This window comes from Candidatus Bathyarchaeota archaeon (assembly GCA_026014805.1).
Lineage (GTDB): Archaea > Thermoproteota > Bathyarchaeia > Bathyarchaeales > SOJC01 > JAGLZW01.
On record JAOZHR010000031.1, the window covers coordinates 54622 to 112292 of the forward strand.

Genomic DNA, 57671 nt, shown 5'->3' on the forward strand with positions numbered 1-57671 from the left:
AAAAACATGCTTGATGCAGCATTGAATTATGATCAACGAGTGAGAGCTGATATGGGTGGAATGGAAATTCGAGTCGAAGAGGAGGCTTTGGCAAATACTGAGGGCGTAAATGTGGTTGAAGAAGGAACATTTATGGGAGTCTTTATATGGGGTCTAGCAAGAGAAAATGGTGAAGTCACATCTATCGCAGGAGAAGAGGGTTACTCACGCCAACTAGATCTAAACGTTGAGGAGATCGGAACAACTTTTGCTGAAAAAGCAGTGAAGCAGTTTGGAGCCAAAAAAATAGATTCCTTCGAAGGCACCGTTATTTTAGATTTCGCTCCAGCGGCAGAACTGATAGGCGGGACCTTAGCCTTCGGCGTCAGAAGCGATAACGTCCAACGAAATGCAAGTCCTCTTAAAGGAAAGATTGGAAGCGAACTGGCGGTTCCACAACTGAATGTGATCGACGATGGCCTACTGGAAGGAGGGATGATGACCAAGACTTTTGACGATGAGGGTAATCCAAGAAAGAGAACGTCGATTCTGGAGAAAGGAGTTTTGAAGAACTTCCTCTTTAACACCTACACCTCAAAGAAAGAAGGAACAGAAAGCACGGGCAACGCTTCAAGAAGGCGACTAGGTTTATTCTTTGTTCCATCGTTACCATTCGAATCTCCTCCACAATTGATTCCCAGCAACCTTATCATAAAATCAAGCGACCGGACAAAAGAGCAGCTCATCGAAGAGGTTGATAAAGGAGTCCTTGTAGGGCGCTTCTCAGGCAATACAGAGCTCAGTAACGGTAACTTCTCTGGCAGCGTTAAGCAAGGTTTCTTGATTGAAAATGGAGAAATAAAGCATCCTCTTATTGGAACTATGATTTCAGGCAACTCATACGAACTTATGAAGAACATCTCTGGCATAAGCAGAGAGTTCAAAATCCTCGAGTCACGGGGAATACCATCCGTTCAAAGCCCCATAATAAGAGCCGAAAAAATGAAAATAACCGGAAAAACCTAGGACATAGTCCAGCATCCTTACGCCCCGATTTTTAACGCGACAAATTCCAAACACAAACTACAAGGCATCAAGAATATACAATAAGGAACAATGACATATCAATCTAAGAACACTCGAATATAATGACAATAGGGCGGTGAAACCAGATTGACGAACCCGCAAGATTCCAAATATCTCAAAGGGAAAAAAGAGAAATGGAAAAAAAAGACAGTAGAAAAAACTCTAACGCGTCTTCCAGAAAGAAAGAACAAGTTTCAGACCAGCTCAAACATTACCGTTGAAAGACTCTATACTCCCCTTGAAACAAAAGACTTGGACTACATTCAAGATTTAGGCTTTCCAGGCGAATATCCTTACACTCGCGGCGTCTATCCAACAATGTATCGTGCTCGATTTTGGACTATGCGGCAATACGCAGGCTTTGGGACAGCAGAGCAGACAAATCAGCGTTTTAGATACTTGCTTCATCAGGGCCAGACTGGCTTAAGCGTGGCTTTTGACTTTCCTACACAGATTGGATTGGACTGTGACTATCCTCTGGCGCTGGGTGAAGTTGGAAAAGTAGGGGTAAGCGTTGGCACATTGAAGGAAATGGAGCTTTTGTTTGAAGAGATATCTCTAGATAAAGTATCGACGAGCATGACGATAAACGCGCCCGCCGCAGTGCTTCTGGCCATGTACGTCGCCATAGCACAAAAACAAGGAATCTCCCCGTCGACCCTAGGTGGCACCGTTCAAAACGATGTTCTCAAAGAATACGTGGCTCGTGGCATGTACATTTACCCTCTTAAACCAAGCATGAAACTTGTTACGGACATTTTCGAATACTGTAGCAAGAACATGCCCCGCTGGAACACGATAAGCATAAGTGGTTACCACATTCGCGAGGCAGGCGCAACAGCGGTTCAGGAAGTTGCCTTCACTCTTGCTAATGGCATCGCTTACGTGCAAGCGGCAATTGACCGTGGCTTGAACGTAGACAACTTTGCCAGAAGACTCTCCTTCTTTTTTGCATGTCACAACAATTTTCTTGAAGAAATCGCCAAATTTCGAGCTGCCCGGCGATTATGGGCGCGTATAATGCGAGAAAGATTTGAAGCTGGAAAGCCTTCATCTTGGCAATTACGCTTCCACACACAGACCAGCGGCGTGGCGTTAACTGCACAGCAACCCCACAACAACATCGTTCGCGTTGCACTTCAAGCCCTTGCAGCAGTGCTCGGCGGAACACAAAGCTTACACACCAACAGTTTCGACGAAGCATACGCATTACCAAGTCAAAAGGCTGTAACTGTCGCTCTGCGCACACAGCAAATTATTGCCTGCGAAAGTGGTGTTGCTGACACTGTTGATCCAACAGCTGGAAGCTATTGCATTGAGGCTTTAACCACTCAGATTGAGGAAGATGCTATGCGCTACATTGAGGAAATCGACCGACAGGGAGGCGCAGTGAATGCCATAGAGAAAGGTTACATGCAGCGTGAAATTATAGAAAGCGCCTACAAATACCAGAGAGAAGTTGAGAAAAAAGACCGCACAATTGTTGGTTTAAACGAATTCATAACTGAAGAGGAAGTGCCTATCAAGATTTTGCGGGTTGACCCTGCTATTGAAATGAAAGTAGTTGAACGGTTGAGCCGCGTGAAAAAGGAAAGAAACAACCGAAAAGTCAGGGACGCTCTTGAAATTTTGCGTCATTTGGCTGAAGAGGAAACAGAAAACCTTGTGCCACCTATCTTAGAGGCTGTCAAAGAATATGCTACAGTAGGCGAAATATGCGACGTTCTACGGGAAGTTTATGGCGAATACAAGCCATTAACTATCTTTTAGTCAACCGATAAGCTATGAAGAGAGCGCAGAAGGGAAATTAAAGGAAAGAACCGCTACGAACGTACATACGGCGTTAGTTGAAGAAGCGAAAGTCCAACAGAGAAATTTTTCCTACAACGTTGGATGCTAATGGGAAAAATATTCAATTGAGTTCCTAGAAAACAGAGAGCGCTTCAATCTAAATGGCCAACTGTTTGCTAGTCATTTAGTGAGAACCGATAAAAAAAAGAAGAGTTTAGAGAGTTTGAAGTGCTTCGTCTGTCCGTGTCAAGGCTTTTTCAATGTTAGGAATAGAGTTGGCAAATGAGAATCGCATGTAGCCTTCACCATACTCGCCGAAAGCCGTGCCTGACAACGTAGCCACGCCTGCCTTATTAAGCAGAAAGTCCGGTAGTTTTCGGCTGTCCAAGTTTACTCCTTTCACGTTTGGGAAGACGTAGAACGTAGCTTGAGGTTTATTGCAGGTTATGCCCTCTATTCTGTTTAAGCCAGATACTATGACTTCGCGTCTTCCCTTTAACTCTTCCACCATCCTTTCCACCTCATCTTGAGGGCCACGTAAAGCTTCGACGCCCGCCATCTGTGAGAAGGCACAAGTGCAAGAGTTAGAGTTTATCATGAGCTGCGTGATTTTTTCCGCCAAGTTCTTTGGCATAACTCCGTAACCCAGTCGCCACCCAGTCATAGCGTATGTTTTTGAGAACCCGTCTATTATCACTGTTTTGTCTTTTATTCCTGGAAGCGAAGCAATGCTTCTATGCTCACCTTCGTAAATCATCCGACTGTACACTTCATCTGAAACTATAATCAAATCGTCTCTGTCTTTGACTTTGTCAGCGATAGCTTCCAAGTTCTCTTTTATTAACACGCCGCCTGTGGGGTTTTCTGGGAAGTTAAGAATAATCATCTTGGTTTTGTCTGAGATTTTTTCCACTGTGTCCACGGTGTCTAGTGCAAAATCGTTTTCTTCTTTCAGTGGCATGGGCACTGGTTTTGCGCCGAGGAATTTTATCAGAGATTCATATATCGGGAATCCCGGGTTTGGATACATCACTTCGTCACCCATTTCGACGCAAGCCAGTATGCTGAAGAATATTATTGGCTTGGCGCCAGGTGTCACAACAACTTCTTCAGGGTTTACTGTGATGTTTCTTGTTTCTGAGATGTGTTCTGCTATGGCTTCTCTCAGTTCAGGAATTCCAGCAGCAGGAACATAATGCGTATAGCCGGAGTTCATGGCTTTTGTTGCTGCGTCTCTGATATTTTTAGGTGTATCAAAGTCTGGCTCACCAATTTCGAGGTGGATTATTTCGCGACCTTGTTTTTCTAGGGCTTTAGCTTTTGCAAGAACCTCAAATGCGGTTTCTGTGCCTAGATCTTGCATTCTCCTCGCAAATATTGAAGACATTCCCGTTCTCTCTCCAGAGAAGACTACTAAAAGCAATAAACTATTTAACGTTTACATTTGGCAAGATGCTACGCTGATTTTGTGGGCGTTCCGCTTAATGCGCGAGCACCGCGCAGGGTTCTCTAAAGTTTAGGTTCTCTGGACTTTCTGAATAGGGCGTGCCACTCGTCTTGTTTAGTAAGGACTCTGAGGGCTTCGGCGTATATCTTTACTTTTAGGGTCTCAGCGTTTTCTACTGGTCCCTCTTTTGAGTATTTTCGGCCGGTATTCTCAAGTTGCTTGAGCATCATCAGAGCCAATTTTTCGAGGGTTGCCGGTGAGACGCCAAAGAAACGGTGTTGCAGCTGGAAAGCGATGAAGATTCCTCTTAGATTCACAATCTGCATCTGTATAAAGAATCTCTTAACATCCTTTGGTATACGATCGCAGTTTACTATGAAGAAAGCCGCTACAGGGCTGTAAAATTTCTGTAAGATGCCGTGTTCCTCGGGCTCAACTCTTTCCAAGTAAATAAGTTGAGCCTTCATCAGCAGCTTGAGGTGATAGCCAATCGCGGCTCTTGTCAGACCGAGTTCGTCGGAGAGTTGAGCCTCTGTCATAGGATGTTCGCACAGTAACTGTAAAATTTCCGTTCGCGTGAAGTCGGCGAGTAATCGGATCTTGTCGGGGGCATCTACGATGCAAACGCTCATTTTGAGGGGTTTAGACGTGCTCTGTTTTCCTCCATTATCGTTTTCATACACTTATGAAATTACATGATATTTATTCTTTAAAAATATTCACCGATATTAGATATTTAAATGATGGCAACGTTTGCGCCTGTGTCTGAACAACCAATTCGGTTGCAACCTTTAACATCTAGCTTTGGCTTTATCTTTTATTCGTGCCGTGTTTATCTAGAAAAGTTGCTGTTAGAAGAAAGCTCATCAAAAAACATCAACTTAAGGCGATTAGGCACTTTTGTTTGCTACAAGTCGTACATGTTGTCCCCACATTTGTGGGCCCAAAATTTGGGTGACTTGAAGGCGATTTGGTCGGTAGAAAGGTTAAATGGCGCTCAGTAGAAGAACTATGGCTACTGTGACTATTCCAGCGGCAACCGTCTGGGCGCCGTATAACAAAATGTTCGCCTTCGCGATTCTCCCCAGATAAAGGCCTAAAGAAAACAATGTGATTAAGGTGAGAATGACCGAGACCATGTAAGCTTCCCAGATGAGAAATGTTCCAGTCAACGCGAGAATGAAGGGGACAAGAGAAATCACCCCCGTCAAAATAGGTGATGAACCATCAATAAATGCGGCATACACAGAAACAAAGTTAGAAGCATCATTGTGTATTGAGCCGCTGAGATCGGTGAGCATGGCAGCCTCGAGCGTTTTAAGCTGTCTCTGTCTCTCAGCTTTTTCGGTCATGTAGGCGCCGAAAAGGCCGGATATCCCCATAGCTAGACATGCCCCTAACCCTGCGGTGACGATTATTTCAGGCTTTGTGACTCCCACGCTCCAAGAGCCTATAATAATGCCCAGCATGGTCATTGAGCCGTCAAAACCGTTCTTGATAAAGTATCTTCTGGCAATAGGGGTCATTTGCGTAATCTGTAGATACTGTCTAGTTCTCCGGAAGAAAGTTTTAACGCGTTCTATCATGCGTCAACCACGTTGAGAAGACGGTGCTTTCATCTTCCGCACTCATTTGCATTATAGCAGTACGTTTAGCTTAATATAAATTTTCACATGTCTCTAATCGCAGGTTCGCGCGCATTTCAATTTGATAGGATTCCATTCCTAAATATTTGTCAGAAACGCGCGCGCAGATCATACGCACGTGTATTGCGCATACCACTTCATTGTCACACTGAGACGACTAACATTTCTGTGATGACCCTGCGGATTTGCGGAATAAAATATCCCTCTCTCTTGCGAAGGATTTCACCTAAAACAATCAGTTGCATGCATGCATTACGAAACGTATGCACCCTAAACTATGAAGTATTTGGGGCAAAGGGAAGATTTCTCGACCCAAAAGGAAACCTGAATGTCCTTCACGCCTGGTATTCGTGCGATTTCATGGGTCATGTGCATCAGATGCTCAAAATCCATTGCCACTCCGATAGCTAACAAGTCATGATCCCCGACAGTTTTTGTGGCTAGAATTATGTTTGGCATTGAAATCAGTTTGTCCAGAATCAGTGATGAATCGACTGGATTAGCCTCGTTTCCTAATATATGTAGGGATAATGCATCAATAAGAAATGCAGCCATACAATGATACCCAACTTTCTTCGGATTGATTACTACTGTGGATCCTCGAATTACACCTTTCTCTTGTAGTTTTTGATACCTGTTTATCACCGTGTCAGGAGATATTTTGAGTTCCTCAGCAATTTTTCGGAAAGACATGCGAGCATTCTTCGTCAGTTTCTCGATTATGTGTAGGTCAATTTCATCCATCATAATCACTACTTTCTGAGATGTTTAAATTCGAAATTTTCAGGGCATAGTAATATTTCGTCAACCCAGATGCTAGTAGTTACATTTCTAACCAGAGGGTGCCCCTTTATTAGATCCTTTATTTGGCTGAGCTTGCCAATGTTCTTAAGAACTGCGATGCAAAAGATGTCTTCTCTGCCTATAGAAGTAGTGAAGAAGACAATTTCCGGGATAGTTTGGATTAGTTCAACAACTTCGTTGAGACGTGGATAGCTTACGTCTACACCTATGCTCGCAACGCAGTCATATCCGAAGCTTTTGGGATTCAATAGTATGGTTGTTCCCCTGATAATTCCCGCTTCTTTCATTTTTCTAAATCTCTTGCTTATCGTATCAGTTGAGACACTGCAATTCTTTGCGATGTCAACGAAATTATGACGCGCGTCTCTCTGAAGAGCCCTAAGAATATTTACATCAATCTCATCAACTTGTGTCCCACGAGTCATGAAAATATCCCTTTTTCAGAAAGGTTGCGCTTAGAGCTTATAAATTATACTATTCTTGACGAAAAATCTTACGGTGTCGAGTGCAACGCCTATGGCTGAGGGTTGCCCCACACTTCCGCCACTTTATGCCTCTAATATCTTAATATGTCGAGAATCGTGCTTCTCTTTCAGACAAAAGGAATAAATATCAGGCAAATATTCTTAGAATGTGTGATGTTGGTTGCAGATAACAGAAATCATCAAGGAGATTGAAGACAGAAGGAAAACAGGAGAGTTGAGCAGGAAAAGGGTTGCTTGTGCTCACTGTGGAACCACGTGGGTTGAGCTAGTTGGATTGATCGTTGGACAAAAAGAGGGGGTCGAGGATCTTTGTCTTCGAATTGGTATGGAATCCGATAATTGTCAAACTTGTAGATACAGACCTCTGGAATGTCGAGAATGTGGCTCAAAAGATGTCTATGAAATAATGTCTGCTGAGGGAGCTTGTGAAGAAGTGCCACTAAGCTTCAAGGGCATAAAAAAAGTTACCAGAAACTCAGATGCCAAGACTTCATGAAAAACCTCACTCTGGTGACATGGAGAGTAGATGATTGACCTGCCGGGAGTTATGAAGTTTGATGGAAAATGTTTCTGAACACAGTAAAGTCGACAAGATTATTGAAGGTTATTCTCGTGAAAAGTCAGCATTGATTGCTGTATTGCAAGAGATTGAAAATTCGTATGGTTATCTTCCGGCTTGGACGTTGAGACAAGTATCCGAGAAACTTGAAGTTCCTCTGATCCAAGTCTACGGCGTCGCTTCCTTCTACGATGCATTTCACCTGACACCCCGTGGCAAATACCTCATTCGTGTTTGTCTTGGAACGGCATGCTACTTGAGAGGCTCAACTCGGGTTCTTGAGGCTTTAGAAAGAGAGTTGAACATAAAAGATGGCGAGACAACGCCTGACCTAGAGTTTAGTATTCAATCAGTCCGGTGTCTTGGTGCATGCGCGTTAGCGCCCGTTATGATCATTGATGAGCGCTACTTCGACAAGATGACCCCGACGAAAATCAATAGTGTGTTGAAACGGGTACAGGAAAAAAATGAAAACAGTTAGAACTCACCAAGAGCTTGTAGCTCTGCGAAACTCTTTGCTGGAAAACAGAGATCCGAATAAGCCTTGTGTAAGAGTATGCGTCAGTACGGGGTGCCGAGCACGTGGTAGCTTAGATGTTCTCGAGGCTTTTCGGGACGAGGCCATGAAGCAAGGCTCTGGGATCGATGTGGATGTCAAGCAAACAGGGTGTCATGGCTTCTGCGAAAGAGGTCCTGTGGTTGTAATAGGGCCCAAAGAAATTTTCTACCAAGGAGTAAAGCCAAGTGATGTTCCTGAAGTCGTTTCGAAAACACTGCACAACGGGGAGGTCGTTGACAGGCTTTTGTATGTAAATCCTGCAACGCACCAAAAAGTTCTTTGTGAAACTGAAGTGCCTTTCTACAAAATGCAGACAAGACGAATTCTTGCTAACAACGGACGAATTGACCCCACAAACATACTTGATTACATCGCTGTTGGAGGTTATCAGGCTCTCGCGAAAGCTATTACAGCAATGTCTTGTGGGAAAATTATTGATACTGTCGAAAAATCTGGGTTACGCGGTCTCGGCGGCGGAGGTTTCCCCACTGGACGAAAATGGAGATCGTGCCGAGAAGCTGAGGGGGACATTAAATTCGTGATCGGAAATGGTGATGAAGGTGATCCTGGAGCCTTCAGTGACAGAAGCCTCATGGAAGCGAATCCCCACAGCATTCTGGAAGGCATGATCATAGGAGCCTACGCCATAGGAGCGAATCAAGGTTACCTTTATGTTCGTACCGAGTATCCCCTAGCATTGAAGCACCTTCAGATAGCAATAGACCAAGCAAAAGAATACGGGTTTTTGGGAAACAGCATATTTGGTTCTAGGTTCGACCTAGTCATCAAGATAATCCGCGGTGGGGGCGCATTCGTATGTGGCGAATCTTCTGCATTAGTCGCTTCCATAGAAGGCAAAGTGGGTGAGCCAAGAGCAAAATACATCCATACAGTTGAGCGGGGTTTATGGAGCAAACCGACTAATCTGAATAACGTTAAGACATGGGCCTGCGTCCCTTTAATTATCAATAATGGCGCGGATTGGTATGCAAAAATAGGAACCGAGAAATGTAAAGGAACAGCAATCTTCTCTCTCGTTGGAAAAGTAAACAACACAGGCCTCATTGAAGTGCCAATGGGAACCCCACTTAAGCAGATCATTTACGATATAGGTGGAGGGATACTTGAAGGCAAGAAGTTTAAAGCTGTTCAAACAGGTGGCCCTTCCGGTGGATGTATACCTGAAGAACTGCTCGACCTCCCAGTAGATTTTGACAAGTTAACCGAAGCTGGCTCAATGATGGGATCTGGCGGTATGATCGTTATGGATGAAGCCACATGTATGGTTGACGTGGCGCGGTATTTCCTCGACTTCTTACAGTACGAATCTTGCGGCAAATGTGTTCCCTGCCGCGAAGGAGTCAAAAGGATGCTTGAGATCGTAACCGACATAACCGCAGGTCGTGCCAAGAAAGAAAATTTGGAACTTCTTCAAGAGTTGGCAGAGATGGTTAAGGATTTTTCTCTTTGTGGTCTTGGTCGAACATCTCCAAACACTGTCCTGTCAACTTTGAAATATTTCCAAGATGAATATCAAACTCACGTGAAAGACAAAAAGTGCACTGCAGGCATTTGCAAAGACCTTATTGAGTATTTCATTCTTGAAGACAAATGCACAGGATGTGGTGCCTGTTTGAAACTCTGTCCTCAACAGGCCATACAAGGCGAACCAAAGAATCCCTACACCATAGACCCCAGCAAATGCATTAGATGTGGCATCTGCCGAGATGCTTGCCCATTTGAAGCGATAATGGTGAAGTAGGAAGTAATTAGATGGTAACCCTCACAATTGACGGAGTAAAAGTTCAAGCAGAAGAAGGTTCCACTATACTTGAAGTCGCTAGATTCTACGGGTTCAACATCCCAACCTTATGCTACCACGATGAGTTGACTCCCTACGGCGCCTGTCGTTTATGTATGGTAGAGGTTGACGACGGAAGAAGAACGAGACTAGTGACCTCTTGCCTATACCCTGCTAAGGAAGGAATAAGAGTAAAAACGCACTCGCAGAGAGTGATAAAGGGGCGGAAGCTAATATTAGAATTGTTAATTGCCAGATGCCCCAACTCAAAGACCCTGCAAGACTTAGCCTCCAAGATAGGATTGGAGCAAGTCAGATTCAAGATGGAAAGCAAAGACTGCATCCTATGCGGGTTATGCGTAAGGATGTGCGCTGAACAGATGGGAAGCGGAGCAATAGGTTTTGTGGGCAGAGGGCAAAAAAGAGAAGTAGTTACCCCCTTCCGTATGTCCAGCGAAATATGCCGTAACTGCGGAGCCTGCATGTATATTTGCCCTGTAGTAGAACTGCAGTGCCGAGGCGTAAAATCTCCAGGAGAACTCTGCAACTCCTGTCTTGTCATAACCCCGCAATGTGTAGAAAAGTATGACCAAGTCATGTGTACTCTAGACTCATGTGGAGCCTGTGTACAAAAGGAGGAAAAATAGTATGACCTTTTCAAAACCAAATAGAAGCCCAGCAACTCTAACTAAAAATAGAACCGATCCATGTCCCGTCAGCGGGCTTTGCGTCACTTGCATAGATGGATGCCCAGGCCCATGCGAAGTTGCCAAATCCGCCATAAGAGGTAGCGAAGTCATTTACCCAGCGCCTTTCGGCATAATAACCACTGGATCCCAAAAGAACTATCCCGTAAACCTTTCGCACTTCAACATCATGGGAACAACCGTAGGAGCCATTGGCATTGAAGCCGACAGTGACAAAGCCATATTTCCCAACGTTGACCTGGAAACCAAAATAGGTCAAGGCGAAGGTATAAAATTAAAGGTTCCATGGTTCACCTGTGCCCTTGGATCGACAAAAATCGCCAAAGATAACTGGAAAGAATTGGCTATTGGCGCAGCAATCTCAGGAACAATGCAAGTAATAGGGGAAAATGTATGTGGCATGGATGTTGACTCAAAATTCAACAATGGAAAAGTAATTCATTCTCCGGAATTGGAATGGAGAGTGAAAACCTACAAGGAGTGGAGAGAAGAAGGCTACGGTGCCATTGTTGTTCAATCCAACGTAGAAGATACAAAGCTCGGCGTTCTTGAATATGCAATGTCAGATTTAGAAGTGGACGCTGTTGAACTAAAGTGGGGCCAAGGAGCCAAAGATATTGGCGGCGAAGTTAAAATCAGAGATCTAGGCAAGGCGCAGCTTCTAAAGAAAAGAGGATACATAGTTATCCCCAATCCTGAGAATCCTGACATTATTGAAGCATTCAAGAAAAAACACTTTAAAGAATTCGAAAGGCACTCTCGAGTTGGCATGGTTACAGAAGAAGCTTTTGTGAGCAGAGTGAAAGAACTCAGAAGCTTAGGTGTTAAATATATTTTTCTAAAGACAGGGGCTTACCGACCAGCGGACGTGGCAAGAGCTGTAAAATTCTCGTCCAAGGCTAAGATCGACCTACTTACCGTTGACGGTGCAGGTGGCGGAACTGGAATGAGTCCTTGGCGTATGATGAATGAGTGGGGAATACCCAGCGTAGAGATCTGGTCATTAACGTATCAATATATAGATAGACTAGCTAAGAGAGGAGACTACGTACCTAGCGTAGCCTTCGCCGGAGGCATTACTATGGAAGACCACATCTTTAAAGCACTGACGCTAGGTGCACCATACGTCAAAGCAATAGGCATGGCAAGAGCCCCCCTTACCGCAGCTATGATAGGCAAAAATGTTGGTGGTAGAATCAATGAAGACAATCTTCCAGTCTACTATGCAAGATATGGCAACACCATCGATGCGATCTTTGTCGAAGCAACTAGGTTGAAAAGCAAGTTTAGAGAAAAATTCAAGAGCTTACCTACAGGAGCAATTGGCCTCTACACCTACAATCAAAGGTTGATCCACGGACTTAAACAGTTGATGTGTGGAGCCCGAAAATTCGCGCTTCAGTATATCACGCGAGATGACATCGCTGCCTTAACTCCTGAAGCTGTAAGGATATCTGGGATTAATTACATTATGGATGCGGATAAGGAAGAGGTCGAGAAAATCTTAAGCTAAATGTGCAACGGTATCTGCATGAATGGAGATACGACGTAGCTCATAGTAGTAGATGAATAGAGCAATAATGAGAGAAGCAGATGAGAGAACTAGATTTTGAGAAACTGAGAGAAGAAAAGATCAAATTCTTAGAAAGCCATCACACAATAATAATGGCTACATCACACGATAACAAAGTTACAGCAAGAACCGTTACTTATGCCACTGAAGGACTCGATTTCTACTTCATGTCTTGGAATCACCATGAGAAGATACTTCAAATAAAAGAAAACTCGAATGTCGCATTAGCAAGAGACAACATAAGCATAAAAGGCGTTGCAGAAATCTTAGGAAAACCATTAGACGAAAAGAGCAAGAAAGGGGCAGAAGTTACCAAGAAAAAGCATCCAAAAGAATTTGAAATCTTTTGTCGCATTCCGGGAATGATTATGGCAAAAGTAACACCTACATACATCAAATCTTGGGTGCGAATTGACGGCAACTTCTTCATAGAACATCTAGATCTGGACAACAAAGTAGCATATTTAGAGAAACCTAACAAAAATTAGGTTCATTTTTTCTGTTCTGTAGAACGCAGGTCAAAAAATCGCGCGCGTCTTTCTCTGTTGGTCACCAGTAAGCGTCGGGTTTTGGTAAAGGTTGATATTTAGACGCTCTTGTTATTCATCTTTTTCTTCTCTTAGGAAGTTTGAATGTGTAAAGTCCCTCTGGGCTCATTGGTTTTCAGCTGTGTCACTCGAGGCTAGTGCCATTTGCTACCGCTACTTAACCTATCATTCAGAACGCCGAACTTCAACTTCTCCGTGGTTCACCGCCCACCTTGTGCAAGTCAACAACAACAGACACAACACTGCAGAAAGAATAGAGCCTACAAGCCTTCCTTCGAAAACCATGAAGACAGCGAATCCATAGGCAACGCAAGCAAACATCCAAAGATGTGTGACAGTAAGTTTCTTTTTCACTTGAGCCCTCCTCGCGAGGAATTTGAAAGAGCTAATGCTAAGAGAAAAGCAAGTAGGTAGATAATGCATAGAATGACGATGCATAGGAAAAGCAAGGTGTAGTCGAGGAATCCAATAATCAGATGGTTATAGGCTAAGAGCACCAAGGAGAGCGATGTTATTACGGAAATAGCAACTACATCCGACCCTTCCAACAATCTTATCATGTTTCTATCTAACCGCCCGTTTAAGCCACCTTAGACTCCAAATCTTAGTTGTCTTGTCGAACTCGACTTTATCTAAATTCCTCAGTAACAGCAGATACCTAACGATTCTTCTCCTGTCATAGTTGGTTGTCGTGCCGCCCTCACAAAATTTCATTCGATATGTCAGTTCAAAACAGGTTAGTCCTCCGTGTTGCTCCAGCAATCTTAATATCGTGTTCATCAATAGTTGCTTTGTTTTATCGGTCTTTATCAAGACGTCTCTCTTCCTCCTCTCTATCTAACCTCCCATGAAAAACGTCAGTTTCAACAACACATAAGACACGTAAACGAGTATGAGCACCAGCGCCTCCTTCCTTTCAAGTCTCATATTCCTCAAAAACAAACCTATCACAAGAAAAGCTACCAAGAACATGAAAGGTGTGTCGAACAATAACAGCACAGGCTCAACTGTAAACCCGGAGATCATGGCACCAGCGCCCAAGGAGAAAAGAATGTCGCAGATGTTGCTCCCAATCATGTCGCCCACCGCTATGCCTGCTGCGCCCCTTCGCAGGGCTGTTATGTCAAGTGTCAGTTCTGGCAAGCCTGTGCCCAAGCCAACTATCAACAGCCCTGCAACAGAAGGGGGGACGTGCCATAACTCAGCGAGTTGAACACTTCCTTCAACAACAAATTCTGCAGCCAAAATGAGAATACCCATCCCAATGAGGATCATCAAGAGGTCTTTGACGCGGTGCATTTCTGGTTTTTCTTTTTCTACTTTAGGGGTTGATTTGGAAGGTGCCTCTTGCTTGACGAGGTAAATGAAGTATAGCAGATAAGCGAGTGTGACAACAACTCCTTCCAGAGGAGTTATTTTCAAGTCCAAGGCGACTAAAGAAAAGAGAATTATGGACAGAATTAGCATGGTTCCCTCCCTCTTCAGTTCCCGTTTGGTTATGGACATCAATCCGGCAAGCCCTACGATGCCCATAATTATAGTAAGTTGATTAAGGTAAGAGCCGATTTTGTTGCCGACCACGATACCAGAAACCGCAGACATTTCAGCACCCGCAAGTATGTCTATGGCTCCTACTACGCTGACCGCTATTTCTGGCAAAGAGGTTCCTATGGCTACTATCGTTAACCCTATGAACAGATGAGAGAGTCCGAAGTGGCGTGCTATGTTCTCAAAACCTCTTACCGCCAGTTGCGAACCCAAAAAAAGACCCACTAAACCAAGCATCAAAAGGATGAGTGGGAGTATCATGTACGTTAAACCATCTTGCCAAGCGTTTGAATGTATATCTCAAAACATTGATTTAAATATTTATATCAGTAATAAAAATTAAATAGTGTGTTTGCAAATTTGAAGATTAGAAAAAACTGTAGCTAGGACAAGCTTCGCAACAATAGTGCTGCCTAATTTGACAAAAAAGGGAAGATACAGGAAAAGAACCTAATCCTGTTTGATGAGGTCTCACCACCCTGTGGCGCGCTCTGATATAAAATACAAGAGTCAAGATTCTTTCTTTTCTTTCATAAGCCAGCTTGCCAAGACTATTTTGTTTGTGTTGTAATACTTCTCAGCGGAAACAATCCCTCTTTTAGCTAACCTAAAAAGTATCCTATGAGTCCTCACTCGAGACAGGCCAGAATTGTTCCAACCCTTTTTCCCTTTTTACACACACATGTAAACTGGAGTATACCCAGTAGAGTATTTTGCTCTCGCGTACATAAGAAAAAATTCGTGCTTACATCTATTCCCAGCTATTGTGAGTTCCGCGCTATTATTATGCGCATTATTTCGCTTGTTCCACCCGCCGCAATTGTTTCTAGAGAGTCTAGCAGATAACGTATCGCTTTAAACTCAGGTAATGTTCCATAAGCTCCGTGAATTTGAACTGCGTTAACAGCAGTTTTTCTGGCAACTTCAGCCGTGTAAAGCTTCGCTCTCGCAATCTCTTTTGCAATTTCTCTACCTGCTTTTCCGTGATCCAAGAGCCACGCCGCATAATAAGCCAACCATCTTGCAGCCTCAATTTCAACATCCATGTCTGCAAGCATAAACTGAATAGTTTGAAGCTGAAAAATCGGGTTCCCGTACAATTGTCTTTCCATAGCAAATTGTAACGCTGTCTCGTAAGCAGCTTCTGCAATTCCTAAGGCTACACCTGCGTTGCCTATTCTGCCAATTTCAGAAATTGATGCAAGTGCGGCTTTCAGCCCATCCCCTTCTCTGCCAATAAGATTCTCTTTAGGAATTCGGCAATCTTTAAAAAACAATTCAGTAATTTCCATGCTTTGAAAACCCATATGCTTCTCTCTTGTTCCACACTTGAAGCCCGGTGTTCCTTTCTCAACCACAAAAACGCTGAGGCTTCCCGATTTATGCCCCGTTTTGGCAATGAAAACACAACTGTCTGCTACGCCTCCGTTTGTGACGAAGCACTTGCTTCCGTTAATCACGTATTCATTTCCGTCGCCTTTGGCTACGGTTCTAATTGCTGTGGGATCTGAACCCCCTGTGGGTTCAGTGACTGCCATGCACATGATTTCTTCTCCCTTGACCACGGGCGGAATATATCTGAGTTTTTGTTCATCACTTCCGAAGCGGAGTATTGTCCAGAGACCCATGGGTGTTGCTTGAAGAAACAGTCCCATAGAAGGGTGAACACGCGAAATCTCTTCTATAGCTATTACACGCGCTAGGTGCCCCATAGGTGAGCCGCCGTATTTTTCAGGAATTACGATTCCTATGAGCCCTAGATTCGCCATTTTCTCAATAATGTCACGCGGGAACTCGCCTTTATCCTCGATTTCAGAAGCTTTTGGCGCAAGTTCTCTTTCAGCAAAGCTGCGTATTGTTTTTCTGAGTATTTCCTGTTCTTGATTGAGGCTGAAGTCCATGTTAATCTCTCCGCATGTTTGATAGGGAAGGTTTGGTAAGTTATATTTAGCTGTGGCTATTCTGTTATATTGTCTGCTTTGTTAGGTGGAAGAGAGTTGGGTGAACACGAGATTAAGGAGGTTGGCATTGTGACTCATTACTTCACGAAAATAAGCGTAGCTGTTGTCGAGTTGAGCGACACGCTTTCTGTGGGGGACCGTATTCTCATAAAGGGTATGACAACGGAGGTTGAACAAACCGTCAATTCGATGCAAATAGAGCATGAAAGCGTGGAAAAAGCTGAGGCAGGGCAAAGTTTCGGATTGAAAGTTGATGACCGTGTGAGAGAAGGTGACACGGTCTACAAAGTACTCCAATAAAACCTCATTTTCTTTTTTCTCATTGATAATCGAAAGAACGTGATAAGAAGAGGTGTGTTAGGCTATTTTGGGCCAGGCTTTTTGATTCCCACAACGTCTTTGTTCACGAGGTTTGGAGGAACTCTGCTTTCAAAAAAGGCTACTAGGTTCTCAGCCACCATTTCTGACATTCTTGACCGCGTCTCAAAGCTAGCGCTGGATATGTGGGGTGCCACAATTACATTCTCAAGTGTTAACAACGGATTACTCTGTGGTGTGGGTTCTTGCTCAAAAACGTCTAAGCCAGCACTGGCAATCCATCCTTCCTTCAGGGCCTCATAAAGTGCTTTTTCGTCAACGACTGGCCCTCTTGCGTTGTTAATTAGGATGGCTGTCTTCTTCATTAGTCTGAGTTTTTTCTCGTCTATTAGGTGGTATGTGGCTTTGAGTAGCGGGACGTTGATTGTTACAAAGTCTGCTTTTTGTAGCAGCGTGTCGATTTCTGCGTACTCTATTTTTAGCTCTTTTTCAAGGTCTTGTCTGCGAATCACATCGTAATAGAGAACTTTCATGTCGAACCCTCTCGCTCTTTTTGCGATGGATGAGCCGATTCTTCCCAAGCCGATGATTCCTAAAGTTGCGCCATAAACATCTCTACCTTGAAGCATAGCAGGATGCCACCCAACTTTCCACTTTCCAGCACGAACATATCTATCAGCTTCGGCAACTCTTCTCGCTGCGGCCATTAGAAGCGCCCAAGCGAAGTCCGCGGTGGTCTCGGTTAACACGCCAGGAGTATTGGTAACATAGATTCCTCGTTTTGTAGCTTCTTTTACGTCGATGTTGTCAAATCCTACAGCAAGTTGAGAAACGATTCTAAGGTTAGGTGCTGCGTCAAACACTTCTGCGTCTATCTTGTCTGACAACAGTGTGGCTAACGCGTCAACTTTAGCGGCTTTTTCAGTAATCACTTCTTTTGGCGGCGGAGCGTATTCAGGCCAAACCTCCGCGTCAAATCGTTCTTTTATTATGTGTAATCCTCTTTCTGGCAATTCTCTGGTAACGTATACTTTAGGTTTCTGCATTATCAAATGCCTCAATGTTTCTTCAAATAGCACGGTCAAATTTATTACGTTTACTGACTAGAGCATATAAACGCTGGCGAAAGAGCTATGGTAATAATCAAGAACAAAAAGGCTCTCATAGAAAACGCGAAATCCAAGCTTGACAGAAAAGCTCGAAAACTGGCTCTAGAAGCTTTAGAAGCAGCGTTGGAAGCGGCAGACCCCAAAGAGATAATCAAGTCAAAGGTCACGGTGAAAGGCAGCACGTTAAGAATCGGTCAGCACAGATTTGGTTTACAAAAGTTTCATCGCATCTATGTTGTTGGTGGTGGAAAGGCAAGTGGAAAGATGGCTGAGGCCCTAGAGTCAGTTCTTGGAAATCGAATATCAAGCGGAATCGTTAACGTTCCCCACAACAGTGGCCCCTATAAAACTCGCAGAATCAAGTTTCAAGAGGCTAGCCATCCGATTCCTGACGATGCGGGAATGAAAGGTGCAGAAAAAATGTTGAATCTTGTCCGCCAAGCTGAGAAAAACGATTTAATCATTTGCTTAATTTCAGGGGGTGGGTCGAGTTTGATGCCGTTGCCCCGCGGTGAAATAACTCTAAATGACAAACGGCAGGTTACCGAGGCGTTGTTGAAGTCTGGCGCCACAATAAATGAGGTTAACACCATGCGGAAGCATATTTCAGCTTTTAAAGGGGGTTGGCTGGCAAAAAAGGCATATCCCGCCACAATTGTCAACCTCATATTATCAGACGTAATAGGCGATCCTTTAGATTTCATCGCATCGGGTCCAACCGTTCCTGACTCGACCACTTTTGCCGACGCGATAGAAATCATGAGACGGTACAAGCTATGGGCGAACGTGCCACAATCCGTTAGAATCGTGCTTGTTGAGGGGCAGAAAGATTTGATCGCGGAAACACCGAAGAAAGGAGACAAGGTGTTTAGGAAAGTCTACAACATTGTTGTTGGAAACAATCGCTCGGCAACTTTAGCTGTCTGCAACAAGATTCAAAAGATGGGTTTACGTTCGCTCCTTCTCACGGCTTCTCTTGAAGGCGAAGCAAGGCATGTGGGAACAGTATTAGCCTCTATAGCAAAAGAGGTTGGGGCTTCTGGACATCCGTTACCTAAACCTTGTGGAATTGTTGCTGGCGGAGAAACAACGGTTACTGTTGTTGGAGACGGGAAGGGCGGGAGAAACCAAGAAATTGCGTTAAGTGCAGCCTTGAGTATTTCGGACATGAATGGAGTTGTTGTTGCTTCCTTCAGTACCGATGGCATAGAGGGACTAACAGAAGCAGCAGGCGCCTTAGCAGACGGAAAAACCATAATCCGCTCTCAAGAACAAGGGTTGAATGCTAAAAACTTTCTTGCAAACAATGACTCCTTCAATTTCTTCTCAAAACTGGACGACCTCATTTTCACAGGTCTTACAAGAACCAACGTCAATGACATTTCAGTCATTATATCAATAAAATAACCAGCAGCTATTTTATTATGATCAAGATTTCTCCGTCGTTTACTGGAGTTCCTTCTGCAACATTTACTTCCTGAACCTTCCCAGTCTTTGTAGCCGTGATTTCGTTTTCCATTTTCATTGCCTCAAGAATGCAAACTACATCGCCAGCTTTTACAACATCGCCTTTCTTTACCTTAACTGAGACAATTTTTCCAGCCATAGGGGACACCACAACACCTTCCTCAACAACTGTTCCTCGACGTCTTTCAGCTCTTGCCACGACTTGCACGGTAGGTGTTTGAGCAGCCATTCTCTTAGCAGGTTCCCTAAGTTGAGCCTTAAAAAGCGCGTTGTTAACTTTCAAAGTAAAAGGTGCACGTCTGTAAATTCTCTCCAGTTCAACCCGATACGTTTTCTCTCCAACATCGAGAGTAAAAGGCGAGGTGGCACCTGTTTCGCTTTTCTCTAATCTCAGTTCAACTGGCTTGTCGTTTACCTTTGCCTTAAACAGCTGTTCACCCTCTCTCTTGACAAGCTCCACTCTATATGTCCTGTTTTCAATCATTATGTTGTATTCGGGCACATTCAGCCACCTTGTCTGACTAATTTCTGTCTAGCTGACAAAACCCATGGTGAAAGTCTCCCCATTCCAGCTTTTCTGATGGGAATCACTGCTTTCACCTCATGAGTGCTTTTGAGAAATGCTGCGACTGCTACTGACAGCGCTGCAATTTCTTCTAGTTCCTGTTGTTCTGGAGTTAAAGCCACATCTTTTTCTTTTCTTTTTGCTTCCCTTTTTTTGAAGAATTCTGCCGCGACTTTTGGGAACAAAGCATAAGTCAGTTCGTCTTCCTCGCTTTGTATGTAGGGCTTAATCTTGTTGGATATTTTACCAAGTTCCGATTTAAGCAGGTCTGCTGGGCGGCATTTGATTGGTTTTTCATCGCCAATTATCTTTTTCTTTATCTTCTTATTTATCGGTGCGGGTGGTTTCCCGTAGAATCCTTTTACGTAATTTCTCACTTCTTTAGGCACGATCTTGTAGCGTTCACCCGATAAAACGTTAAAAACAGCTTGTGTCCCAACCAGTTGACTGGTAGGGGTAACAAGAGGCGGATATCCCAGCTCTTCTCGAACATGTGGAACCTCCTTTAAAACCATGTCAAGCTCGTCGAGGGCGTTTTGTTCCTTTAACTGCGAAATTAGGTTGGAAAACATTCCTCCGGGAATCTGATGCTTTAGAATAGACGTGTCTACTCTTTCGGCTAAGGGGCTAATCAAGCGGAGGGGGTCGTAATATTTTTCTCGCAAACCACGAAAGTATTCAGCGATCTCGACTAATAACTCCATGTCAAGCCCTGTATCATACTCAGTATCTTTTAATCCAGCTACTATGCTTTCAACGGGTGGTTGTGACGTGCCCCCCGCTAAAGGCGAGAAAGCGGCATCTAAAATGTCGGCTCCAGCTTGGCAAGCACGTAAGTAGGTCATCATAACCGTGCCGCTAGTGCTGTGGCAGTGCATGTGAACTGGCAAGCCGACTTCCTTCTTCAACGCTGAAACAAGTTCGTAGACTTTTTGGGGCATGAGCATACCCGCCATGTCTTTGACGCATATTGAGTCGCAGTCAAGCTCGGCTAAACACTTAGCTACTTTCAAGTAGTAATCTGTTGTATGGACGGGACTTATAGTATAACACAATGAGCCTTGAGCGTGGGCGCCGACTTTTTTCACGGTTTTTATAGCGATTTCTAGGTTGCGAGTGTCGTTTAAGGCGTCGAAGATGCGGAATATGTCTATGCCGTTCTCTGCAGCTTTTTCCACAAATTTAATTAGAACGTCGTCGGGGTAGTTTCGGTAGCCAACCAAATTTTGTCCCCGTAAAAGCATCTGCAGGGGCGTTTTTTGAACGTGTTTCTTCAGTGTACGAAGGCGTTCCCACGGGTCTTCGTTTAAGTAGCGGATGCTGACGTCGAAGGTGGCGCCTCCCCAGACTTCGAGAGAAAAGAATCCCACTTGGTCTATTTTTTCGGCTATGGGAACCATGGATTCGGTTCTCATGCGAGTTGCCATTAAGGATTGATGGGCGTCTCTGAAGGTTGTGTCGGTTATTTTGACGGTTTTAGCCAAGAGAAATCCCGCTTGAATGGTGTTGAAGATTAGTTACAATCCTAGGCTAATATTTTAACTTACTCTTTCGGCATAGGAAATTTCGAGATTAAATAAAAAAAGAAACGAAGTTTTGCCACATAGCCTTAAAGTTATAGCCTTGGTTCTAATCATAGTGCCATTTTTAGAGCTTGTATTAGGGATTGAGTTAATGCCAAACTTTTTTCTTGAAAAATCGGATAGAAACCTTCATATCAATTGATTAAATTTCAGAAGCGAAGAATAACCGAGCAAAGCGCGGTTATTCCAGAGAGTCAAGATTCTCACGGATAGACGTTGTAGGGCATTAGAAAGCAGCATTCGTATTTTCAAAGAGGAATGTTTGGATGTTTCTTAGGTGGTCGCGACTCACGCTTAGTGACCAGCATTTCTAGGGCACTGATGAGTTTAGGTCTCGTCTGTGATGGCTCTATGATGTCGTCAATATAGCCTTTCTCTGCGGCAATGTATGGGGTTGCAAATTTTTCACGGTACTCTTCTGTTAATTCTTTTTTCCTTTTCTCTGTATCCTTCGATTTTTTTATGTCTTTCCTGAAGATGATGTTGATTGCTCCTGCTGGACCCATGACAGCGATTTCTGCGGATGGCCAGGCGTAGTTTATGTCTGCGCCGGAGTGCTTGCTACCCATGACGTCGTATGCCCCTCCGTATGCTTTGCGGATTATGACGGTGATTTTTGGTACCGTGGCTTCGCAGTAGGCGAAGAGTAGTTTTGCGCCGTGGCGTATTATTCCGCTATGTTCTTGGTCTATGCCTGGTAGAAAGCCGGGGACATCTTCGAAGGTGATGATGGGAATGTTGAAGGCGTCGCAGAACCGTATGAATCTTGCTGCTTTTGTTGAAGATTTTACGTCTAAGGTGCCCGCGAAGTATTTTGGCTGGTTTGCCACGATTCCTATTGAACGTCCATTCAATCTTGCAAAGCCTACTACTATGTTTGGCGCCCAAAGAGGCTGAACTTCCAAGAATTCCCCGTTGTCCACGACTGTGGCTATTATTTCTTTCGTGTCGTATGGCTTGTCTGGGTCGTCTGGCACAATTTCCTCTAAACTCTCGTCAGTGCGGTTTGGGTTATCGCCAGTTTCTTCAATAGGGGGGTCTTCCATGTTGTTGGAAGGCAGGTAGCTGAGAAGTCTTCTAATGAGTTCGATGCATTCCTGTTCGTTGTCAGCCATGAAATGACAAACGCCGCTCGTCTGCATGTGGGTCAAGGCGCCACCCAATTCTTCAAAGTCAACTTCTTGCCCTAAGACTGTCTTGATGACCTCTGGTCCAGTAATAAACATGTGACTTGTATCTTTCACCATGATGATAAAATCGGTCATGGCTGGCGAGTAAACTGCTCCGCCTGCACAAGGACCCATAACAGCAGAAATTTGGGGAATGACACCCGAAGCTATCACGTTTCTGAAGAATATGTCGCCGTAGCCTGCAAGGCTTGCAACTCCTTCTTGGATTCTTGCCCCGCCGCTGTCATTCAATCCTATGATTGGCGCGCCTGTTTTCATCGCTAAGTCCATTAACTTGCACATCTTTTTAGCAAACATTTCTCCTAGGGAGCCACCGAACACTGTGAAATCTTGGGAAAAAACGTAGACTAGCCGCCCGTTGATTGTCCCGTATCCCGTTACCACGCCGTCTCCAGGAATTTTTCTTTCAGCCATTCCAAAATCAGTGCATTGGTGAACGATAAAAGGGTCAAGTTCTACGAAGCTGCCGGGATCTAAAAGCAAGTCAATTCTCTCTCTTGCAGTAAGCTTACCTTGCTTATGTTGCTTTTCTATCCGTTTTTTTCCGCCTCCAAGCTTCGCCCTTTCCCGCAGCTTACGCATTCGCTGAATCTTCTCTTTCACTGTAGGTTCACGAGTCGACAAACTAGTTCACCAAGGAATTGCTACATTGTTCCCTTCAGATATATATTTGCTTCACCAAGCGAACACAGAAAAACATAACTTTCGGAACCCATTTGAAGATATGGCGACACTTGATGCTGCGATTCTACAACACAATGACCCGAAAAAAAGAGGTGTTCAAGCCTATCGAAGAGGGCAAAGTTCGCATGTATTCATGCGGGCTAACCGTGTACGATTATGCACACATAGGTAATCTTAGGGCATACGTGTTTGTGGATTTGCTGAGACGTTGGCTGGAACATCGAGGCTTCGACGTGAAGCATGTGATGAACGTCACCGACGTAGATGACAAAACTATCCAAGGTATGCGAAGAGAAGGAGTATCTCTGGAAGAGTATACTCAGAAGTATATCGACGCGTTCTTTGAAGACTTGCAGATGTTGAACATTGAAAAACCCAAAGTTGTTCCAAGAGCCACCGAGCACATAGATGAAATGGTTAGATTGATTAGAATTTTGATGGAGAAAGGCTATGGCTATAGAGGCGAAGATAACTCAATCTACTATAAAATCTCCAAATTCAAAGATTATGGCAAACTGTCCAAGATGAAACTTAAAGAACTCAAAGCTGGAGCAAGGGTCAAAGTTGACGAATATGGCAAAGAGCAGGCGAGTGATTTTGCTCTTTGGAGAGCCTGGGATCTAGACAATGGCGATGTTTTTTGGGAAACAAAGCTGGGCAAAGGCAGACCGGGATGGCACATTGAATGCTCCGCCATGTCAACGAAATATTTGGGTGAAACCTTGGACATTCATACGGGTGGAGTTGACAACATGTTTCCCCACCACGAAAACGAAATTGCCCAAAGCGAAGCGGTAACTGGCAAAAAGTTTGTCAATTATTGGATGCATAACGAACACTTGCTTATTAAAGGTGAAAGAATGGGCAAATCTCTCAAGAACTTCTACACCCTGCGAGATTTGCTTTGCATGGGATACGATCCACTAGCTGTAAGATACTTGCTAATGTCAACTCACTACAGGAAACAGCTCCACTTTACTTTTGAGGGCTTGGAAGCAGCTAAAAACGCTTTGCAGCGACTCTACGATTTCTTGGAAAGACTTGAAGATATCAAAGACGGTGAGGGCCACGAAGAAATCAAAGAATCAATTGAAAAGGCGAGAAAAGATTTCGAAGACGCGATGGATGACGACTTGGACATAAACAAAGCTCTCGCAGCAGTATTCAACCTTGTAAAAGAGGTAAACATATTGATCGACCAGAGAAAGCTAAGTCAGGCGGGAGCGAAGCAAGTGAAAGATTTGATGTTGGACTTTGACAAAGTCCTAGGCGTCTTAAATGATTTTTGGAGTCGGAAAGAGGCGAAGTTGCCCGAAGAAGTCGAGGAGTTGATTAAGAAGAGAGAAGAGGCGAGGAATGCTAAGGACTGGGAAACCTCTGACGCCATTCGAGATAAACTGCGAAAAATGGGCATAATCATAGAGGACACACCTGAAGGCGTAAAATGGAAAAAAGAACGCAAAATTGGCTAAGGATGTTTTCTCACCATTACATCGCCCACCACAATTTTTTTCAAAGTGCCATCCTCAAGCCTAATGATAAGAGCACCATCTTCGTCCAAATCCCATGCCTTTCCCACAAAAACCTCGTTGGAATTGGTGACCTCCACTTGTTCACCGAGAAAGGCTGCCATGCTTTTCCATTCTTGCCGCAAGATATTCCATCGTCCCTGTTGCAGACGCTTGTAATGATGTTCAAAGTTTTGCAAGATGCTTCTTGTCAACGCCCTTCTTCTTATCCTGTAGCCCAACTCATGCTTCAAAGACGTTACTTTGCTCCGTAGACGGCTGGGGAACACTTCCAAGTCTATGTTCGCGTTTATTCCGATTCCCACAACCGCAAATTCAATCAAATTCTCTTTGACGCTTGTCTCGGTTAAAATTCCGCAGATTTTTTTACCATTAACAAGAACATCGTTTGGCCATTTGACCTCAATCTTCAACCCAAACATTTTCTTGATTGCTTTTGCAACAGCTGATGAAGCCATAAAAGTCAGCTTCAAAGCTTCTTTTGGAGTTATTCTGGGTCGCAATATTACTGAAAACCAGATTCCTCCCTTTGGAGAAATCCACCGTCTTCCAAGTCTGCCCTTTCCATATGTTTGTGTTTGGGCAAGAATCACTATCTTCTCTTCGCCGCTTTTTTTCGCGATTTCTTTAGCTATGTCGTTTGTGGAAGACACGTTGTCATAATAATAGATTTTGTAATCTAGGATTGTGTGTTGAATGTCGAGTGGTTCTGGGATGCGTTGGCTGGACATTTTGAATTTAGCGTTCACACAGCTCTATTAAGACGTTTCCAGTGCTTTTGGGATGTAGAAACGCTATCTTTCCTCCTTCGATACCGGTTCTAGGCTTCTCGTCAATCAAACCTATGCCTTTGGCCTTTAGTTGTTCAAGCATTTGTTCTATGTTGTTAACTCTTAACGCTATGTGATGTATTCCTTGACCTCGCTTTTCCAAGAATTCCGACACTGGACTTTCCTTGTCTAAGGGTTCTATCAACTCAATACTTGTTTCTCCAACAGCCAAGAAAGCTGCTTTAATCTTGTGTTGTTTAGTCTCTTTCAATTTGTTCAGTTTCAGTCCTAAGAGCCGTTCATAGATGGGTAAGACATCGTCCATCCTGTTCACAGCTATCCCAACATGGTCTAATCCAATGATCATGTTTTCACCTTTGCAGGAATTTGTGAGATGTGGAATATAAACAAGTTGAGTATACACGTGCGTGGTAAAAGCGACCGTCGACATTTTGGGCTTAGTAGAATAGTCCAGTCTAAGCGTCACGGACACACAAACACTATAAACCCCCGCGGCAAACACCAAGAAGCAGGGAAAACGCTTGGCAAAACTTTTTGGGACAAGCGGCATAAGAGGCAAGGCTAACATAACTATAACACCACATCTGGCTCTCCAAGTCGGACAAGCCTTGGCCACTAATACAAAAGCAAGAACGATCCTAACGGCTCACGACATGCGCACAACATCCCTCATGTTACAAAACGCATTAACAGCTGGCATAACAGCCTGCGGTGCCACCACTATACAACAAGGTATAATTCCAACACCAGTCTTGGCTTACCTTACAAAAAAAACGAAAGCCGACGCCGGGGTAATGATTACCGCTAGCCACAACCCTCCAGAATATAATGGTATCAAACTCTATAACCCTGATACAACAGCCTATAATGCAACCCAAGAAAACCAAATTGAAAAACTAATCGCCAAACAACAATTTGAACTAACAGCCTGGCAAAACATAGGCAAAACCATTACAATAGACGAAACCCAACAATACGTCGAGATGATAACGAAAAACGTCGTACTCAAAAAATCGTGGAAATTAGTCATAGACCCTGGCAACGGAGCTACCAGCCAACTTGCACCTCAAATGCTTCGTCAGTTAAACTGTAGCGTCATGGCCATTAACTCACAGCCAGATGGATATTTTCCGGGAAGAGGTGCCGAACCTAACGAAGAATCGCTGAAGCCACTGTGCAAGATTGTTAGAAACCTAAAGGCTGACTTGGGAATAGCGTATGACGGAGATGGAGACAGAATGGTAACGATAGATGAAAAAGGGCGTATGACACCGCTAGACCAGATTTTTGCCGCCTACGCTGCTTATGCAATAAAACAGCAAAAAAATAAGACAATAGTAACGCATGTAGAGGCTTCAATGTGTATCGAAAAGATGATCGAAGCGGAAGGTGGAAAAGTTGTTAGAACAAAGGTGGGCGATGTAAACATCGCAGAAGCTGTAAAACAACACAACGCGACTTTCGGAGGCGAGCCCTGTGGTGCATGGATACATCCGAATTACCACTACTGCCCAGATGGCATCCTCTCATCAATCCTACTGCTCCAAACTCTAGAAGAAGCAAATCAACCCCTATCCTACTTCATTTCCGAAACGCCGCGATATCCGTTGTTAAGACAGAATGTTGCATGCCCAAATTCTGTAAAACTCGCTGTAATGAAAAAAGTATACGAAGCCTTGCCTGCAGTCTTTTCCGGTGTCAAAGAGCAATTAAAAGTAGATGGATTCCGCTTAACCTTGAAACAAGGCTGGCTTCTGATAAGACCTTCAGGAACAGAACCCATGATGCGCATAACAGTGGAGACTGAAAACAGAAAAACGGCAGAAACAATTATGAAAAAAGCCATAAAACTTATGGGTAAGCTAGTCAAGGAGGCAACTCGATGAAGGCCGTAATTCTAGCTGCGGGAAAAGGAACACGTCTCCACCCACTTACCCTTACACGCCCTAAACACCTAGTCCCTGTCGGTGGAAAACCAATAATAGATCACGTGCTAACAACTCTGAAACACGCGGGAATAAACGAAATCGTTTTCATCGTTAACTACAGGGCAGAACACCTTCAACACTATTTAGGAGACGGATCAAAATACAAGATGAAATTCGAATATGCGGTTCAGAAACAGCTTAAGGGCACTGCAGACGCCACAAGCTTCGCTGAACCTTTCGTGAAAGAAAGCTTCCTCTTAACATACGGCGACTGGCTAACAACTTCCAACGCGATAAGTACAGTACTCCTGACGCATGAAAAAGAGAAGCCTGTGGCTACAATAGGGGTTGTCCCTGTTGAAAATCCTGAACACTACGGCATAGTAGAACTTGATAACACTTATGTCAAAAATATTGTAGAAAAGCCTCGCCGAAACGAAGCCCCAACTAACCTAGCAAACGCTGGCGTATATGTTCTTTCAACAGAAATCTTCGAAGCAATTAGGCATACAAAACCATCTCCAAGAGGAGAGCTAGAGATAACTGATTCTTTTTCGCTCTTTCTACAAGAAGAACGCAGGGTTGCAGCTGCGAAGCTTTCGAGCAACGAAATGTTTGATGTGGGGCTGCTTTGGGATTTGTTTGAAGCTAACCGTTGGGTCCTTGAAAAGGCAAAGTCAAAGATAGAGGGGCAAATTGAGGATGCAGTTCATTTAATAGGTCCTGCGGTTGTTGAAGAAGGTGCGAGAATCCGCTCTGGAGCATACATCGAAGGGCCAGTCTTCATAGGCAAGGACAGTGACATAGGACCAAACTGCTTCATACGCCCTTTCACTAGTATTGGCCAGAAAGTAAAAATCGGAAACGCATGTGAAATAAAGAATAGCATAATCATGGATGGAAATCATATTGGCCATCTATCCTACGTAGGCGATAGCATAATAGGCGAAAACTGCAACTTCGGAGCAGGAACCACAATCGCCAACTATCGTTTCGACGGCAAGTCAATAAAAATGAAGGTTAAAGACAAAGTTGTAGACACCGGGAGAAGAAAACTCGGCGTTATACTCGGCGACAACGTCAAAACCGGTATAAACACGTTGTTTATGCCTGGGGTGAAGGTGGGCAACAATTGCTGGATAGGCCCTGATGTCGTGTTGTATCGAGATGTGCCTTCAAACACTATAGTTACGCTAAAACAAGAACATGAACAACGCAAAAAGCTGTAAATAGGTTCTGAAATATCAAAATCCTAAAAAGGTGCAGAGTTATAATATCAACGCGGAATAAAGAAGGAAGAATACATTGTCAGCAGCTCAAAGAAGATTTTTCAACGAAGTAGCCACTTTACTTGACAAGAAAATCACAGTAGCAACCATCAACGGCAAATCCTATAGTGGGACTCTCATCGGAATAAACCCAGACAACATGAACCTCTGCTTATCAGAAGCAAAAGACGAAAAGGGTCAAACATTGCACAGAGTTGTAATAAATGGTAACGTTGTAGCCAAAATATTTGCAGTTGAAAAGCCCTTTGACTTGAAGGCCCTTGCAAAACGTTTGGAAAAAGTGTTTCCGACCATGGTTAGGCTTTACGAGGATAAGGGGTTCATCTGGGTAATGGAGAAAATCAAGATCACAGAGAAGGGTATTGCAGAGGGAACTGGACCAGCAGCTGAGCGTGTGCAGAAGGTGTATGAGCAGTTTCTAAGCGAAATGAAAGCTTAGATAACCCAGCGAAATTGACTTTCCTCTTTTTTTCTTTCTTTTATAGAACGTTCAAGTAAGCCAAAGTTTTCCAAAAGACCCCGTGTGACTTTCACAGTATCATCTAAATTGTCAAGGTTAACTTTCAAATCAAGCATGCTACAAAGTACATTTAGAACCTCATGAGTGGCAACACTATCTGGATAGAGCCCTAAAGTCTCAGCTAATAGACAAAAGCCGCGAAAACCTTTCAATCTCCCAATTCCTACCAGAAGCCCTGCAACTCCGAAAATTTGGCCTCTAATAATTTCGACACCTCTCTCTAACAGTTCACTCGCGGTTTCCTTGTCGGTGGCAGCGAAGTAAAGTTTTGGCTTTTCAACTTCCCGCGCTATTTTCAAGCCCCCCAGAGTTATCACGGAGCGGCAGCCGAGTTCTTCAGATACATTTAAGATACGTCCACAAAGCTCGTATTGCCCTGTTGTGGTCAATGCTTGTGTGTTCCCGTAAAGAATAATAAGATCACGTTCCCCCTCTTTCCCCTTGCAATAATACAGCTCATTAATGGGATAGCGGGTTTGTCCTTTTTCAGCAGTAACAGCAAAGTCTTGAAAGGAAGAGCAGCGGATTTCAGCAAAGAGGTTTGCCTTCAACTCCCGAATAAGATGTAAAGCAGCTATGTTAGCAACAAATCCAATGCCGGGTAAGCCCTCTATTAGGACAGGATCTCTTAGCTCCGGTTTTTCCCACGATGAAACGATGCATACCATGCTCTTTTCCTCTCCTAAACGAGTATAAAGAAATATAGTAGGGATATTAAAGCATGTTTTGGCGGATCCAATAAGATGAGCTTTGAAGTACGCCATAGAGATATGCTTGCCAGGCTAGGTAGGATAAAAACTAAAAGTGGAACGATTGAAACACCCATTTTGCTACCGGTGATAAACCCAGCTATTCAACCAATCTCACCGAAAACTATGAGCAAAGAGTTTAACTGCAAAGCATTGATAACAAACGCGTACATTTTAAAGAAACAAACGGGCGAAGAAATCACGGAAAATGGGGTACATAAACTCCTAGATTTCGACGGAGTGATCATGACTGACTCTGGAGCCTATCAAATTCTTGTCTATGGAGAAATCGATGTTAGCCCTGCAGAAATTGTGCGTTACCAAGAACAAATTTCCACAGATATCGCTACTATATTGGACATACCAACAAGCTGGCACACAACAAGAGAACATGCAAAACAAACAGTTGACGAAACAATAAAGCGTGCTAACCAACTGGCAAAAATTAAAACACGAGATGATGTCCTGTGGGTTGCTCCAATACAAGGTGGACAACATCTTGACCTAGTTGCTTATTCAGCCAGGCAAGTAGGCAGGTTACCCTTTCAAATTCACGCCTTAGGAAGCCCTACTACAATCATGAAACAGTACATTTTTGACACATTGGTTGACATGATTCTGACGGCAAAGATGAACATGCCTCTGCAAAGACCCTTACATCTTTTCGGTGCAGGCCACCCTTTCATGTTTGCACTAGCTGTAGCTTTAGGATGCGACATATTCGATTCAGCCGCTTACGCAATCTTTGCAAGACAAGACCGCTACATGACAGAATATGGAACCAGCAGACTTGGCAGACTCCAATATTTCCCCTGTTCCTGTCCAATCTGTACAAGATTCACTCCAAAAGACATGACGCAAATGCCACAGAAAGATAGACAAGAAGCTTTGGCAAAGCACAACCTGTACGCAAGTTTTGCTGAGCTAAAACGTGTAAAACAAGCCATTGTTGAAGGTCGACTATGGGAACACTTGGAAGCAAGGGTCCATGCACATCCTGCTTTGCTTCAAGCCTTAAAACGGCTCAAGAAATATGAGAATTACATAGAGCGCTACGGTCCAGCAACTAAAAAGAGGGGGCTTTTCTTTTTCAGTAACTTAGGGCTTATGCGACCGGAGGTTATACGGTATAAGAAGTTGTTTGAGGAGAGATATTCACCACCAGAAAAAGCTAAGATTCTTGTATTGCTGCCCCAACTCTCAAAAAAGCCTTTTCATAAAGCTAAAGAAGTAAAAAGCCTAATCAAAAAGATGGAGCAGAAACTGCTTGGAAACCATACTGCGTTTCATATATGTATCTACGCAGCACCATTTGGCGTAATTCCGTTAGAGCTTGATGAAATGTATCCTTTATCTCAACATGAAATTGCGACACCGATGGACCTTGAAACTATCAAATATGTAGCTGAACAAGTCAAAAATTTCATTGCTGCATCTTCTTACGAAAAGGTAGTCTTGGTTGAAGACTTGGCTTGGAAAGGTAAAGTTTCAGCAGCTTGCGGGCACATCAATAGAAAAGATTTATCACTAACCGTGTTTGGTGTAAAAGAAACATTGAACGAGAACGTTCTCAGCAACATTGTGGAAACCCTTCAAAAATCCGTAGTTTGAGAGAAGAATCGCATGTTCGGAGTAGACTTACATCTTCATACAGTTTTTTCAAGTGACTCTACAATTAGCCCAAAACTTATCGTAGACCAGTTGCATGCGCACCCTTTTATTAAAGGTGTGGCAATCACCGACCATAACACTTTAGAGGGCTATTTTACAGTTCGTAAACTTGCCAGCGTCTATGAAGATTTAGTGATTCTGCCTGGAATCGAGATAAGCACCAATAAAGGAGATATAGTTATTTTAGGTGTCGAAGAAAAGCCAGAATATCCACTGACACTAGACTCCACTATCGAGTTCGCAAAGGCAACAGATGGAGTAATTGTAATACCTCATCCGTATCGTTCCTTAGGCATTGGCGATTCAGCCATGAACATTGACGCCCACGCCATCGAAGTCTTAAATCCTACTGCAACACTAAAAGAAAACATGCAAGCCCAGGAATTGGCAAGGGCAAAGAACTTGCCTGGAGTTGCTGGAACAGATGCTCATAATGTAAAGGAAATGTGGACCGTATTCACAGATGTAGAAGCGCAGCCGACTGTTGAAGGCGTTCTAAACGCTATCCGAAAGGGGTCCGTCAAAGCTGTCGTTGCTCATGTGGGAATTTAGCAAATAAGAATGGAAGGTGAGAAAATTTCCCTTAGAAATTAGGTTTCTTGGCGGTGCTCGTGAAGTTGGCAGAACAGCAATAGCGGTAAAGACTGGCAAAACGCAGGTTTTGTTGGATCATGGAGTTATGATGGGTCACGAGCCTGGTTTTCCTATGCATATTGCTCCTAAAGATGTGGATGCGCTTGTATTAACGCATTGTCATCTTGACCATTCTGGAGCGCTACCTATTTTTTACATACAAGATAAGAAGCCGCTTTTTTCAACTCGCTTGACTTTGGAGTTAGTGCAGCTTCTGATTAAAGATTTTATTCATCTTTCAGGCTATTATCTCCCTTTTGAGTATCTTGAATTAAAATATATGATGCAAAATTGTGTCTACCCAATTTACAGGGAGAATAAAACTGTTGGCGACATAAGTTTCCAATTTCTCGATGCTGGACACGTTCCTGGGAGCGCTCAAATTCTTTTAGAAGCGGAAGGCAAGCGGATTCTATTCACAGGCGATTTTAACACCTCTAAAACCCGTCTTTTATCATCTGCAGACAATAACTATGGAGAACTTGACGCTATAATAATTGAAACAACCTATGCAGACGAAGACCATACTGAACGGCTGGAATTGGAGAAGAATTTTATCGCTCATGTTATTGATGTTGTAGAAAAAGGCGGCACAGTTCTCGTTCCCGCTTTCAGCATCGGACGCTCACAAGAAATCGCCTGCATTCTCGCAGCACACCACTTTGAATATCCAATAACTATAGACGGTATGGCTAGGGCAGCTAACCGTGTAATGATGGGCAACACAGAATTTCTGCGTGATCCACGCCTTTTTATGGACGCTGTTCGCGGGGCCATGTGGGTAGATGGATGGAGAGATCGCAGAACCGCACCTAAAAAACCAGGCGTAATTATTTCACCAGCGGGCATGTTAAAAGGCGGTCCAGCCGCTTTCTACATTTCAAAGTTAGGCAAGAAAACTCGCAACGCTGTTTTCCTTGTCAGCTATCAAATACCGGGCACACCAGGGCATGAACTATTGGAAAAGGGAATGTGTGTAATCGATGGTAAAGTGCGTAAAGTTGAGGCTCAAGTGGAACATTTCGATTTCTCTTCTCATTGTGACGCCAGTCAACTTCGAGAGGTTGTAAAGAATTTGAAAGGTAATCCTGCAGTGTTTGCAGTTCATGGTGCTGAAGGGAACTGTGAACGATTTGCCAGATGGGTGAAGAAGAAGGTAGGTTTTAAAGCTATAGTGCCAAAAGCAGGCGACAGGTTTACTGTTTGAAGGTAAAAAATAACGAATAAAATATAGCCAGCGTGTATGTATACAGGGTTCTGTTAACTCTTAGGGACTCAGAGCATAAAAAGGTGTGAGTGTTAACCAGAGGGACTTTAAGGAATATACATTGACAGGATACCGTAAACTTATTTGTCATGAACATTTAAAAGCTGAGACTCGTTAAGGTGACAGAACCTTTTCGTGATTTTCCTATTGGAGACAGTGTTCTTTTTGAATAAACATTGAATGGAGGTGAAAGAAACGTTGGCTCTTCCAATAGTACTAAACGACCAACGAAAAGGCTACATATTTCATGGACATGGCAAACTAATCCTTGACACCATAGTTGAAACTGAAAAGGGCGCTATCGGCAAATCTGTTGAGAAAAAAAATCAACGAACCCTTCTTGATGCTGGGAGACACAAAAGAACCACAGCAGAGCCTCACCTCAGCAACTGATGAAGATTTGGAAGGAAGGGGATATGAAAGCCGCCGAGAATTCGTGACTAAAGCAGAAGATTTACTTGATCAATTTTTTAAAGGTAGAATGCATAGGCGTCGATGTTCCGACGAAGATTATGGGTTCATCTTTGCCTTTTTAAATGAGGGTGGCCATCTAGATATTCTGTGGCTAAAGGCTCCAAGTTGGTTTACAAGGCGATGGACATAGTTTTCGTGTCAAATAGAAACAATGTTGTTCTGAAAAGCTCAAGCGGAGTGGTTTGCACGAACAATGGCAAATCTGTAATTATAAAGAACGGGAAATCGTTTATTATCAAGAAATAATGCTTTTTCAGCACTGTTACTGAACCTCCCTTTTTTTCTCTTTATTGTGTAGAAAGTGTTATTCGTTGGTTTTAGAATTGTGAGTAGGCAGGTCAGACGTTATGGCTGAAGAAGAGTTTAAAGCAACCCCTATTTACATTGTACCAATATTTGCAAGCTTGCTTGTTAGCGTTCTATGTGCATTTTTGTTCTTGGAATCTAAAGTAGAATTGACCCCTACAACGGTATTTCCTGAGACGGGGTATGGACCACTATTTAACGCAATGATTTTTGTTCTTGCAGCAGGGTTCGGTGCCACCATGATATATTTTCTCTTGAAGCGTGGTGTACATCGTTTCCTCCGTCTTTTAATGGGTCTAGCGTTTTCCTTCCTCACATTCCTTCTTGCGATCCTTTATTTTGAACTTGTTCTCATGATTTTAGACATAGAAGTTTCTTTGGCGGTGATTTTTGTTTTGACTATTCTAACGACTGCATTTGTTGTTCTAGAGGTTTTTTTGAGAAAGGGCAAGTTTCATGCGATTATCGTTCTTATATTTGGAGGAGCCACTGGAGCATTGTTGGGAGCTTCTATTCCTTTGTTTAGTGCAGTCTTGATTCTATTGTTACTGAGTATTTATGACGTAGTTGCTGTTTTCCGTGGTCCTGTGGGTAAGATTGCTGCGAAAGGTTTAGAGCATTTGCCTGGGGCCAGTTTCTCCTTCAGAAACATTTACGTGGGGCTTGGCGATTTGACATTCTATTCAATGCTGGTCAGCCGGGTTTTTTTGAGTTTTGGCTGGGAGGCTTGTGTTGCTGCAATGTTGGGGGTGCTATTGGGTTCCTTTTTGTCCTTCAAAATGGTGGAGAAGAAAGGGATGTTTCCAGGGTTGCCTTTCTCTGTGTTGTTCGGTTTGTTTGCTAGCTTCATAGTTTTGATCTGGAATTAAATGTTCGATGGTCCTTAAACCATTACTTGCCTACAGCAGCTTGAAACTTGAAGCCGTTATTTTGCCTTTTTGATTTATTTCTATTTCGAAATTTTCTCTCCAAGGATGTCCACATAGGTTTATGGGACATGTGCCTCTAACTATCCAAACTCCGTCTTTCTGTTCTGTTATGACCACTCTAACGTCTTCCACATTTCTCTTGTCCTTAACAAAACTAATTGCAATATCTTGTGCGTCTTCAAATTCTACCATGAGATTCACCTGAATCGTTGTATGTTAACGTTCTGAATCGGATAAGAATTATGAACGATCAATAAGTAGTGTGGCTCTTAATTTGACATAAAATTAGAGTTCCCGAATCTCGCAGTTCAGTTTCTTTATGATTTCTTCTGCTTTTGTTGGATCTATCTTTAACGTGTAGAGCAGTCTTGGGGTGCGGAGTTTCAATTTTACTGTTCTAGGTAGCCTTTTTATAGCGCAGTAGGCTGCGTGTTCGCTTAGTTCTACAAATTTTTCTGTATCCGTAATCTCTGTAGGCATCGTTCTCCGCTCTTTTACTGTGAATGTGCGGTCAAGTATTTGTGCTTTTTTGTGCAAGGCTTGTTATGGTGGGCCGGGCCGGACTTGAACCAGCGACCTTTGGCTCGTAAAGCCAATGTCCTACCCAGCTAGACGACCGGCCCCCTGTTTGCGAATAAGCCAAAAATCTGTTTGAGGATTATTTAAGTTTGTAGGAATGTTTTCCGAATGCTCAAGGCTTTAGTTTCAGGACAAGGTCAGCAACCATCTTGCCTAACTCTCTGCATCTTTCTTCTTCTCGTTCCTTCGGCTTTCCAACTGCAGCGGCGCCATAATGCCCAGCATTGGCTCGCCCTTGAATAATCATTCCATGAATAAGCATAGCTTCCAAAATTGAAATGATGGTGGTCTCAGCGCCACTGGCGACACCGCCAGAACTTGTGAAGGCTGCACCCACCTTGCCTTCGAGTTTTCCGTGAATCTTAACCGACTCGTCAAACATGGCCTTGACTTTGCTGGACATTTGACCGTAGTAAGTGGGCGATCCAATAATAATCCCCTCGGCTTTCAATAAATCATCATTAGTTGTTTCATCCACCTTCTTCACCAAAGCATCAACACCCGTGGCTTCTTTCACACCTTCAGCAACTAAAAAGGCCATTTTCTTTGTGTTCCCGGTTTTCGAATCATAAATTATCAGAATCTGCAAACACTTCACCACATCAATCGATTCCTAGGAAACACTGTCGGGGTAATAAAACTACCGACTCATCAAACTATTAAGCAGTTCATGAAAGTCAGCATAGGTTTGAAATTCCGTGCGCGCATAGAACCTTTATCCACAAGTCTCATTTGAGAACGAAACCTCCCGAAGGACAATATGCGCGCGTATCGTGTGTGAAGAAAGAACGAAAGTAGATAGAATCCTACGAAAGTAGGTGTACGTTGCCTATTCTTACGTTATTTAAGTGTTTTTTCGCGGTGATGTAGCAGTTGTGGGCGTGTTTTCTGCTTGTGGCTGGCAAATCGTTTAGTATGTATGCTGGATAGAAAGCTAGAAGTGTGTAAGGAATTTGGGGGCTTATCTCTGCAATGAATTTGGCAATGCCTTCAACTTCTAGGGTGTCCACGTAGCCTGGGATTAGCAGTGTGCTAGCCGTCAGAATAGGGAGTTCTGGTCTTTGATTGTAGTATTTTTTGCCTATTTCTTGGAAGTTTTCGAGAGTTGCTTTGTTTGATGTTCCACACAGCACTTTGTTGAGGCTTTCGTTCCATGTTTTTAGGTCGAATTTCATGTTTCCGCCGCTTTTCAGCGAAAGCTCTGCGGCTTGTTGTGCATAGTTTGGGAGCATTCGACCGTTTGTTTCCCAACAGATACGTAGTATCTTGTTTGTGTCTGAAGCTTCTCTTAGGGCAGTTTGGCTGGTCTTTAGGGCGTGGGGCATTTGGGTAGACGGGTCGCCTCCGAAGAAGCAGATACATGATGTTTTTCCATTGACTTTTGATGCTAGCTGTTGGGCTGAAATTGTGGGTTTGCGTTTTTGGGCTAGGTTGCGGTAGTGCCAGTTTTGGCAGAAGAGGCAGTCTGTGCTGCAGCTGCCGTAGAAAACGGCGAGGTTTGAGTAGCCTATTTCTGCTTTTGGTTTGTAGGCGTATTTTGGATAGCCTGCACCTGTGCATCCTGGACAGAACCACCATGAGACGCAGTTTGTCGGCAGCGGGTCGTAGTACCATTGTAGTATGCCCTTTTCAGGTGTTCCGCCGTGGCGTCTTAGCTTGCCTTCTTGGTTTTCCACAAGACCGCAATATCCTTTCTGTCCGTTGGCTATTTTGCATTTGTTGGCGCATTGGCCACATTGAAGGCCGTTGGGTGTTTGTGGCGGTTTTGCCGGTAAATTGAAGGCTTGTCGGGTTTCGGCGTGGATTTGGCTGCTTTTTTGCAAAGCTTTTTCTGGTTTTAAACGGATGCAGTTTAGGCAAATGCCTAGTTGACCTGAAATTAAAGGTGAGCGGGTGTTACAGATTTGACATTTACCCAATTGATCGGGTTCTCCGTGAAATGTTTGGGGCGTTTATTCTTTATAGTATCAGTTTTAGTTATTACTATTCAGTCCATCTTGAAGAAAAAAAGTTGTATGTAGGTAGAACCAAATATCTTGACCTAAACAGAGATTTACAGAATCTAGTTTTGATTTTATTAGGTACTATTTCCTGAGTTACCGTCTGTAACCTTTGAATTATATATCATTACTAAAGTCCATTAAAAGTCATTCGTGTAGGCACACTATATAAGATGCCTAATCTCTTGGCAGCCTGAACATATTCTGGTGAAATGCACATTTCACCTACCAGTATCGCCCATGCACTTTCTGGCGAGGCTACAATTCTTCTAAGATGGCCGCGTTCGCGTTCCTGCGCTATCGAAGTGCCAGAGAATAAGAGACAACCAAAGATTGCTTCAAGGATCTTGACACTGCATCATTGACTTCTCCGTGCGGAACATTGTATAGTGAAGTCACGAACTCAAGGTTCTCCTTCCCAGTCAGAGTTTGGTAGAAGATGCTTTCTTGAAAACATATACCTATGAGCGGCTTAGTTTTTTCTGGTTCTTTCTGAACGTCTATCCCGTTGATGAATGTACGTCCCTTTTTAGGTTGCAGCAAACCCACTATGAGCTTGGTCAGCGTCGTTTTGCCTGCTCCGTTGGGTCCGAGAAGGCCGAGACATTCACCCTTCCTAACTGAAAAAGAAACATCTTCGACGACTGTTTGATCCCCATAGCTGAAACTGACATTCTGAACTTCAAGCAAAATTTCCTCCCCCTTGGTAAATCATAAAGCTATAGTTATAGAATAGTTTTACTCTGCCAATGCTTGCGCGCAAAAACAAAAATAACACATACGACGAATTGTTGCTGAACTTAGTAGATTTAATGAGATAACGAAGTAGGGTTACCTTTGCGGGGTTGCCCTAGCCTGGTAGGGGGCAGGCCTGCTAAGCCTGTGGTCCATCGGGCCGCGCGGGTTCGAATCCCGCACCCCGCGCCAAATCCTCGGGTTACATTAGATTTATATATGTGCATGATCTATTCTGATTAGTGTTAAGCTTGAATGCGCACGTGCGTGACGCTTGGTTTGATAGGGTTTATAGACGCAGCCATTCGGATCACAGCAAGCACGCCGCTGAAATGGCTTTGAGGGCATTCGATAGGACTCTTGGAAGGCCAGCTGAGGCTGTAATCGATGCGATTAAGAAGGAGCAGCTAGACGTTTACTCGGTCTTTGAGGAATTCACAGCAAAGCTGGATAAGGCCAGTTATAGTCCTCACACGATTAGCGACTACGTGAATAGAGTCAAGCAGTATTTCATCTACAACGACATAGTTATGGATAAGAGTATCTTCCGTGTCAAAGTCGGATTGCCAAGGATTATAGATCCTGACGATAGAGCGCCGACTGTTGGAGAGCTAAGGAAAATCCTGACATGGGGCAAACTTAGAACAAAGACGCTAATTCTAGTTCTGGCAAGCTCAGGGATGAGGGTTGGAGAGGCGATCAAGCTTAAGGTAAGAGACCTTGACTTTAGCTCCAAGCCTGTGAAAGTGCAGCTTTCACCCCGTGTCGCTTCGAAGACCGGTGAAGCAAGAGCAACTTACATCTCTGATGAAGCATTGGAATACCTAGAGCAATACCTAGGTGAAAGAATCAATGAACCTGAGGCTTGGGTGTTTGTCTCCGAGGCTGACAATTGCAGACATATGAGTGACGATAGAGCTTGGAGGACAATTATTGACTGTGTGGAGAAGGCTGGACTTGGCAAGTCAAGGGAAACAACGGTGCGTGGGAGAAGAAAGATACACCCCCATAGTTTGAGGAAGTTCTTCTTCTCAAAGGTTGTGGGCGTGATAGGCGAGACTGCTGCTCATGCGTTGATGGGACATGGTTCATACATGAAAACATACTATCGAAGGACGGAGGAGGAGAGGGCGAGGGACTATCGTAGGTGCATGCCATACCTTACAGTTTTTGGCGAGTCACCGGAAAAGAGCAAGTGGAAAGAAGAGGCCAAGCTTGAGGCTATTAGAGCCTTTGCCCAAGCTATGGACGTAGATCCCATGCGTGTTAGAATAGAAAAGCAGAAGGAACTGGCTAGGGAGCCCACAGCTGAAGAGGAGATAAAAGCAATCCAAAACGAAATCAGGAAGCTCAGATCTGGAAACAACGATCCCAAAAAGATCATAACTGAGAAGGATCTTCCGAAACATTTAGCTGAAGGATGGGATGTCCAAAACATTCTTCCAAGCGGAAAAATAATCATAGCAAAAATCGACTAAAATGCATGCATATTTACTACGTATCAACTACCAAATAGCAGGATTGTCCATAGAGTAAATGGTCTGCATGGGTTGATGTCCCAATACAACTTCTAGGGACATGAGGCCATTCAAACACTCTGGAAAAGCCCAATTATTACGCTATTTGGACGCCATGCATACTGCTGGCCGCTGTAACCTTCAAAAGAAGACCCTGATCATTTGTTAGTATGTGTCTGCAATTGTGAAACTGTGCTATTTGCAGCTGGTGGTTGCTGCGACGTAAATTGTGGTTAATCGGAATTAACACCCATTTCAGCATAGAAGTTTCTTCCACAAGCCATAGGAATTGAAGCCAGCATATACGCGCACCTCTTTTATGAATAGAACATTCTTCATCTTGTTCTGGAACTAGGTTTCACAAAGCTTTCATTAATCCTATCTTATTAATCATACAAGATAGGTGATGAATCGAATTATGAGGTCTTTAGGTAGATTTAGGCGTGCAATACTCGTGTCACTCGTTCTTGTGGTAGTAGCATGCATGCTAACCAGTGGTTCATACTTGGCTGACATGATGTATCGGAATAATCATGCGGGATCTTCCCAAATTGCTGAAACCCAACATGTTGTCGAGGTAAGTGAGACAAGTGTTGTTCCGCAACGGTTTTCTAGCGACGTCGAGACCGCAGTGGTCACGCCTGTTGCGAGGGTTGCTGACCCTCTGTCTGTGAATCCTAATTCTCTTTCTCCGCAAGCTCTTCTGCCCAATATCGAGCCTGCGTTTGCGATCCCATCAGACCAGACAACAGTCACACACACGAATTGGGCAATTCCCACTGGATCCAGCCATCCTTATGACATTGCGATCGACTCTTCCAACAACGTCTACTTCGTTGAATCTGATGGTAATAGGATTGGGAGGCTTGTTCCCTCTACGAACGTGATCACTGAGTGGCCCATACCTACAGCAGACAGCACTCCTTGGAGTGTTGCGGTTGACTCTTCCAACAACGTCTACTTCACAGAAAGAGATGGTGAGAAAATTGGTAGGCTTGTTCCCTCTACGAACGTGATCACTGAGTGGCCCATACCTACAGCAGACGGCCATCCTTGTGGTGTTGCGGTTGACTCTTCTGACAACGTCTACTTCGCAGAATCTGGTGGTAATAAGATTGGTAGGCTTGTTCCCTCTACGAACGTGATCACTGAGTGGGCCATACCTACGGCAAAAATCCCATTAGGTGTTGCGATCGACTCTTCCAACAACGTCTACTTCATGGAATATGGGGGCAATGCGATTGGCAGGCTTGATCCCTCCACCAACGTGATTACTAAGTGGGCCATACCTACGGCATACAGCCATCCTCGACGTGTTGCGGTTGACTCCTCCGACAACGTCTACTTCACAGGAGAAAGTGGTAATAAGATTGGTAGGCTTGTTCCCTCTACGAACGTGATCACTGAGTGGGCCATACCTACAGCAGACGGCCATCCTTGGGGTGTTGCGGTTGACTCTTCTGACAACGTCTACTTCGCAGAAGCTGGTTATTATGCACCTGGGATTGGTAGGCTTGTTCCCTCTACGAACGTGATCACTGAGTGGCCTGTGCATCTTCCATATTCAACTGGTGGCTTCCCAAGAGCTGTTGCGATCGACTCTTCTGACAACGTCTACTTCGTTGAAACTAATGGAAATTGCATTGGTAGGCTGAGCTGAGACGGTGCCCCAGGATGCCTTCACCTGAGAAGCGGCATCTTCTCTTCGTACTCCTAACTATATTTCTTACAACGGGTCTAGTATTAGCCTCGATACCCCAAGATACGATTGTAGCGCCTGCTTCAACTCCAGTCACTCCTTCGGATACGACTGTACCACCATCAGGCCCCACGACCTATGTAGCGCCTGCTTCAACTCCAGTCACTCCTTCGGATACGACTGTACCACCATCAGGCCCCACGACCTATGTAGCGCCTGCTTCAACTCCAGTCACTCCTTCGGACACGACCGTACCACCCTCTACAAACACACCCACTCCAGTTTCTTCCACCGTAGAGCCTGTGATCAATACCTTGGAGGGGGTGATAGCCTGGTCCGGCACAATTGTAGATCCTGTTATCAATACCTTGGAGGGAGTGATAGCCTGGTCCGGCACAATTGTAGAGCCGGAAGTCAGTACGCTGGTAGGAACCGTTTACCTCGCACCCGCCATCGAAAGCTGTGATTCAACCGGAGAGAAAAAGGATACCTTCCACCCCAACGAGGGCGTATATGTAACAGGAACCGGGTATTCACCCTCCACAACCTACGACATACGCGTGGTAGAGGATGTAGCTGCGTGGACCGATGGCATGGCCATCCCATCACGTGTTCCAGATACTGCAATTTCGGTGTCCTCGGATGCCAGTGGGATTATTCAGCCAATGCTTGTATGGAGTGATCCTCTCGTTGTTGGGAAGTATGACATCATAGTTGATGTGAACAGCAATGGCTTATTTGACCAAGACATGGACCCTTTGGACGACAGCGACATAGAAGTGCATGCATTCCTTATGACAATAACTCCTGCAAGCCAATCGGCCCCCGCAATTGCATGGGCAAGCTACACTGTTACCGTCACGAATTTGGCAGATGTTGAACACACAGTTTTGCTTCAAGGGCCTCTGGGTGAGAAAGCGTGGCTGCCCTACTGTGACTGGACAGATGGACCGTATCCCTTCACAACCGAGTTCATCCTTGCCGTAGGAGAGGTGAAAGATGTCCCGCTTGGAGTCCGAGTATGGGATCCTTCGGCTATCGGCGGTCCACCATACACGTATCTCATTGGGGTGTATGGTTACACTAGTCTTGACGGCTATGCACAGACCGTGGCAATCGCAACTGCCGACCACTCTGTCGTCGGAGATTACGGAACAATATCAACTGCAACCGGAACTGGAACAGCCCGCTTCGCGTCAGATGCTGGCACGATTGTAGGCCTCGAAGCGGTGGACGAAGCCACGCTACCTGCGGAAGGCAAGCCTGAAGGGGTCGTCTTTCCCCATGGACTGTTTTCCTTCACCGTTGAAGGCCTCACCCCCGGTCAGACGATTACGATGTACCTCGAACTGCCATCTTCCTGGCCCATCGGCCAACCCTACTGGAAACATCAGGAAGGCGTCGGATGGTTCCCCTTCCCCATCGGCAGCGACGACGGAGACGCCATCATCACGCTCACCCTCACCGACGGTGGGCCCACCACAACCACTGGAGACGGTGACAACACTGCCAACGGCGTAATCGTAGAACCCGGAGGCCCCGCGCTTGTGCCTCCTGAAGTCTGGTCCACAGACCTGCTCGGCAGCGCTAAAGGAACCTTCCTACCGGGCGACGAAGTATATGCGGAGGGAACATGGTTTCCTGCAAACACAGCAGTCGCAATCTACTTCATCCCCGACGGAGAAGAGATATTGCCAGAACACGCTGTTGCCAGCGCAATCCAGACCACCAACAACGCTGGAGGTCTCCCAGTCACCCTAGTGTGGTCGTCACCACTAGACCTAGGAACCTACGACATCTGGGTTGACGTAAACCAAAACGGCTTCTTCGACAACGGTGATGCTTTAACCGACCAAGCCCTAGGCGTCTACGGGTTCAACGTCATCCCAGAACCCGCCGTCCTGGTCAGCATTCTCCTGATGGTCGGCGCCCTCGCCACCTACAGCTTAGCCAGCAAACGCAAACACGCTATTGATTAACTCACTGTTTTCTGAAAGAGAAAGCATATCAGAACCTGCTAATTCGTGAGTCTATCTTCCGCAGACTCCCGCTTTTCCACACACACGCATGCATGCAAGGGTTTTGCTTATCTGTATCGTGAGGTAACGTCCTCAATTTTCCCGTCTTCAAAAGCTAAGACGTTCAATGTGAACCTTGGCCCCCAACCCCAGCTTCTGTAACGCGAAGTATCATTCTAAGAAGCAGTAGGACTTGGATCGACGTGAGTCCAAATGTCGTCCACTTTCACCTCTGCCCAAACATGAAAACCGCGAGCAGTAACCAAGTAGAATTGTCGAGAGACAACGAGTCTGGCCTCATATCCAAGGGCCAAACATGCAGCCACATAAACAATAGCGAATTCTTCACATTTGCCCTTCCCTTGGCTCAGAATCTGTTGAGGCTCAGAGTATCGCGTGAAGCTCTCAGAGGACCAATTGAGATTTTGACTTATCCACCTCAAAAGCTCAATAAAGTCGTAGGTTCCATTGATCCTATCGTGCATGTACGTTTTGGTTTTATTCCTGTTCAGATCTTTCATTACACTCAAGTAGTACCACTGGGAATCAAGCATGCATGAATAACAGATAAGCGCTATAACGACTGCCGTGATTACACATATAATGGCTACAGTCCTCTTTTTCGTAAGCTTGGGGCGACGCATCTCAGCTGAGCATTTCGTTGTAGTTCAATATAGGCTTTGACACCAATGCATGCATGTATCTGCTTATTTTGGCTAGCGGAGCATAGAGGATTTGAAAGGAGTTCTGATATTCTATGTAGTTATTCACTCGTAAAATATGAGATTTCTGTTTTCATGTCCATCATGCTCTGCCATCAGAAATCCTCTACTTGTGATTACGCAACAATTTGTGGCTTTAGAGTTAAAAGATTTCACAATAGAAAAAGAGGGAGTTTTGCGGGAGATGTCTCCATTTGTCGCCGGTTCAAATCCAGCCCTCGACACCTCAATGGGGCTCTGGAAAAGGTCAGCGATACTTCACTTTCTCATCCTGAAGAGAGATCAACGTAGACACTCTCGATAATGAATCCTAAGTGTGGATGAAAATCCTATTAGTTCTGACTGCAATTCATACATTGTAGTGGGGAGCCGTAATGTCCAAGAGAATGGAGAGACAACTAACTGGCAAAATGGGTGAGTTCAGAGTTTTCGTCAAGTTGTTGGAGCAAGGATTTGTGCCTTATGTTCCACTTGTTGATGAAGGAATAGATTGCTTGTTGCTAGATGGTACTAAGATTCAAATAAAAACCGTAAAAACGCAGAGAGACCCAAGGTGGTTTCAGGTAACAAATCTTGTGCCTGAGGATGACTTCTACATAATTTGCGTTGATGCAAGTGGAGCGTTTTGGGTCTTTCCTTCAAGAGTTTTTGCTGAGAACGCTACCGAATCCAAGGGAATATTTGATCTAAACCTCGACAGTAAAGGCAGATTTGAGAAACTGCGGAACTACCAAAACGCTTGGCATTTATTGAAGAAATAGGACTCCCGCTCTCTCGGGATGAAGTGGGCTATTCTTAGAAGGTACGGTCAAATCCGAGCACATAAGGACACAGGATGGGGTATTGTGTAATTGCTCCCTTCTTTCGTTTGTAATGACAAGCTAGTCGCAAGTGATATTTCCCGATTGATCCGCATAGTTGCTTTCCTGACTGATACCACTCTGTTTTCCTTCTTGAGGCGTTGACCGCTACAACCATTTCGATCTGCGTCGGCATCATTCCTGCCACGTCCATGTCACTTAGTTTAGTTGATGCCTTTTGTTTTCCCCATTGTGTGTGAGAGTGGAAATAGCCGACGTGATGCAGTTGCATGAGGCTGGGCAGGAGTTCTTGGACTCTTGACTCTCTTTTCCAGTCAGGTTCAACCTCAGTTGGTTTTCTTTTTGCTGTTTGATAGGGGATAACGTATTCTATTACTATTCTGTTTCGGATGTTGTAGCCGAGCAGGGAGCCTAGGCATTCGTTTCTATAGACTTCGATTGCCGATAGCACTAGACCAATAAAGGCCTTGTCAGAAAGGAAAACGTCCACTGGATAGACCTCGCTTATAGTCTGTAAATGCTATTCCATTTGCTTCTTAAGTTTAACTCACGCTCGAATCAGCATTTTCAATGGGTTTCGACAAGAAACAGGACTAATTGGAGTCCAAAAGAAAACTTTGCAGGCCAATTATCTCAAAAATGGGGTTGTGCGGGTGACATCTCCACTCGTGGTGAAGTCCAGACTGATTGAGAGGCTGATTGATGTAGTGATCCGACCTCATCTGGGGCTCCGATTGTTCGCTGCACTAGATGGTGCTACGAGCTTTGCATGCATGCATGCGCGCGCATGTTCTATGGTTTGGCTTCTTTCAAAATCTTCTCGACTCGCTCTCGCAGTTTTGCATTTTGAGTTGCCAGATCATCAAGCTTTCTTCTAATAAGATATTTGTATTCTTCTGCCAATTCACTGTGTAAGAGTACATACACAATATCTTTGTAAAAATCTTCAAACTGAGCATCATCTAACTTGATTATGAGATCAAAGGTCAGGTCATGTAAAGGTTTGCCAGGAAACTTCCTAAGTAATTGAAAAGCTCGCACTGCAGCACTCGTCAACGTTCTATCCCAAACTAGGTCTTCAGCAAACTCCTGCGTACAATCAATCAAGTTAGTTTTCCATAACGAACCTTCAGGCTCAAATGCAAGCATGTAGTCCAACGCATTCCAAAGATGCATCTGGAGAGTACCTTTCCACATGAGCTTCTTTCTAAAGAAATCCTTTACCCCTTTTTTTGTTCTGAAGTTTGGATTGGGACTAAATTTAGGAGAAAAATACCAAGCAACTCTCTTCGAATTGCTTAGCCTTTCGAAAAACTTGTAGCCACGTTCACGAATTTCTGGAATTGGGCTTTCCATCTCTTCAAGATAAAGCTCAATGTCTTGTTGATTTGCTATTAACCGGGGATTCACGACTTGCAGGAATTTGTGGTATTTCTCATCCTCGCCCATCAACTTGAGTTCTTCAATTTTTTTTCCCTCTAGAAGCTTCTTCTTATGGCGAAAATAGGTGGCTCTGGCTATATCTTCAGGTAAAGCTTTTCTCAACTCTCTAGGAGTGAGTTTGCGTGCTCCTAAGACATGAAGTATTTCTTCTTCGACGTCTCTTTGTGCTTGATTACCTGACAAGTCTCAAATCCTAGACAAAAGTCTCATTTTGCGAATAAAAGGCTTACGTTTTTCACAAAAGTATCGTTTTGCTACTCTAGAAATCGCTTTATCCCCCCACTCTAATTATGAGATGCGCGCCGACGCGCTGGTGGGCCGGAGCTGGAGAAGGATGCGCATCCTAGAACCGCGTGCGTCATTAGCATATTGACAATGAAAAAGGAGGGATTGTGCGGGTGACATCTCCATTAACCTTGGTTTTACTTCAAACCGATAGAATAATATAAAGATGCATGCATGATATGAAGGGCTTCTACTTATCTACACCTAGATAGCAGCAAATCAACTACCGTTTTCTGAATAACTGGATTGTGCTCCTCATACATCGTGTTGTTTCTTACATTGTACTTATCTTTGATCTTTCCCAGCTCTTTTGCGCCAACCCAAATCCATTTCACCTTCACACATTCTCCAAGACCTGTTGACAAAACTTGGTCATGAACGACTATTCCAACTGCTTTAATAGTCAGTCCCAAACCAGCAGGATGTGACTTCAGATAAATTATGTCGCCTATTTTGATATAGGCAAGCATACTATGCAATGCTGGAGCGTCAGCTTTACCCCATCCTACACAAGCTACTTCTTTGGTAAGAAATCCATCGGTTACATCTTCAAGATAATAAGCACCTAATCCATATATCGCCAAAACATTCTCACCGCTAACCAATAAATGCTGATCTCATTTATCCTTTTTCAGATACAATGTTGCTAACTTGATAAGTGAGAAATGGAGCCTATTTCATAAAGAAAAATGCTAAATTCATGCACACATACGAAACAGGATAGAAGAGAGTGACAGCGACGACCTCTCCATCAACAAGTTTATGGTTGTGCTATTTTCCACATTTGATGCATGCATCCAAGCTAGACGACGACCCTACGTGGATGGACGAGGGTACTGAAATACGCCAAATAATAGTTCATTTGCGCGCGCGCTTTTGATTTTACCTCGAGAGCTTTTCCTTTAGTGCCAGATAGTCTTCTATTATGTCATATTTCCTTAGTGTCAGAGGAGCTCCAGATTTGAAATCGAATTTTTTATGTTCTTTTCTACCGTCTTCCCATTGAATCGTTCTATGGAACCAGATTCCAAATGCAAAGGGGAAACTGTAATGAATATGTTTTATAGTGGGGAGTTTGTCCTCAGGTGTGAAAATCCAATGATTTTTAGTTATATAGGCCTTCCATTTGGCGTTGGTCCTAGGCATTTCGACCTCAAAATAACCGCCGAACCTCCTTTTCTTGTCTTCCTTCCAGTGGAAACCTAGAGGTTCGATTTCTTTCCTCAAAACAATAAACATCGAGTTACCTATGGCGTCAATTACAGACTTTCTTTCTTTTTGCAATTCAAATCCTGTGAGAACACGAAGAGTATTAGCATAAAAACCTGCCGAAGCTTTTGTTGCACAAGAAGAAGGCGTGTTCGAGAAAGTAGGTTGGCGTGGGGTTTAGGTGGAGCGCGCGCAGAGGGTTGTAATGTCTTCTTAGTGGTGCAACCACAATAATGGAAGCTTCTGGTTCCTAAAGTATGTATGCGTACAATAACGCGGTGTCTATCCTTCCTGTAATCTTCTAAGACGCTCTAGTATTATTGTTCTTGTTTCTGGTTGTTTTCTCCACTTATTGTCATAATCTCTACGACTTTCTGCTGATATTTTCTTTTCACGGAGCAACTCATTAAGCAATTGAACAAACTGGTTGTACTCGACCATTGTTTCTTTTAGTTTTCGTTGCTCTTCTGTGATGAAATCTTTTATTCTCATTCCATGTTGGTATTTATAAGAATCTAAAAAATATCTCAATGCTTCAAACTCTTTTTCATATTCATCATCACTTATTCTTGCAGAATAGTGAGTTAGTCCTAAAAGCGGTTTGAAACGATCTATTGCAATCAGTACATCAAAAGCTTTTTTCCCTAAGGCAATAATGACTTTAGGCTTTACAATCCTCACTTCCTTGTCAAACCATTTAATGCAGTTGTCAACCTCTGTTTTAGTCAGCTCTTTGAATTTTCTCTCTCTGCACTTCACGACATCTGTGAGGTGCGCATTGTTAAATCCATATTTTTTCATATTTACATAGAGCCTTCTATCATTCGGTGTCGTAGGAAATTCTCCAAGATGCGGTTGTGTGGCGACAAAAATGTAATCTTCAGCTCCAAAGAAGCCTTTCACATCTCCAATTGGGGGAAAATTCCAGAAATCATTTTTTCCACAACGATTACACCGACTGATGGAGCTTCTCAAGTCTTTGAGATTCATGGTTAAGAGTGAACAGTAACTGACATAAAACTCTGCACGTGCGAAAAGCTGGATGCATGTAACCCGCTGAATTATAACTGGTTCGAATCCCGCACCCCGCGCCATCCGCTGTCCCACAAACAAATAGGTTTTTGCAAAGCATTTTGAGAAATATTAGATTTTTGCTGAGATTTAGGCTTTACAGCTTTTCTAGATGTTCTGTCATTCCCGTCCTTGGTTAAAACCTGTTTTTTCATGATATTAAGTTCGGGAAGTCGTATTTCAAAGTTGTCGGACATTGCTGAATTATCGTTCTGTCTTATTGATGGAGAATCCTGTGTCGATATGTGACAGCTACTACAACACCCATTGTTGAAGCAATCTTGATGATAACACTGCTGTATGGAATAAGCTGAGGAACGATGATGATTGAGACTACTACAAATAGAACCGAAATGATTTTTGATCTGTATCCGCTACCGAAAGCTGTCTCATAAATTTCCTTAAAGGTGCCAAAGAGTCCTTTGATCGCTCCTAAAAGCGTAAATCCAAAATCCAGAAGCCATGTTATGTTAAAAACCAAAGGAAAGAGTGCACCGAGTTGATGACGGAATAACATAGTGATTGCAGGTAGAAATATGACAAAGACAAACCCTGCGATAAGAAATGCTGCCAACAATCCTTCTCTCTTGTAGAATTGAGAGAATACTAATTCAAATCCAGCCATGAATTTCGCCATGCTTAGTGAGATGAAAAAGATGACTATATTGACAAATCCAGACACTGCCCATAGAGCAGGAAATGGACCATAGTCTGGGAATGGAATCTGAAAAGCATAAGACCCTATGATTACGCCGAGGATGTGGCTCCAGATTTTGCTTAGACCTAGAACCTCGGACCAGAAATCGGAAAAAACTTCTGATATCATAGCATAAATGCATACGAAAAAGGTTGTTGCCAAGATAATTCGACCTGCAAACAAAACTTCAGGGAGAAAAAGAACTTCAGTAATCAATTGCATCTTTGGTCTCCGCCTATTGACTACAAGATTGAGTACTGAAAACAGCTTCTAATAAATTCTGTCCTGATATGCATAAAATGTGCGCGCATGCATTTTGGGATACATGTGCGAAGTTAGCTTTTCATAACAGCTTTGCATATCGTGTTGAAGTCTTCTTCTGTAATTCTGATTATGGAAACTTGAACATATTGATTCCACGTTCCTCCTTTGTCTGCAATAAAAACTATGTCGTCTATGAAATTAGGTTTAATCCATTTGGCTTTGTCTTCGATTTCCTTAGTTGAAAATGAGATTCGTGGAGGATTTTTGCTTTCATGGATTATTCTGAGATTGATTCTGTAAGGAAATAGAAATCTGCGTTTGCCTTTAGTCCAACCGATGTCTTCTTCGCTAAAGTAGTGCTTACCTACAAATTCCGCTACTGCAACGAATTTCCCACCATGAGTATAGACTACAGCCTTGTCACCGCTTTCAAGGAACTTTTTCAATGTTACATAATATCTAGCGTCCATACCCCATACGCTATTTTTTCTACAGATTTCCCAATTATCAGGTGATGTTGAAATACACCAGTATCTCACAATTATCCCAGATACGGCTTATGAGCGACCTCATATAATATTTTTAAACAACTATTTCTAACACTGCGCGCGCGTACGCACTGTTTCTATCTACTATACATCCACACGAGGTATTCACTTGTTGATGAAAACGTCTTGTCCATGTAATCAGAAAAGACACGATAGACGTAAACATCGCTTCCCATCGAAGGTTTCCAATAATCCAACCAGTTGTTGATTTCAGTAGTAATGTCGTTAAATTCTATGTCACCCCAGAAATCGTGGCTGTAATAGTTTCCAGCAGGATCGAAAATAACTAATTTGTCCCCTGAAACGAGGATCTGAACAGCTAGATGTGCTGAAGTTGAGCTAGATATCCCGATACACTCTATCCAGTTTAGTGAACAGTACGATCTTATCAGAGAGCAAAGAAGTATTGCTTGGTCTTCACAATCTCCTTTCTGGAGATCTAATGTTTCATTTGCGAATTGCCACATTTCTGTTGAATAAGATACCCCGCCTGAAGGATCATAAGGAAGCACTGGATATAGCCCGTCATACCTATATTCTATGTTATCTACAACCCATTGATACATTGCTTTGACATCATCCCAGAATTCGTTCCAATCAGAAGTGTTGCTCCATCCCCCAGTTATGTCCAGTACTGTTACAATAACGCTTGAATCTTGAGGAGTCACGAAAGATTCTACATCGGGGTGATTTCGTCTTTGATTGATTTCGTCCCTTAGATTTTGGTCTGCTGTGACATATCTGTTGTATTCGTCTTCCAGAGAGGTATATTGAGACTGTAAATTATTATATTGTAACAGCAACGTATTGTACTGCTGTTCGAGTGTCAGATAATCTTGATATTCTAGCAGTAGTGTGTCGTAGTCTCCTTGGAGTTGTGTGTATTGCTTGTTCAGAATCGCATGAGTTTCAAACAAACTTGTGTGAGTTGTGTTCAGATCTAGGAAAGTAGTCTCAAGGTTTGTGTAGTTAGCTCCTAAGGTTGAATATGAAGACTGAAGATTGGCAAAATCATCGAGCAGACTGGTGTACTGAATTTGAAGAGTGGTGTGGTTATTTGAAAGCGAATTATGGATAGATTCTAAGGCTTCATACTCATTTTCTAAGGCTTCGTAATTGGAAGTGAGAGACAAGTGTTCTCTATTCAGAACGAAATAGAAGATTGACTGAACTGAAATTATAGCAATCAAAACAGAGCACAAAATGTACCATTTGTTCAAATTTTTCATCTTCCTTGTTAGGAAAGACAATTCACCATATATTAAAGCTCTGCGCACGCCCTTCACTTTGAGAGATTTTGTGGGAGTCTCCGATATTGAGAGCTTGGGGCCTTATGTCAAAACCCAGTGGAGAGACTACCAAGGAAAATTCTTGAAAAAAGGATCTGAGATAACGCATGTCAATCTTTGAAATGTGCTAGTAAAAGAAAGATTAGAAAGAGCAAACCTAGAATTCCAACCACCATAATAATAGGATTATTAGTTGCAGCAGCAATTACAGGTATAACGATGCTTCCTCCAATCAAGAGCGCAATAATGAAAGTAGCTATTAAGGCATTTGTCAGAGACCTAGGAAATTCCTTCTTCTTGCTAGTTCTTTTTCGCTCTGCTTCTTTCTCTGTAGCTTTTTGCCTTTGGTACCAAAATGGTTCTTTAGGTAGGGATATGCATTCATGGTTTTCCGGAAGCCTGTGTTTAGCACAGAAACTTAGACTACAATAAGGACATGCAAAGGGAAGAGGGACCTCTTCACCACACAATTCACATTTTGTCATGGTTTACTATCAGACTTTGTTGTATGCTGCTTCACATTATATGACTATTGTAGAATAAATGTTGCTCGTTTTAAAATCAGTTGAAAAGCAAACCTTCGTAGAGAATGAAGACTATTGGACGACATTCAGTTTATAGGACTTCTGATGGTGAGTATTCGAAGCTTCCAGAACGGAAATGATTATAGGTTCAGATTTTTTTGTCCCTTGTCAGATTTGAGATTTGACACTCGTACACCTACTAATCTTACCTTTTTATTCTCTTGAAGATATTTCTGAGCAAGCTCTTCAGCTGTTTTTTGCAGCTCTTGCAGAAAATTTGTGAAGAAGGGCAAAGTCTTTCCGTGAGTGAAAGTTTGAAAGTTTCCGAACCTAATCTTAACCGTGACCGTTTTGAAAAGTATCCCATATTTGACAGCTCTTTCATGGATTCTTTGGCATGTATCGTTTATTCTTTTCAAGATGATATCTTGATCACTTGTATTTGTCGCAAAGGTACTTTCATGGCCTATAGATTTTCTCATCCCTTTTCTATTTCCAACTTCTGATACGTAGATACCATGTGCCCATTGATGAAAGCGTCTTCCCATGACTCCTAACTTGTCAATAAGTATAGAAACGTCAAATGCTGCCAAATCACCTATTGTTCTGATTCCCAACTTGTTCAATTTGCTTTCTGTTTTCTCGCCTATCCATAACATTCTTCTCACAGGTAATGGAGCTAAAAAACTCTCCACATTGTCTTCAGTGACAACAGTCAAACCATCAGGTTTTTTGAAATCGCTGGCAATCTTGGCTACAAGCTTGTTTGGTGCAATACCTATAGAACAAGTTAGCCTTTCATTCCATAACACATCGTATTTTATGCATATTGCAAGTTGAGTTGCTTCTTCAAAGTCTTCCACTTTTGAACTGATGTCAAGAAAAGCCTCATCAAAACCCCATTGCTGAAACTTCTCAGAATAGTTTCTCAAAATAGCCATGAGTCTCCTAGACACTTCTTTATATAATGAATAGTTGGATCTTACATAGATAGCGTTTGGACAAAGCTGCCAAGCTCTTGAAATCGGCATACCTGAATGAACGCCGAATTTTCTAGCTTCATAATTACAGGTTTTAACAACTCCTCTGCCTTTACCTTTATTCGGATCAGCGCCTACAACAACTGGCTTACCTTTGAACTCTGGATGTTCTCTCTCTTCTATGGCAGAGAAGAAATGATCCATGTCAACATGAAGTATTATCCGTTTATCTTTAGACGAAATTTTCATATTGATGGTCCTCTACTAAGAATCTGTTAAGATCAAAGGAAACAATCCTTACTCTGATCAGTCGAAGCGGAACACCCTTTGCTATCAAGTCGTTGTACGTTTTCTTCTGTTTATCCATCAACTTCGCATTACGACCACATTTAATCTCAATAATTTCCAAGTCGCCTTCAACGATTGGCAACTTGAAGACATTTCCTTGTTTCAGAGTTCCAATTCGCAATCTTGCTATAGAAGGACAAGCATTTTCTTTTATTCTCCTTATTTTTCCTGTTCCTTTAAGCTTCAATAATAAGCCATCAGGAGTACAATGGTTCTGCTCTAAAATGCCAACGGCGCTGGCATATTTGGAAAGAAGCTCCCTGTTTGCATAGAAACCATGAATTATAAAGTCCTCTCTGAAATAATCAAATTTGAAAAGCTTCGTGTTAAAAATCCATGCATGTTGTTTGTAGTCATTTCTGCTGAGCACAACATAATCCCAATCCTCTTTTTTGATTAGCCTCGGAGCCAGTTTATTTCGTACAAAACTCCTTGCCAACTGCTCGCCAATAGCTCCTTTCAAGCCATTATATTCAAGATGTTTAAACCGATACTGCAAAGCCAACGCCTAACCAATTGAAAGTCTATAACACTTTTGAGCTACACTTGGAACATTTTCACTCATTCTATATCACACAAATCATACAGACTCTAGTTTTGCAGTTTGGACATTCATAACTGATAGCAACTTGTTTTTTACACTGAGAACATTCTCTGAGTATTGTGCCGGTTTTTGCTGTCATTTTAGAACCTCAAGTGAACATGGAAGGCTTGCGATTCACGGCGTGCATTTGTGAAGGAAGGCCATCAATGGGCTTGAGTCTCACATTCACTAAGAGAGCGATGAACCGCAAGCACTGAAATACTCAGCAGAATTTCTATTTAATGGCTGTGAGGCAACGAATACTTAGAAAAGTGGAGAGTAGAGTGAAAGTTAGAGCTTTTTAAGAGAGCTGTTATAGAGTTTTGCACAAGATGAAGCTGAGTTGAAAGAATACATGTGCGTAGAAGTCAAACATCACAAGGATGTAGCCAAAACAATTGAGCAATTTCAAAAGAATGGTCGGAATCTCCACACCTATCAAGTGACTGGTCGTGACATCTGGATCAATCATTACTTGCTGTTTGAGAAGGGCAATTGAGAAGAATAGTCAACTCATTATCCTCTTCTTTCTTTGACTTTCTACTTTGTAACTAAGGGAAAATCTTAGAATTTTATATTTCCTAGACTAGGTTATAAAGTAGAAACTTAGAATATTACTTCACTTTCGTTCTTCAGAACTACGAAGAATCCACTCAGGACATTGTTATGATGCTCGATTATCTGTTCTGCTGTGAGAATTGAAGAATCCCAGGTACTATGAGAATCCTTAACTAAGATGACTTCATAACCTAGATTAAAGGCACTACGACAAGTAGTGTCAATGCAGTACTCTGTCTGTAAACCTACAACAACCAGTTTCTTGATGCCTCTAGATTTTAATTCATCATTCAGATTTGTTTTATGAAAGGCGTCAGGAGTTCTCTTTTGAATCACAACATCATCTTGCATCGGTTCTATAGAAGGATGAATTCGCCAACCAGCAGTACCATACTCGTCTGGATCGCCGCTACCGCCATTATTTTGGATAAACACAATAGGTATTGATGACCTTGCCTTAGAAATTAGGTTTTTCGCTTTCTTCAAAAGTTCATTTCCTTTGTAGATTGGATTAGGTTCCGAGAAATTCCCTACTTGCATATCCATGATTAACAACGCAGCATTTGTCATTTGTTTCATCATTTTTGATTATCCTTACATATTGCATATAAATCTCTCTTCTGTCTCCTCAGCCTCTCAGTTCCCAATAGTCTCCCTATAGTGGTGGCTTGAACACATTCGAATGCTTAAACAAATGATCCTCATAACGTTTAAGTAATTCTTCTTTGTGTAGTCCAACTATGGTATTTTCTAGTATAGATGAAAACAAGAAATCTAAACAGGAATTATTTAAAATTCCAGAAGAATTCAAGATAGATTTCTTAAAACGGGAGATTAGAGTTGAAGTCAAAGATGCATCTATTGAGAAACTATCATTGTCTAAAATTATTTCGAAAGCCAATAGAATACAGTCTCGTGAACTTTTAGAAGAAATAGCAGAATATTATGCCAAAAATAGGTGGTTTCTTGCTGCAGGCAACATATATGAGCTTGTAGGAAGAACTGAGTCGCTTCGAAAAGCAGAAAAATGCTACGCAGGAGGAGAAAACTATCTTTCAGCTATAAGAGTCTGTAGAACCATTGGAACTCCTGAAGCATTGAAAAGGGCTAATGATTACAACTGTAGAACATGTTAAGAGTTCTTCCTGCAAAACTACCCATTATTTCATGTTTGTATAGTTTCAGATTTAAGTAGATGTAAAGGTTCCCAATAGCCTTTTCTGGCCAGCTCAAGGCTTTGTTGAAGAGTAAGCATTATGCCAAGCTCATTAGGGTTCTTGTCTCTCCACTCATCTACATGCCCAGAAGAAGTGAAGAAATTTATGTAAGGGCAAAGAGTTGTGATACAAGGACCTTCACCCTCTTTGCTGGCACCCAACCACATGACGGTAGATGAAGGCTCCATAAAATCGATAGTTCCTTGAGACACCTTTATTCTTATTTGTTGATCGCAATGAAAACATGAAGAATCGATTTCTATCGGCAGAAAAAAACCTTCAATCAAAGCGTCAAGAGTGCAGGCTACGTAAACCTGTCTTCCGCTTGGAATCAAAACTCTATGACGAGTTTTGTAATCTACTTGACCAAAAATTTTCTTGCCTTTATAGATTTCCTGAAAATATGCTTTCAACTGCGGCTCTTTTAGACACTTCTTAATATATTCTTGAAGAAGGTCACCATACTCGCCTAAAGTCTGTGGAATCTGGCTTAGACGATCCAACACCCGAAGCCTTGCTCCAAGGTTAGGTAGGATTTGAATCGAGTATGAGCTATTAGACATAGAACTCAACCTCAAAGTAACTCAAGGTTATCTCTTCTCTTAAAGATTGATGCTAGTGGTCAAGTCTACTTGGCTACCCTTTCAAACATTGCCGCCGCGTGCGCATTTTAAGATTTATTAGAAATTCAAATTAGTTTAGAAAGTAGAAACTTAGAAACCTCTACTGTAGGTATAGAGTTCATCAACTACAACATGAACAGCAAGAAGCTTCAGCTTTCACTTTCTTTTTCTTTGACTTGTTTCTTTTCTTCCATCTCAATCACCTCTGATTTGTTGGATGTCCTATATTGTGCTAAGGAAATATATAAATGTATAGGACGCCCAATATTAAACTATGAACAAGAAATGCTGCCCAGCGCCTCCGAAATGTTGTGATATGCGTGGCATGCTGTCCTTCTACATACTCTGGGTTCTATCAAAAAAATCTATGAATGGACAAGAGATTGCTGAAGAGCTCGGGAAAAGAAGAGGTACGAAACCAACAGCAGGAACAATATATCCCGCG

The 57671-nt window shown here is 43.2% G+C and carries 63 protein-coding genes and 2 tRNA genes (2 of these 65 only partly in view); 27 read left to right on the forward strand and 38 right to left on the reverse strand.

What is annotated here, in order from left to right; genetic code table 11:
- On the forward strand, window positions 1-1005 hold the 3' portion of the coding sequence (locus NWE91_08800; protein MCW3986485.1) for a TldD/PmbA family protein. 378 nt of this gene lie to the left of the window's left edge; 1005 of the gene's 1383 nt are visible here — the last part of the coding sequence; its start codon lies off the left edge, out of view; the stop codon is at window positions 1003-1005.
- A gap of 147 nt (window positions 1006-1152) precedes the next feature.
- Entirely contained in the window at window positions 1153-2835 is a 1683-nt protein-coding gene (locus NWE91_08805) for a methylmalonyl-CoA mutase family protein (protein ID MCW3986486.1), read from the forward strand.
- Between the two features lie 235 nt (window positions 2836-3070).
- On the opposite strand, the gene NWE91_08810 is transcribed toward NWE91_08805, so the two are convergent.
- From NWE91_08810 to NWE91_08830, 5 genes are all read right to left on the reverse strand, one after another.
- Window positions 3071-4243, reverse strand: a complete 1173-nt coding sequence (locus NWE91_08810; protein ID MCW3986487.1) for a pyridoxal phosphate-dependent aminotransferase — start codon at window positions 4241-4243, stop codon at window positions 3071-3073.
- Window positions 4244-4365: 122 nt separating this feature from the next.
- Entirely contained in the window at window positions 4366-4986 is a 621-nt protein-coding gene (locus NWE91_08815) for a winged helix-turn-helix domain-containing protein (protein MCW3986488.1), read from the reverse strand.
- 303 nt (window positions 4987-5289) lie between these two features.
- Window positions 5290-5889 carry a hypothetical protein gene (locus NWE91_08820; protein MCW3986489.1) on the reverse strand — a complete coding sequence of 200 codons (600 nt, stop codon included), beginning with the start codon at window positions 5887-5889 and terminating at the stop codon, window positions 5290-5292.
- A gap of 330 nt (window positions 5890-6219) precedes the next feature.
- A complete protein-coding gene (locus NWE91_08825; protein MCW3986490.1) occupies window positions 6220-6696 on the reverse strand; it encodes an Lrp/AsnC family transcriptional regulator in 477 nt (158 codons plus the stop codon).
- Between the two features lie 5 nt (window positions 6697-6701).
- Window positions 6702-7178 (reverse strand): Lrp/AsnC family transcriptional regulator, encoded by a 477-nt coding sequence (locus NWE91_08830; protein MCW3986491.1) that lies wholly within the window; start codon window positions 7176-7178, stop codon window positions 6702-6704.
- A 220-nt stretch (window positions 7179-7398) separates the two neighbouring features.
- On the opposite strand from NWE91_08830, the gene NWE91_08835 reads away from it, so the two are divergent.
- The 6 genes from NWE91_08835 to NWE91_08860 all read left to right on the forward strand — a co-directional run bounded on the left by NWE91_08835 (window position 7399) and on the right by NWE91_08860 (window position 12925).
- Entirely contained in the window at window positions 7399-7734 is a 336-nt protein-coding gene (locus tag NWE91_08835; GenBank protein MCW3986492.1) for a hypothetical protein, read from the forward strand.
- A 61-nt stretch (window positions 7735-7795) separates the two neighbouring features.
- Entirely contained in the window at window positions 7796-8278 is a 483-nt protein-coding gene (gene nuoE, locus NWE91_08840) for an NADH-quinone oxidoreductase subunit NuoE (protein ID MCW3986493.1), read from the forward strand.
- Window positions 8265-10118, forward strand: coding sequence for a 4Fe-4S binding protein (locus NWE91_08845; protein ID MCW3986494.1), 1854 nt, complete (start codon window positions 8265-8267; stop codon window positions 10116-10118). Before nuoE ends, NWE91_08845 begins: the two co-directional genes overlap by 14 nt.
- A gap of 11 nt (window positions 10119-10129) precedes the next feature.
- Window positions 10130-10804, forward strand: coding sequence for a 2Fe-2S iron-sulfur cluster-binding protein (locus NWE91_08850; protein ID MCW3986495.1), 675 nt, complete (start codon window positions 10130-10132; stop codon window positions 10802-10804).
- A 1-nt stretch (window position 10805) separates the two neighbouring features.
- On the forward strand, window positions 10806-12377 hold the full coding sequence (locus NWE91_08855) for an FMN-binding glutamate synthase family protein (protein MCW3986496.1): 1572 nt from the start codon (window positions 10806-10808) through the stop codon (window positions 12375-12377).
- Between the two features lie 80 nt (window positions 12378-12457).
- Entirely contained in the window at window positions 12458-12925 is a 468-nt protein-coding gene (locus tag NWE91_08860; protein MCW3986497.1) for a pyridoxamine 5'-phosphate oxidase family protein, read from the forward strand.
- 225 nt (window positions 12926-13150) lie between these two features.
- Here NWE91_08860 and NWE91_08865 read toward each other — a convergent pair whose 3' ends face one another.
- The 4 genes from NWE91_08865 to NWE91_08880 all read right to left on the reverse strand — a co-directional run bounded on the left by NWE91_08865 (window position 13151) and on the right by NWE91_08880 (window position 16434).
- Window positions 13151-13339 (reverse strand): hypothetical protein, encoded by a 189-nt coding sequence (locus tag NWE91_08865; GenBank protein ID MCW3986498.1) that lies wholly within the window; start codon window positions 13337-13339, stop codon window positions 13151-13153.
- 210 nt (window positions 13340-13549) lie between these two features.
- Window positions 13550-13798 carry a hypothetical protein gene (locus NWE91_08870; protein MCW3986499.1) on the reverse strand — a complete coding sequence of 83 codons (249 nt, stop codon included), beginning with the start codon at window positions 13796-13798 and terminating at the stop codon, window positions 13550-13552.
- A 24-nt stretch (window positions 13799-13822) separates the two neighbouring features.
- Window positions 13823-14794, reverse strand: a complete 972-nt coding sequence (locus NWE91_08875) for a calcium/sodium antiporter (protein MCW3986500.1) — start codon at window positions 14792-14794, stop codon at window positions 13823-13825.
- Window positions 14795-15294: 500 nt separating this feature from the next.
- Complete coding sequence (locus NWE91_08880; GenBank protein MCW3986501.1) at window positions 15295-16434, reverse strand: acyl-CoA dehydrogenase family protein; 1140 nt, start codon at window positions 16432-16434, stop codon at window positions 15295-15297.
- Between the two features lie 96 nt (window positions 16435-16530).
- On the opposite strand from NWE91_08880, the gene NWE91_08885 reads away from it, so the two are divergent.
- Window positions 16531-16794, forward strand: coding sequence for a translation elongation factor-like protein (locus NWE91_08885; protein ID MCW3986502.1), 264 nt, complete (start codon window positions 16531-16533; stop codon window positions 16792-16794).
- Window positions 16795-16856: 62 nt separating this feature from the next.
- Here the strand turns inward: NWE91_08885 and gyaR are convergent, their stop codons facing one another.
- Entirely contained in the window at window positions 16857-17858 is a 1002-nt protein-coding gene (gene gyaR, locus NWE91_08890) for a glyoxylate reductase (protein MCW3986503.1), read from the reverse strand.
- 87 nt (window positions 17859-17945) lie between these two features.
- Here gyaR and NWE91_08895 point away from each other — a divergent pair, with 87 nt between their 5' ends.
- On the forward strand, window positions 17946-19328 hold the full coding sequence (locus NWE91_08895; protein ID MCW3986504.1) for a glycerate kinase: 1383 nt from the start codon (window positions 17946-17948) through the stop codon (window positions 19326-19328).
- A gap of 7 nt (window positions 19329-19335) precedes the next feature.
- Here the strand turns inward: NWE91_08895 and NWE91_08900 are convergent, their stop codons facing one another.
- The 3 genes from NWE91_08900 to NWE91_08910 all read right to left on the reverse strand — a co-directional run bounded on the left by NWE91_08900 (window position 19336) and on the right by NWE91_08910 (window position 23308).
- Window positions 19336-19890 (reverse strand): biotin/lipoyl-binding protein, encoded by a 555-nt coding sequence (locus tag NWE91_08900; protein MCW3986505.1) that lies wholly within the window; start codon window positions 19888-19890, stop codon window positions 19336-19338.
- 2 nt (window positions 19891-19892) lie between these two features.
- The gene (locus NWE91_08905; protein ID MCW3986506.1) at window positions 19893-21437 is read right to left on the reverse strand and encodes an oxaloacetate decarboxylase subunit alpha; all 1545 of its coding nucleotides are present in this window, start codon (window positions 21435-21437) and stop codon (window positions 19893-19895) included.
- A 347-nt stretch (window positions 21438-21784) separates the two neighbouring features.
- Window positions 21785-23308 carry a methylmalonyl-CoA carboxyltransferase gene (locus tag NWE91_08910; protein ID MCW3986507.1) on the reverse strand — a complete coding sequence of 508 codons (1524 nt, stop codon included), beginning with the start codon at window positions 23306-23308 and terminating at the stop codon, window positions 21785-21787.
- 155 nt (window positions 23309-23463) lie between these two features.
- Here NWE91_08910 and cysS point away from each other — a divergent pair, with 155 nt between their 5' ends.
- Window positions 23464-24882, forward strand: coding sequence for a cysteine--tRNA ligase (gene cysS / locus NWE91_08915; GenBank protein MCW3986508.1), 1419 nt, complete (start codon window positions 23464-23466; stop codon window positions 24880-24882).
- Here the strand turns inward: cysS and NWE91_08920 are convergent.
- Together NWE91_08920 and mce are read right to left on the reverse strand one after the other, a co-directional pair.
- Window positions 24879-25670, reverse strand: coding sequence for a biotin--[acetyl-CoA-carboxylase] ligase (locus NWE91_08920; protein MCW3986509.1), 792 nt, complete (start codon window positions 25668-25670; stop codon window positions 24879-24881). The two genes, cysS and NWE91_08920, sit on opposite strands and share 4 nt — an antisense overlap.
- A 7-nt stretch (window positions 25671-25677) precedes the next feature.
- The gene (gene mce, locus NWE91_08925) at window positions 25678-26076 is read right to left on the reverse strand and encodes a methylmalonyl-CoA epimerase (protein ID MCW3986510.1); all 399 of its coding nucleotides are present in this window, start codon (window positions 26074-26076) and stop codon (window positions 25678-25680) included.
- A gap of 175 nt (window positions 26077-26251) precedes the next feature.
- On the opposite strand from mce, the gene glmM reads away from it, so the two are divergent.
- The 3 genes from glmM (at window position 26252) to NWE91_08940 (ending at window position 29386) form a co-directional block, all read left to right on the forward strand.
- Entirely contained in the window at window positions 26252-27616 is a 1365-nt protein-coding gene (gene glmM / locus NWE91_08930; protein MCW3986511.1) for a phosphoglucosamine mutase, read from the forward strand.
- Window positions 27613-28887, forward strand: coding sequence for a sugar phosphate nucleotidyltransferase (locus NWE91_08935; protein MCW3986512.1), 1275 nt, complete (start codon window positions 27613-27615; stop codon window positions 28885-28887). Before glmM ends, NWE91_08935 begins: the two co-directional genes overlap by 4 nt.
- 76 nt (window positions 28888-28963) lie before the next feature.
- A complete protein-coding gene (locus tag NWE91_08940; protein MCW3986513.1) occupies window positions 28964-29386 on the forward strand; it encodes an Lsm family RNA-binding protein in 423 nt (140 codons plus the stop codon).
- On the opposite strand, the gene NWE91_08945 is transcribed toward NWE91_08940, so the two are convergent.
- Window positions 29383-30135 carry a PAC2 family protein gene (locus NWE91_08945; protein ID MCW3986514.1) on the reverse strand — a complete coding sequence of 251 codons (753 nt, stop codon included), beginning with the start codon at window positions 30133-30135 and terminating at the stop codon, window positions 29383-29385. The genes NWE91_08940 and NWE91_08945 overlap by 4 nt on opposite strands.
- 75 nt (window positions 30136-30210) lie before the next feature.
- Between NWE91_08945 and tgtA the strand changes: the two genes are divergently transcribed.
- The 5 genes from tgtA to NWE91_08970 all read left to right on the forward strand — a co-directional run bounded on the left by tgtA (window position 30211) and on the right by NWE91_08970 (window position 35436).
- The gene (gene tgtA / locus NWE91_08950) at window positions 30211-31827 is read left to right on the forward strand and encodes a tRNA guanosine(15) transglycosylase TgtA (protein MCW3986515.1); all 1617 of its coding nucleotides are present in this window, start codon (window positions 30211-30213) and stop codon (window positions 31825-31827) included.
- 12 nt (window positions 31828-31839) lie between these two features.
- Complete coding sequence (locus tag NWE91_08955) at window positions 31840-32439, forward strand: PHP domain-containing protein (protein ID MCW3986516.1); 600 nt, start codon at window positions 31840-31842, stop codon at window positions 32437-32439.
- Window positions 32440-32455: 16 nt separating this feature from the next.
- Window positions 32456-33727, forward strand: coding sequence for an MBL fold metallo-hydrolase (locus tag NWE91_08960; GenBank protein MCW3986517.1), 1272 nt, complete (start codon window positions 32456-32458; stop codon window positions 33725-33727).
- A 258-nt stretch (window positions 33728-33985) separates the two neighbouring features.
- On the forward strand, window positions 33986-34180 hold the full coding sequence (locus NWE91_08965; protein MCW3986518.1) for a hypothetical protein: 195 nt from the start codon (window positions 33986-33988) through the stop codon (window positions 34178-34180).
- Between the two features lie 428 nt (window positions 34181-34608).
- Window positions 34609-35436, forward strand: coding sequence for a presenilin (locus NWE91_08970; protein ID MCW3986519.1), 828 nt, complete (start codon window positions 34609-34611; stop codon window positions 35434-35436).
- A 30-nt stretch (window positions 35437-35466) separates the two neighbouring features.
- Here the strand turns inward: NWE91_08970 and NWE91_08975 are convergent, their stop codons facing one another.
- The 6 genes from NWE91_08975 to NWE91_09000 all read right to left on the reverse strand — a co-directional run bounded on the left by NWE91_08975 (window position 35467) and on the right by NWE91_09000 (window position 38765).
- Window positions 35467-35688, reverse strand: a complete 222-nt coding sequence (locus NWE91_08975; GenBank protein ID MCW3986520.1) for a YbbC/YhhH family protein — start codon at window positions 35686-35688, stop codon at window positions 35467-35469.
- Between the two features lie 93 nt (window positions 35689-35781).
- A complete protein-coding gene (locus NWE91_08980; protein MCW3986521.1) occupies window positions 35782-36033 on the reverse strand; it encodes a 50S ribosomal protein L38e in 252 nt (83 codons plus the stop codon).
- Between the two features lie 9 nt (window positions 36034-36042).
- Window positions 36043-36119: transfer RNA gene (locus tag NWE91_08985), tRNA-Val, on the reverse strand.
- A 68-nt stretch (window positions 36120-36187) separates the two neighbouring features.
- Window positions 36188-36664, reverse strand: coding sequence for an NAD(P)H-dependent oxidoreductase (locus NWE91_08990; protein MCW3986522.1), 477 nt, complete (start codon window positions 36662-36664; stop codon window positions 36188-36190).
- Between the two features lie 217 nt (window positions 36665-36881).
- On the reverse strand, window positions 36882-37994 hold the full coding sequence (locus NWE91_08995) for a radical SAM protein (GenBank protein ID MCW3986523.1): 1113 nt from the start codon (window positions 37992-37994) through the stop codon (window positions 36882-36884).
- A gap of 378 nt (window positions 37995-38372) precedes the next feature.
- A complete protein-coding gene (locus tag NWE91_09000) occupies window positions 38373-38765 on the reverse strand; it encodes an ATP-binding cassette domain-containing protein (protein MCW3986524.1) in 393 nt (130 codons plus the stop codon).
- A 149-nt stretch (window positions 38766-38914) separates the two neighbouring features.
- Between NWE91_09000 and NWE91_09005 the strand changes: the two genes are divergently transcribed.
- From NWE91_09005 to NWE91_09015, 3 genes are all read left to right on the forward strand, one after another.
- A tRNA-Ser gene (locus NWE91_09005) sits at window positions 38915-39002 on the forward strand.
- A 59-nt stretch (window positions 39003-39061) separates the two neighbouring features.
- Entirely contained in the window at window positions 39062-40288 is a 1227-nt protein-coding gene (locus NWE91_09010; GenBank protein MCW3986525.1) for a tyrosine-type recombinase/integrase, read from the forward strand.
- A 457-nt stretch (window positions 40289-40745) separates the two neighbouring features.
- Complete coding sequence (locus NWE91_09015) at window positions 40746-41987, forward strand: hypothetical protein (GenBank protein ID MCW3986526.1); 1242 nt, start codon at window positions 40746-40748, stop codon at window positions 41985-41987.
- Here the strand turns inward: NWE91_09015 and NWE91_09020 are convergent.
- Both NWE91_09020 and NWE91_09025 read right to left on the reverse strand, forming a co-directional pair.
- The gene (locus NWE91_09020; protein ID MCW3986527.1) at window positions 41956-42159 is read right to left on the reverse strand and encodes a hypothetical protein; all 204 of its coding nucleotides are present in this window, start codon (window positions 42157-42159) and stop codon (window positions 41956-41958) included. The genes NWE91_09015 and NWE91_09020 overlap by 32 nt on opposite strands.
- A gap of 72 nt (window positions 42160-42231) precedes the next feature.
- Complete coding sequence (locus NWE91_09025) at window positions 42232-42369, reverse strand: hypothetical protein (protein MCW3986528.1); 138 nt, start codon at window positions 42367-42369, stop codon at window positions 42232-42234.
- A gap of 217 nt (window positions 42370-42586) precedes the next feature.
- Between NWE91_09025 and NWE91_09030 the strand changes: the two genes are divergently transcribed.
- A complete protein-coding gene (locus NWE91_09030; GenBank protein ID MCW3986529.1) occupies window positions 42587-44005 on the forward strand; it encodes a hypothetical protein in 1419 nt (472 codons plus the stop codon).
- A gap of 215 nt (window positions 44006-44220) precedes the next feature.
- On the opposite strand, the gene NWE91_09035 is transcribed toward NWE91_09030, so the two are convergent.
- Window positions 44221-44565, reverse strand: a complete 345-nt coding sequence (locus tag NWE91_09035) for a transglutaminase-like domain-containing protein (GenBank protein ID MCW3986530.1) — start codon at window positions 44563-44565, stop codon at window positions 44221-44223.
- A 575-nt stretch (window positions 44566-45140) separates the two neighbouring features.
- Here NWE91_09035 and NWE91_09040 point away from each other — a divergent pair.
- Complete coding sequence (locus NWE91_09040; protein MCW3986531.1) at window positions 45141-45527, forward strand: hypothetical protein; 387 nt, start codon at window positions 45141-45143, stop codon at window positions 45525-45527.
- A 34-nt stretch (window positions 45528-45561) separates the two neighbouring features.
- Here NWE91_09040 and NWE91_09045 read toward each other — a convergent pair whose 3' ends face one another.
- The 11 genes from NWE91_09045 to NWE91_09095 form a co-directional block, all read right to left on the reverse strand.
- Window positions 45562-46077 carry a hypothetical protein gene (locus tag NWE91_09045; GenBank protein ID MCW3986532.1) on the reverse strand — a complete coding sequence of 172 codons (516 nt, stop codon included), beginning with the start codon at window positions 46075-46077 and terminating at the stop codon, window positions 45562-45564.
- A gap of 302 nt (window positions 46078-46379) precedes the next feature.
- A complete protein-coding gene (locus tag NWE91_09050; GenBank protein MCW3986533.1) occupies window positions 46380-47213 on the reverse strand; it encodes a hypothetical protein in 834 nt (277 codons plus the stop codon).
- 296 nt (window positions 47214-47509) lie between these two features.
- The gene (locus NWE91_09055; protein ID MCW3986534.1) at window positions 47510-47899 is read right to left on the reverse strand and encodes a hypothetical protein; all 390 of its coding nucleotides are present in this window, start codon (window positions 47897-47899) and stop codon (window positions 47510-47512) included.
- A 298-nt stretch (window positions 47900-48197) separates the two neighbouring features.
- Window positions 48198-48542, reverse strand: a complete 345-nt coding sequence (locus NWE91_09060) for a hypothetical protein (GenBank protein ID MCW3986535.1) — start codon at window positions 48540-48542, stop codon at window positions 48198-48200.
- Window positions 48543-48806: 264 nt separating this feature from the next.
- Window positions 48807-49619, reverse strand: coding sequence for a uracil-DNA glycosylase family protein (locus NWE91_09065; GenBank protein MCW3986536.1), 813 nt, complete (start codon window positions 49617-49619; stop codon window positions 48807-48809).
- A gap of 193 nt (window positions 49620-49812) precedes the next feature.
- Complete coding sequence (locus NWE91_09070; GenBank protein MCW3986537.1) at window positions 49813-50514, reverse strand: hypothetical protein; 702 nt, start codon at window positions 50512-50514, stop codon at window positions 49813-49815.
- A 113-nt stretch (window positions 50515-50627) separates the two neighbouring features.
- Window positions 50628-51095 carry an EVE domain-containing protein gene (locus NWE91_09075; GenBank protein MCW3986538.1) on the reverse strand — a complete coding sequence of 156 codons (468 nt, stop codon included), beginning with the start codon at window positions 51093-51095 and terminating at the stop codon, window positions 50628-50630.
- A gap of 86 nt (window positions 51096-51181) precedes the next feature.
- On the reverse strand, window positions 51182-52237 hold the full coding sequence (locus NWE91_09080) for a hypothetical protein (GenBank protein ID MCW3986539.1): 1056 nt from the start codon (window positions 52235-52237) through the stop codon (window positions 51182-51184).
- 266 nt (window positions 52238-52503) lie between these two features.
- On the reverse strand, window positions 52504-52878 hold the full coding sequence (locus tag NWE91_09085; GenBank protein MCW3986540.1) for a hypothetical protein: 375 nt from the start codon (window positions 52876-52878) through the stop codon (window positions 52504-52506).
- A 179-nt stretch (window positions 52879-53057) separates the two neighbouring features.
- Window positions 53058-54146: a DNA polymerase IV gene (gene dinB, locus NWE91_09090; GenBank protein ID MCW3986541.1), complete on the reverse strand. Its 1089-nt coding sequence runs from the start codon at window positions 54144-54146 to the stop codon at window positions 53058-53060.
- Window positions 54130-54750 (reverse strand): hypothetical protein, encoded by a 621-nt coding sequence (locus tag NWE91_09095; GenBank protein MCW3986542.1) that lies wholly within the window; start codon window positions 54748-54750, stop codon window positions 54130-54132. The genes dinB and NWE91_09095 overlap by 17 nt, the downstream gene beginning before the upstream one ends.
- Before the next feature lie 421 nt (window positions 54751-55171).
- On the opposite strand from NWE91_09095, the gene NWE91_09100 reads away from it, so the two are divergent.
- Complete coding sequence (locus NWE91_09100; protein ID MCW3986543.1) at window positions 55172-55327, forward strand: hypothetical protein; 156 nt, start codon at window positions 55172-55174, stop codon at window positions 55325-55327.
- A 107-nt stretch (window positions 55328-55434) separates the two neighbouring features.
- Here NWE91_09100 and NWE91_09105 read toward each other — a convergent pair whose 3' ends face one another.
- Complete coding sequence (locus NWE91_09105; protein ID MCW3986544.1) at window positions 55435-55968, reverse strand: cysteine hydrolase; 534 nt, start codon at window positions 55966-55968, stop codon at window positions 55435-55437.
- 158 nt (window positions 55969-56126) lie between these two features.
- Here NWE91_09105 and NWE91_09110 point away from each other — a divergent pair, with 158 nt between their 5' ends.
- Complete coding sequence (locus NWE91_09110; protein ID MCW3986545.1) at window positions 56127-56522, forward strand: hypothetical protein; 396 nt, start codon at window positions 56127-56129, stop codon at window positions 56520-56522.
- A gap of 29 nt (window positions 56523-56551) precedes the next feature.
- Here the strand turns inward: NWE91_09110 and NWE91_09115 are convergent, their stop codons facing one another.
- On the reverse strand, window positions 56552-57166 hold the full coding sequence (locus NWE91_09115; protein MCW3986546.1) for an alkylmercury lyase family protein: 615 nt from the start codon (window positions 57164-57166) through the stop codon (window positions 56552-56554).
- Window positions 57167-57551: 385 nt separating this feature from the next.
- Here NWE91_09115 and NWE91_09120 point away from each other — a divergent pair, with 385 nt between their 5' ends.
- A protein-coding gene (locus tag NWE91_09120) for a PadR family transcriptional regulator (protein ID MCW3986547.1) crosses the window boundary here: on the forward strand, window positions 57552-57671 show its 5' portion. 162 nt of this gene lie beyond the right edge of the window; the window shows 120 of its 282 coding nt (coding positions 1-120); it begins with the start codon at window positions 57552-57554; its stop codon lies off the right edge, out of view.

What these genes read in the sequence shown, in the direction of transcription:
- NWE91_08875 (MCW3986500.1), bottom strand. Translation starts at nt 14,794, where the DNA reads ATGATACTCCCACTCATCCTTTTGATGCTTGGTTTAGTGGGTCTTTTT.
- gyaR (MCW3986503.1), bottom strand. Translation starts at nt 17,858, where the DNA reads ATGCAGAAACCTAAAGTATACGTTACCAGAGAATTGCCAGAAAGAGGA.
- NWE91_09085 (MCW3986540.1), bottom strand. Translation starts at nt 52,878, where the DNA reads ATGACAAAATGTGAATTGTGTGGTGAAGAGGTCCCTCTTCCCTTTGCA.
- NWE91_08920 (MCW3986509.1), bottom strand. Translation starts at nt 25,670, where the DNA reads ATGTCCAGCCAACGCATCCCAGAACCACTCGACATTCAACACACAATC.
- NWE91_09110 (MCW3986545.1), top strand. Translation starts at nt 56,127, where the DNA reads ATGGTATTTTCTAGTATAGATGAAAACAAGAAATCTAAACAGGAATTA.
- mce (MCW3986510.1), bottom strand. Translation starts at nt 26,076, where the DNA reads ATGATCATTGGATTAGACCATGTTGGGATAGCTGTGAACAGGATGGAC.
- NWE91_08970 (MCW3986519.1), top strand. Translation starts at nt 34,609, where the DNA reads ATGGCTGAAGAAGAGTTTAAAGCAACCCCTATTTACATTGTACCAATA.
- NWE91_08880 (MCW3986501.1), bottom strand. Translation starts at nt 16,434, where the DNA reads ATGGACTTCAGCCTCAATCAAGAACAGGAAATACTCAGAAAAACAATA.
- NWE91_09105 (MCW3986544.1), bottom strand. Translation starts at nt 55,968, where the DNA reads ATGATGAAACAAATGACAAATGCTGCGTTGTTAATCATGGATATGCAA.
- NWE91_08935 (MCW3986512.1), top strand. Translation starts at nt 27,613, where the DNA reads ATGAAGGCCGTAATTCTAGCTGCGGGAAAAGGAACACGTCTCCACCCA.
- NWE91_09015 (MCW3986526.1), top strand. Translation starts at nt 40,746, where the DNA reads ATGAGGTCTTTAGGTAGATTTAGGCGTGCAATACTCGTGTCACTCGTT.
- NWE91_09035 (MCW3986530.1), bottom strand. Translation starts at nt 44,565, where the DNA reads ATGAAAGATCTGAACAGGAATAAAACCAAAACGTACATGCACGATAGG.
- NWE91_08855 (MCW3986496.1), top strand. Translation starts at nt 10,806, where the DNA reads ATGACCTTTTCAAAACCAAATAGAAGCCCAGCAACTCTAACTAAAAAT.
- NWE91_08850 (MCW3986495.1), top strand. Translation starts at nt 10,130, where the DNA reads ATGGTAACCCTCACAATTGACGGAGTAAAAGTTCAAGCAGAAGAAGGT.
- NWE91_08860 (MCW3986497.1), top strand. Translation starts at nt 12,458, where the DNA reads ATGAGAGAACTAGATTTTGAGAAACTGAGAGAAGAAAAGATCAAATTC.
- NWE91_08910 (MCW3986507.1), bottom strand. Translation starts at nt 23,308, where the DNA reads ATGCGTAAGCTGCGGGAAAGGGCGAAGCTTGGAGGCGGAAAAAAACGG.
- NWE91_09070 (MCW3986537.1), bottom strand. Translation starts at nt 50,514, where the DNA reads ATGCAATTGATTACTGAAGTTCTTTTTCTCCCTGAAGTTTTGTTTGCA.
- NWE91_08945 (MCW3986514.1), bottom strand. Translation starts at nt 30,135, where the DNA reads ATGGTATGCATCGTTTCATCGTGGGAAAAACCGGAGCTAAGAGATCCT.
- nuoE (MCW3986493.1), top strand. Translation starts at nt 7,796, where the DNA reads ATGGAAAATGTTTCTGAACACAGTAAAGTCGACAAGATTATTGAAGGT.
- NWE91_09040 (MCW3986531.1), top strand. Translation starts at nt 45,141, where the DNA reads ATGTCCAAGAGAATGGAGAGACAACTAACTGGCAAAATGGGTGAGTTC.
- cysS (MCW3986508.1), top strand. Translation starts at nt 23,464, where the DNA reads ATGCTGCGATTCTACAACACAATGACCCGAAAAAAAGAGGTGTTCAAG.
- NWE91_08810 (MCW3986487.1), bottom strand. Translation starts at nt 4,243, where the DNA reads ATGTCTTCAATATTTGCGAGGAGAATGCAAGATCTAGGCACAGAAACC.
- NWE91_09065 (MCW3986536.1), bottom strand. Translation starts at nt 49,619, where the DNA reads ATGGCGCGGGGTGCGGGATTCGAACCAGTTATAATTCAGCGGGTTACA.
- NWE91_08820 (MCW3986489.1), bottom strand. Translation starts at nt 5,889, where the DNA reads ATGATAGAACGCGTTAAAACTTTCTTCCGGAGAACTAGACAGTATCTA.
- NWE91_08830 (MCW3986491.1), bottom strand. Translation starts at nt 7,178, where the DNA reads ATGACTCGTGGGACACAAGTTGATGAGATTGATGTAAATATTCTTAGG.
- NWE91_08825 (MCW3986490.1), bottom strand. Translation starts at nt 6,696, where the DNA reads ATGATGGATGAAATTGACCTACACATAATCGAGAAACTGACGAAGAAT.
- NWE91_08975 (MCW3986520.1), bottom strand. Translation starts at nt 35,688, where the DNA reads ATGGTAGAATTTGAAGACGCACAAGATATTGCAATTAGTTTTGTTAAG.
- tgtA (MCW3986515.1), top strand. Translation starts at nt 30,211, where the DNA reads ATGAGCTTTGAAGTACGCCATAGAGATATGCTTGCCAGGCTAGGTAGG.
- NWE91_09115 (MCW3986546.1), bottom strand. Translation starts at nt 57,166, where the DNA reads ATGTCTAATAGCTCATACTCGATTCAAATCCTACCTAACCTTGGAGCA.
- NWE91_08895 (MCW3986504.1), top strand. Translation starts at nt 17,946, where the DNA reads ATGGTAATAATCAAGAACAAAAAGGCTCTCATAGAAAACGCGAAATCC.
- dinB (MCW3986541.1), bottom strand. Translation starts at nt 54,146, where the DNA reads ATGAAAATTTCGTCTAAAGATAAACGGATAATACTTCATGTTGACATG.
- NWE91_08955 (MCW3986516.1), top strand. Translation starts at nt 31,840, where the DNA reads ATGTTCGGAGTAGACTTACATCTTCATACAGTTTTTTCAAGTGACTCT.
- NWE91_08845 (MCW3986494.1), top strand. Translation starts at nt 8,265, where the DNA reads ATGAAAACAGTTAGAACTCACCAAGAGCTTGTAGCTCTGCGAAACTCT.